Source organism: Variovorax sp. efr-133-TYG-130, assembly GCF_030208835.1.
Classification (GTDB): Bacteria; Pseudomonadota; Gammaproteobacteria; order Burkholderiales; family Burkholderiaceae_C; genus Variovorax.
Window position 1 is genome coordinate 55,804 of record NZ_JARVTD010000044.1, and the last position, 57,059, is coordinate 112,862.

Here is a 57,059-nt window from a genome sequence, read left to right on the forward strand (position 1 = left end):
CCACGGGACGCGACGACCCGGCGGCCATCACCGGCGAGAGCTTCATCCAGTGGGTCGTCGAGGACGACTTCGCGGCCGGCCGGCCCGACTGGGGCCGCGTGGGCGTGGAGCTGGTCGAGTCGGTGCAGCCGTATGAAGAGGCCAAGATCCGCATCCTCAACGCCACGCACAGCTGCATCGCCTGGGCGGGAACGCTGGTCGGGCTCGGCTTCATCCACGAGGGCACGCACGACGCGGCCATCCGCAGGATGGCCTTCGACTACGTCACCGACGACGTCATTCCGTGCCTGACTCCCAGCCCCATCGACCTCGCGGCCTACCGCGACGTGGTGCTCGACCGCTTCGGCAACCCCGCCATCCGCGACACCAACCAGCGCGTGGCGGCGGACGGCTTCTCGAAGATCCCCGGCTTCATCGCCCCGACGGTGCGCGAGCGGCTGGCGGCGGGCCAGGGCATCGACAGCGTGGCGATGCTGCCCGCGCTGTTCCTGGCCTTCCTGCAGCGCTGGCACAAGGGTGCGCTGCCCTACGCCTACCAGGACCAGGGCATGGACGAAGCGGTGGCGCATGCGATCTGCGATGCGGCCGACCCGGTGGCCGCGCTGTGCGCCGATTCGGGACTTTGGGGCAACGTCGCCGGCGATGCCCGCCTGGTCGACGCGGTGCGCCGTGCCGGCGAGCGCGTTGCGCGCTTCGTCGCAGAAAAAACAGGGAGCAAGCCATGAGCGCCCGTCTTCAAGACCGTCATGTGCTGCTGACCGGCGCGGGAGGCGGCATCGGCCTGGCCGTGGCGCAAGCCTGCATTGCCGAGGGCGCGCGCTGCACGGTGGTCGACCGCGCCACCGCCGCGCCCGACGCGGTGCGCGCGCTGCAGCAAAAGCAGCCGGGCAGGCTCGCCTACATCGCTGCCGACGTGACGGACACCGCCGCCATCACCCACATGCTGGCGCAGGCGCAGGTCGCCTTCGGGCCGGTGCACACGCTCTTCAACAACGCCGCGGTGTTCGACCTCGCGCCGCTGCTGGACAGCGACGAGGCGTCGTTCGACAAGCTGTTCGCGGTCAATGTGAAGGGCATGTTCTTCGTGATGCAGGCGGTGCTGCGGCACATGGTGGAAGCGGGCACGCAGGGCGCTTCGGTCATCAACATGGCCTCGCAGGCCGGGCGCCGGGGCGAGGCGCTGGTGTCGCACTACTGCGCGACCAAGGCGGCGGTCATCAGCTACACGCAGAGCGCCGCGCTGGCGATGGCGCCGCACGGCATACGTGTCAATGGCATTGCGCCCGGTGTGGTCGATACGCCGATGTGGGACCATGTCGACAGCCTGTTCGCCAAGGCCGAGGGCCTGCCGCCCGGAGAGAAGAAGCGGCAGGTCGGGCTGGCGGTGCCGCTCGGCCGCATGGGCGCGCCGGAAGACATCGCGGGGGCGGCGGTGTTCCTCGCCAGCGACGAGGCGCGCTACATCACGGCGCAGACCTTGAATGTCGATGGCGGCAATGTCATGTCTTGAGCTGGGTTGTCGATGAGATCGGTTTTTGTTTTTCATGGGCTTTGTTCGTGGGGCGCTCACGCCGGCGGGGTGCCTTGCTCCGCGAATGTCCCCCGGCCTGCGGCCTCCTCCTTTATTTCGCTGCGCAAGGCACCCCGCCGTCGTGAGCGTCCAGAGCACTTGTTGATCAGCCGGCACAAGAGCAGCGCTCGTCGTGCGCAGGGCGCCGGGTGCTCCCCGCAGCGAAATAAAGGAGGAGGGCGAAGCCCGGGGGACATTCGCGGAGGGGAGTACCCGGTGCCCTGCGCACTCACCCCGAAACAGCCCGAACCAATAGGAGGAAGCAACCCATGAACGAAGACTTCCACCTGTACCTGGACAGCGCCGACCTGGCCGAGATACAGACCTGCCTGCCCCACCCGGTGGTGCACGGCGTCACGACCAACCCGACGCTGCTCAAGCGCGCGGGCGTCGGCCGCGCTGCCGTGCCCGGACTGCTCGCGCGTTGCATCGAGCTGGGCGCGCGCCAGGTGCAGGCGCAGGTCTTTTCCGAACACGTCGACGGCATGCTCGAAGACGCGCAAGCCTTGTTGCCGCACTTCGACCCCGGCCAACTCGTCATCAAGATCCCCGCCACGCGGCAAGGCCTGGACGCCGGCGCGCGGCTCATCGCGCAGGGCGTGCCCGTCACCTGGACCGCCGTGTACGCGCCCGAGCAGGCCCACTTCGCGGCGCAGCTGGGCGCGGCCTATGCGGCGCCGTACCTCGGCCGGCTCGAAGACGCGGGCATCGACGGCCTGGCGCTGATCGCGCAGATGCAGTCGCTGGTGGCGCGGCGGCCGGCCTCGGGTACGCGGCTGCTGGTGGCCAGCATCCGGTCGCGCGAGGCGTATCTTTCGCTGCTGGGGCTCGGCGTGGGCGCCATCACCATTCCGCCGCGGCTGTTTGCCGAACTGCTCGACCATTCCGCGACACTGTCCGCCGAGCGCGGCTTCCTGGCCGATGCGCGCACCTTGCCCTGATCGACGACACCGAATCCCGACCCACACACCATGCGCATTGCACTCACGGGCGAAGCCCTGATCGATTTCACCGCCGGCGAGGCGGGCACCCTGGCATTCCTGGGCCATGAAGGCGGCTCGCCGCTGAACACCGCCGTGGCCTGCGCGCGGCTCGGGCAGCCGACCGGCTTTCTCACGCAGCTGTCGACCGACCTGTTCGGCGAGCGGCTGATGGGCTTCCTGCAGAAGAACGGCGTGGACACCAGCTTCATCCTGCGCAGCGGCGCGCCGTCGACGCTGGCCTTCGTCGAGCGCACGCCGCAGACCAACCGCTACGCCTTCTACACGCAGGGCAGCGCCGACGCCACCTGGGCGCCCGAGCCGCTGCCGCAGCTGCCGGCGGAGTGCCGCTTCCTGCACTTCGGCTCGATCTCGCTGCTGCAGGACCCGGCCGCCACGCGCATCGCCGACCTCGTCGCCGCGAACCGGGGGCAGCGCGTGGTCGTGTTCGACCCCAACGTGCGGCCCAGCCTGATCACCGACATGGCCGCCTACCGCAAGCGCGTGGCCGGCTGGTTCGGCATGGCCGACCTGGTCAAGCTGAGCGACGAGGACGCGGCGCTGCTCGCGCCCGGCCAGCCGGTGGACGCGCTGGCCGCCGACTGCCTCGCGGCCGGCGCGCGCGCGGTGATCGTCACGCGCGGCGGCGACGGCGCCATGCTCTGGCGCGCGGGTCGCGCGCCGGTCACGGTGGCCGCGCCGCGCGTCGAGGTGGTCGACACCATCGGCGCGGGCGACACCTTCACGGCGGGGCTGTCGGTGTCGCTGCTGGCGCACGGCGTCGAGCGGCCGGAGCAGCTCGGCGAGCTGGGCGACGACGCATGGCGCGAGGTGATGGCCTTCGCCGCCACCGCCGCCGCCCTCAACTGCACCCGCGAGGGTGCCGATCCACCCACGCTGGAGGCGGTTCACGCCGCGCTGGCGAAGGAAGAAAATACGGCTGTTGCTTCCCGGTCCTGAACCGTGCCGCTATGACGACGTCCACACGCAAACGCTCGGTCCCCCGCCAGCGCCAACCCGAGCTGGAACGCGACTTCGCGCGCTCCCCCTCGCTGGGCTACGAGGCGCCCGAAGAAACCGGCCTGGTGCGCTGCCTGGCGCACGGCTTCCCCAGCCCGCTGGTGCGATGGCACTTCCATGAAGACTACGAGCTGCACCTGATCACCGAGACATCGGGCAAGGCCTTCATCGGCGACTGGATCGGGCCGTTCCAGCCCGGGCACCTGGTGCTGTGCGGGCCGCGCCTGCCGCACAACTGGATCTCGCTGGACGTGCCCGAAGGCGGCGCGGCGGGGCGCGACCGGGTGATCCAGTTCCGCCACGAACCCATCGAGAGCGCGGCCGCCGGCATTCCGGAACTGCGCGAGGTGATGCAGCTGCTGGAGCGCGCGCGCCACGGCATCGAGTTCTTCGGCATGTCGCAGCAGGCACAGGCGCACTGGGACCGCATCAAGGCCGCGCGCGGCGTGCGGCGCCTGGGCCTGTTCCTCGACTTCATGGCCGATCTCTCCCAATGCACCGACTATCGGCTGCTGTCGAGCGTGCAGATGCAGGGCGCGCAGGGCGCGGACGGCGACGCGCAGGTCGACCAGATCAACGGCATCGTCAACCGCATCACCAACAACATGGCGGACCCGATCTCGATGTCCGACGTGGCGGCCGAACTGGGCATGAGCGAAAGCCGCTTCAGCCGCTTCTTCAGGCGCTCCACCGGCAACAGCTTCACCGACTTCGTCAACCGCGTGCGCATCAACAGCGCCTGCCACCTGCTGATGCAGACCGACCACTACGTGACCGACATCTGCTACCAGGTGGGTTTCAACAACGTGGCCAACTTCAACCGGCGCTTTCTCGAGATCAAGGGCATGACGCCCAGCGAATTCCGCCGCCAGGCCGACACGCGCTTCGGCGGCGGCATCTCTTCCTAAGCTTGCCACCAAGCACGAAACCAGGGGGTCATCTTGTATCTTGGACTCGACCTCGGCACGTCCGAGCTCAAGGCGCTGCTGCTCGCCGACGATCACCGCATCGTGGGCGTGGCGCGCGCGCCGCTCACGGTCCAGAGGCCGCATCCGCTGTGGTCGGAGCAGGCGCCGGCCCAGTGGTGGCAGGCGCTCGAGCAGGTCATGGCGCAGTTGCGAGAGGCGCACGGCGAGGCGTTGTCGGCGGTGCGCGCCATCGGCCTGTCGGGGCAGATGCACGGCGCCACGCTGCTCGATGCGGCCGGCGAGGTGCTGCGGCCCGCGATCCTGTGGAACGACGGCCGCAGCGGCGCGCAGTGCGAAGCGCTCACGCGCGCCGTCCCGCGGCTCGGCGACATCGCGGGCAACCTCGCGATGCCGGGCTTCACCGCGCCCAAGCTGCTGTGGGTGCGCGAGCATGAGCCCGAACTCTTTGCCCGCGTGGCGCGCGTGCTGCTGCCGAAGGACTGGCTGCGCTTCATGCTCAGCGGCGAGGCGGTCAGCGAGATGTCCGACGCGGCCGGCACGCTGTGGCTCGACGTGGGTGCGCGCGACTGGTCCGACGAACTGCTCGCCGCCACCGGGCTGACGCGCGCGCACATGCCGCGGCTGGTCGAAGGCAGCGAGGTTTCGGCGCTGCTCAAGCCCGAACTCGCGGCGCGCTGGGGCATGCCGGGCGGCGTGAAGATCGCGGGCGGTGCCGGCGACAACGCCGCCAGCGCGGTCGGCATGGGGCTGGTCGAGCCGGGGCAGGGCTTCGTTTCGCTGGGTACTTCAGGCGTGGTGTTCGTGTCGACCGACCGCTTCCTGCCGAACCCGGCGCAGGCGATGCACGCCTTCTGCCATGCGCTGCCGAAGCGCTGGCACCAGATGTCGGTGATGCTCTCCGCCGCGAGCGCGGTGAGCTGGGCCGCGAAGGCTTTCAAGTTTGCCGACGAGGCCGCGCTGCTCGAAGCGGCGGCATTGGTGCCGTCGGCGCAACGCGAGCGGTGCCCGCTGTTCCTGCCGTACCTGTCGGGCGAACGCTCGCCGCACAACAACCCCGATGCCCAGGGCGTGCTCTTCGGGCTCACGCATGCACACGGGCCGGCGGAAATCGCCTACGCCGTGGTCGAGGGCGTGAGCTTCGGCCTGCGCGACGGCCTCGACACCCTGCGGCTGCCCGAGGGCGCGCTGGCCCTGGTCGGTGGCGGCGCGCGCAGCGCCTGGTGGTCGCAGCTGCTGGCCGACATCCTCGAAGTGCCGCTCACGCTTGGCGAAGGCGGTGAAGCCGGCGGTGCGCTGGGCGCGGCGCGACTGGCCTGGCTGGCCGATGGCGGCACGCTGGAGGCGGTGTGCACGCCGCCCGCGGTGCGCCAGCGCTTCGAGCCCCGGACCGCCGGCGCCGAAGGCCATCGCGCGCGGCATGCGCGCTTTCGCGCGCTGTATCTGTCGCTGCGCCATAGCTTCCAATTGCTGAGCGCAGGCTGACTCTTCGGGCCTGCCACATCGATCGCGCACAGCGACTGCGCCAAGGTGCGCCCGCTGGCCGCGCCGCACTGCGACATTGGCCGACAGGACGCGTGCGTCCGGTCGCCCAGACTCCGCCTCGCCTGTCACACAAACAACCCATCGCGAGGCGTTTGCAATGTCGAGTCATCTGTCCCTCTGGAGCCTCACGGCGGCCGTGACGGCCGGCGTGCTGCTTCGCCCCTTCAACTGGCCGGAGGCGGTGTGGGCGGTCACGGGCGGCGTGCTGGCGGTGGCGCTGGGCCTGCTGCCGCTGTCGGACGCGCTCACCGCCGTCGGCAAGGGCACTGACGTCTACCTGTTCCTGATCGGCATGATGCTGCTGTCGGAAACGGCACGCCGCCAAGGCCTGTTCGACTGGGTCGCAAGCCATGCGGTCCGGCAGGCGAAGGGCTCGCGCAGCCGCCTGTTCCTGCTGGTCTATCTGGTCGGCGTGGTGGTCACCGCCTTCCTTTCGAACGACGCCGCCGCGGTGGTGCTCACGCCGGCCGTCTTCGCCGCCGCGCGCCAGGCCCGCGCGCCGGCGTTGCCTTATCTGTTCATCTGCGCCTTCGTCGCCAACGCGGCGAGCTTCGTGCTGCCGATCTCCAACCCCGCCAACCTGGTACTCTACGGCGAGCACATGCCGGCGCTGTGGCCCTGGCTCCTGCACTTCACGCTGCCCTCGGTGCTGGCCATCGCGAGCACCTTCCTGGTGTTGCGCTTCACCCAGCGGCGCGAGCTGGCGGGCGGCTGCGAGGTACCGTCGCGGATGGCGCCGCTGTCGAGCGGAGGGCGCACCGCGCTGGCCGGCCTGATCGCCACCGCCGTGGTGCTGATGGCCGTATCGGCCATGGACTGGTCGCTCGGCCTGCCGACCTGCGTGATGGGCGTGCTCACCGCTGCCGTGGTGCTGCTGCGTGACCGTTCCAGTCCGCTGCCGCTGCTGCGCGAGGTGTCCTGGACGGTGCTGCCGCTGGTGGCGGGCCTGTTCGTGCTGGTCGAGGCGATCTCCAGGACCGGGCTGACCGAGCGTCTGGCGCAGTGGCTCATGGCGGGCGCGCAGCATGGCGAACGCGCCACGGGGGCCATCGCCGGGACGCTGCTGGCCTTCGGCTCGAACCTGGTCAACAACCTGCCGGCCGGCCTGCTGGCCAGCACCATGGTGCAGCAGGCCCACCCGCCCGCGTCCATCGTCGATGCGCTGCTGATCGGTGTCGATCTCGGCCCCAATCTCTCGATCACCGGCTCGCTCGCCACCATCCTCTGGCTCATCGCGATTCGCCGCGAAGGCGAGGACGTGGGCTTCGTGCGCTTCCTGAAGGTCGGCGTGCTCGTGATGCCGCCGGCCCTGTGCCTGGCGCTGGGCGCACGGCTGTTGACGGCTTGAGTTTTTCAAGGAGACCTCACCATGTCCACCTCGACTCTCGCCGCACCCGGCGCACCATCCGGCGCACCGCCCGGCGTCGGCAACCCCGGCAACGATGGCGATGCCGACCGCAAGCGCGCCACGCGCGCGCTGTGCTCGCTCAACTTCTTCATGGCCGACATGCAGGCCGGCATCGGGCCGTTCCTCGGCGTGTTCCTGCAGCAGCGCGGCTGGCAGACCGGCGCCATCGGCTCGGTGATGACCGCCGGCGGCATCGCCGGGATGCTGATGACGGTGCCGGCAGGCGCCTTCATCGACAGCACCACGCGCAAGCGGCTGGTCGTCGTCGTCACCGGCATCTGCACCGTGCTGGCTTCGTTCCTGATCCTGTGGTCGCAGGCCTGGATCGTCGTCACCACCAGCCAGATCGCCACGGCGATCGCCGGTGCGGCCATCGGTCCGGCAGTCGCCGGCATGACGCTGGGCATCGTGCGCCAGCGCGGCTTCAATGCGCAGAACGGCCGCAACCAGGCCTGGAACCACGCCGGCAACATGATCGGCGCCGGCCTGTCGGGCTGGCTCGGCTACAGGTACGGCATGCCGGCCATCTTCTTCCTCGCGGCGGCCTTCGGCGTGTTCGCGATCGCGTCGGTGCTGGCGATTCCCGGGCGTGTGATCGACCATCGCGCAGCGCGCGGCCTGGAAGACGAGGAGGGCGACAGGAAGGACGGCGAACCCGGGCAGGCCCAGGGCTTTCGCACGCTGCTGCACAACCGGCCGATGCTCATCCTGGCCGCCGCGCTGGCCTGCTTCCACCTCGGCAACGGCGCGATGCTGCCGCTCTACGGCCTGGCCGTGGTCGGTGCCGGGAAGGGCGATCCGGCCGCCTTCACGGCGCTCACCGTGGTGGTCGCGCAGGGCGTGATGATCGTCACCGCGCTGATCGCGATGCGCATGGCGGCCGGGCGCGGCTACTGGCTGGTGATGCTGGTCTCCTTCATTGCGCTGCCGGTGCGCGGCCTGCTGGCCGGCAGCTTCATCGAGTCGTGGGGTGTGTGGCCGGTGCAGGCGCTCGACGGCATCGGCGCCGGGCTGCAGAGCGTGGCGGTGCCGGGGCTGGTGGCCTGCCTGCTCAACGGCACCGGCCGCGTCAACGTCGGCCAGGGCGCGGTGATGACGGTGCAGGGCCTGGGCGCGAGCCTTTCGCCAGCCATCGGCGGCTGGCTGGCCCAGCTCTTCGGCTACCAGCTGGCCTTCTACGTGCTGGGCGGCTTCGCGCTGGTCTCGGTGGCGCTGTGGGTCGGCTTCGGCGCGCTGCTGATGCCGGCCTGTGCGGGCGCGGGCGGCGAGGCGGCTCGCGGTGCCGAACGCGGGAGGGCCGGCGCATGACTTCCTCCATCTACTGGCTCCACGTCGGCGACCTGCACATGGACGAGGCCGACGACTGGGCCGCGCTGCCGCGGCTGCGGCAGATCGTGCAGGAGGCCAACGCACATGCCGCCGATGCCGCCTTCGTCTACCTGCCGGGCGACAACGCCAACCACGCCACCGCAGCGCAGTACGCCGCGATCGTGCAGGCGCTGGGCCCGCTGACGCTGCCCTGGCGGGCGATCCCGGGTGATCACGACTTCGAGGGCGGCAGCCTGGCGGCCTACGAGGCTTCCTTCGCGCCGGCGCAGCGGCCGGAGTGCGAAGTCTTCGGCGCTCATCGCTGCATCTTTCTGGATGTGGTGAGCGCGGGCCAGGGCGGCCCCGATTTCCGGCTCAGCGCGCACCACCTGCATCGCGCCACCCGCGAACTCGCGCGGGCGCAGGCCGAGGGGCAGACGCCGCTGGTGTTCATGCACACCTTTCCGGGCGACATGGCGGACGGTGGCGAGGAACTGGCGCGCCTGTTCGCCGATGCCCGGGTCGCGTTCGTCGATACCGGACACACGCACTACAACGAGCTGCTCAACGACGGCTGGGTGGTCTACGGCGCCACGCGGTCCACCGCGCAGATCGAGGAGGACGACGGCCGGGCGGGCTTCTCGCTCGTGTGCGTGCACGACTCGGTGCCGAGCGTGCGGTTCCGCCGCATCGGCCAACCCTGGCCGCACGTGCAGATCGTGAGCCCCTGCGATGTGCGCCTGCTCACCCGCGTGACCGACCCGCGCCAGGTGCCGCGGCCCGGCACGCTGCAGGTCGTGGCACGGCGCATCGGCCACGCCACGGCGCCGATGGAGGTGTTCCTGGACGCGGGCGCACCGTCTCCCATGCAGGACGCGGGCGCCGGCCTCTGGCAGGCCAGCCTGGAGGGTGTCGGTGCCGGCCTGCACCGAGTCGTCGTCGCATGCGGCGAGGCGCGTGACAGCGTCGAGGTGCTGGTCAGGCCGGTGGACGACCTGCCCCGGCGCCACCAGCTGGTCGCGCCGGGCCATGCTTGCCACACCATCGGAGCCTGGGCGCCCGCGGGCATGGACGGCACGCAGCGCGGACCCAACCGCAACGGCGGCGGCTGGTAGGCGGGCGCGCGGCGCCGCGGGCAAAAAAAAGAGCCGGGCATGCCCGGCTCTTGTTGTTGCTCGACGGATCGAGCGGCCTGGCCGGGAAAGTGTTCCCGGCCGTCGGGCTTACATGCCCATGCCGCCCATGCCGCCCATGCCACCCATGTCGGGCATGCCGCCGCCGGCAGGAGCGTCGTCCTTCGGAGCGTCAGCCACCATGGCTTCGGTCGTCAGCAGCAGCGAGGACACCGAAGCGGCGTTCTGCAGTGCGGTGCGGGTGACCTTCGTCGGGTCCAGGATGCCCAGCTCGAGCATGTCGCCGTACGTGTCGTTGGCGGCATTGAAGCCGTAGTTGCCCTTGCCGGCCAGAACCGCGTTCACCACCACCGAGGCTTCGCCGCCGGCGTTGTTCACGATTTCGCGCAGGGGGGCTTCGATGGCCTTCAGCACCAGCTTGATGCCGGCGTCCTGGTCGGCGTTGTCGCCCTTGACGCGGTCGCCCACGGCTTGCTTGGCACGCAGCAGAGCCACGCCGCCACCAGCAACCACGCCTTCTTCCACTGCGGCGCGGGTAGCGTGCAGGGCGTCTTCGACGCGAGCCTTCTTTTCCTTCATTTCGACTTCGGTGGCGGCGCCGACCTTGATCACGGCAACACCGCCGGCCAGCTTGGCCACGCGCTCTTGCAGCTTTTCACGGTCGTAGTCGCTCGTGGCTTCCTCGATCTGCACGCGCACTTGCTTCACGCGGGCTTCGATGTCGGCAGCAGCGCCGGCGCCGTCGATGATGATCGTGTTTTCCTTGCCCACTTCGATGCGCTTGGCTTGGCCCAGGTCGGCCAGCGTCACCTTTTCGAGCGTCAGGCCCACTTCTTCAGCGATGACCTTGCCGCCCGTCAGGATGGCGATGTCTTCCAGCATGGCCTTGCGGCGGTCGCCGAAGCCAGGAGCCTTGACGGCCACGACCTTCAGGATGCCGCGGATCGTGTTCACTACCAGCGTAGCCAGGGCTTCGCCTTCGACTTCTTCGGCAATGATCAGCAGCGGACGGCCGGCCTTGGCGACTTGTTCCAGCGTGGGGAGCAGGTCACGGATGTTGCTGATCTTCTTGTCGAACAGCAGCACGAAGGGGTTGTCGAGCAGCGCCGATTGCTTCTCGGGGTTGTTGATGAAGTAGGGCGACAGGTAGCCGCGGTCGAACTGCATGCCTTCGACGACGTCCAGTTCGCTTTCGAGCGACTTGCCGTCTTCGACGGTGATCACGCCTTCCTTGCCGACCTTGTCCATCGCGTCGGCGATGAGCTTGCCGATGGTTTCGTCGCTGTTGGCCGAGATCGAGCCGACTTGAGCGATTTCCTTCGACGTGGTGGTGGGCTTCGAAGCCTTCTTCAGCTCTTCGACCAGGGCCGTCACGGCCTTGTCGATGCCGCGCTTCAGGTCCATCGGGTTGATGCCTGCGGCCACGTACTTGAAGCCTTCGCGAACGATGGCTTGAGCCAGCACGGTGGCGGTCGTGGTGCCGTCACCAGCGTTGTCGCTGGTCTTGGAGGCCACTTCCTTCACGAGCTGGGCGCCCATGTTCTGCAGCTTGTCCTTGAGTTCGATTTCCTTGGCGACCGACACACCGTCCTTGGTGACGGTGGGGGCGCCGAACGAGCGCTCGAGCACCACGTTGCGGCCCTTGGGGCCCAGGGTGACCTTGACTGCGTTGGCCAGGATGTTCACACCCTCGACCATGCGTGCGCGGGCTTCACCGCCGAAGACTACGTCTTTTGCTGCCATGTTTTATTACTCCGAATGGGATGTTTGAATTACTTCTCGACGACCGCGAACAGGTCGTCTTCCTTCATGACCAGCAGTTCGTCGCCGCCGACCTTGACGGTCTGGCCGCTGTACTTGCCGAACAGGACGCGGTCGCCGACCTTGACGGTCAGTGCGGCCAGCTCGCCCTTGTCGTTGCGCTTGCCCGGGCCCACGGCCAGGACTTCGCCCTGATCGGGCTTCTCGGCGGCTGCGTCGGGGATGACGATGCCGGAGGCGGTCTTGGTTTCGCTGTCAACACGCTTGACGATCACGCGATCGGCCAAAGGACGAAGTTTCATTGCATCTCCTGGATGTATGGATAAGAAACGGGTTTGTGGTCGGGCGCCGGACCGGAGGCCGGCAGCCCATCGACTGGAAGCGAGGGCTGTTAGCACTCGTCAGCAGCGAGTGCTAATCATAAGGGCAATCGATGACGTTTCAAGGGCAGTGTGCGTGCCAGCTGGTTGGAAGGCATCCGGCGAAAGCGTACAATTGAGAACTATTCGTATTAATAACCGAGCGAAGCCATCGCGGCTGCGCGGAGATCCCACCCATGCCGGCCGGCGAGTTCGCGTTAGTTCAGCACGAGGTGCAAACGCTCTACAGCAACCATCACGGATGGCTGCACGCCTGGCTGCGCAAGAAGCTGGGCTGCTCGCACAACGCCGCCGACCTGGCGCACGACACCTTCGTGCGGCTGCTGAGCAGGAGGGAGCCCGTTGCCGCGGCTGAACCGCGCGCCTACCTGGCCACCATCGCGCACGGGCTGGTCGTCGACTTCCACCGGCGCCGGGCACTGGAGCGTGCCTACCTCGACACCCTCGCCGCGCTGCCCGAACCCCAATTGCCGTCGCTCGAAGCGCGGGCCATCGTGCTCGAGGCGCTGGTTGCCATCGACACCATGCTCGACGGCATGAAGCCGGCGGTGCGGCAGGCCTTCATGCTGTCGCAGCTCGACGGACTCACCTATGCGGAAATCGCCGCCCGCCTGGGCGTGACGGTGCGCACGGTCAACAACTACATGTGCAAGGCGCTCGAGCATTGCTACATGCTCGCGCCGTGATGATGAAGTCCGGCTTCGAGCTGACGCCCGACGGCATCGGCGCGCCCTCGCGCAGCGAAGCCGAGGTCCGCAAGGAGGCCATCGCCTGGTACGCCCGGCTGTGCTCCGGCGATGCCTCCGAGGCCGACCGCGAGAACTGGCGCCGTTGGCATCGCGCCCACCCCGACCACCAGCGCGCCTGGCAGCGCTTCGAGGCCATGCAGGCGACGTTCAAGCGCGTGCCGGCGCACGTGGCGGCCTCCACGCTGCGGGCTGCGCATGCCGACCGGCGCCGGGTGCTGCGCGGCATTGCCGTGCTGGCGGGCGGTGGCTCGCTGGCTTACGCGTCGTGGCAGGTGGCCGGCACCGACGGCGGCTGGCGCGCCTGGCTGGCCGACTACCGCACGGGCACCGGCGAGCAGCGTTCCGTCACGCTGGCCGACGGCTCGCTGCTGAAGCTCAACACCCGCACGTCGGTGGATGTGTCCATCGACGCCACCCACAGGCTCGTCACCTTGCGCGAAGGCGAGCTCCTGGCCGAGACGGCAAGGCACCGCGGCCTGCCGGGTGCGGCGCGCATCGACAGCCGCCCCTTCCTGGTCGCGACGCCGCATGGCCGCATCCTCGCGCTGGGTACGCGCTTCACGGTGCGCAGCGACGGCGCGCGCACGGTGGTGAGCGTGCTCGAAGACGCCGTCGAGGTTCGCGCCTCGCACGCGCCCGGCAACGTGGTGCGGCTGGAGGCGGGGCAGCAGGTGGCTTTCACCGGCGACAGCGTCGATGCGCCGCAGCCGGCCGATCCCGCATCGGCCGATTGGGAGCACGGCAGCCTCGTCGTCAACGACTGGCGGCTGGGCGACGTGGTGGCCGAGCTTGCGCGCTACCACCGCGGCCGGCTGGCCTGCGACCCCGCCGTCGCGGACATCCGGGTGTCGGGCGCCTTCCCGGTCATGGATACCGGCAAGGCGCTGGCGGTCATCGTGCGGGCGTTTCCGGTGCGCGTGAGCGGCCTGACGCGCTATTGGGTGTCGCTCGTGCCTGCCTGATTCCGCATGCGGCCATGCGCTTCGGCGCATTTGCATTTTCTTGGCCGCCGCCTTTCATGTTTTTCGATTTCGTTCGGCCTACCCATTGAGAGCCATGAATCCGCAATCAATGCCGAAGGAATTCCGAAGAATGCACGCGCACCCCTCATCACCCAACCCCGTCCGCAAGGCGCTGCTGTGCCTGTTCGCCGCGACGATGGCCCTGCCGATCGCGGCCGTGGCCGCCGACACCGCCGACGGCGCCCGCGCGCAGAACCAGGCGGCCCGCAGCTACCGCATCGACGCCGGCCCGCTGGCCACGGTGCTCGGGCGCTTTGCCGCGGCGTCGGGCGTGGCGCTGTCCTTCGACCCTGCGAGCACGCGGGCGCTGAACTCCGCCGGCCTGCAAGGCAACTACACCGTGCGTGCGGGCTTTGCGGCGCTGCTCTCGGGCACCGGTCTGGAGGCGGTGGAAGGCGGGGCGGGTGAATTCACGCTGCGCAAGAGCGCCGCTGCGCCCGAGGCATCGGCGGGCGAATCTGGCGAGGCCGACGGCACGCTGCCGGCGGTGCGCGTGGTGGCCCGCGCGGCGCCGGCACCCGCCGACGCGGACGACCGCTACCAGCCCACGCCCGACGCCTCCACGTTGCGCACCACCGCGCCGGTGCTGGAGATTCCGCAGGTGGTGAACGTGGTGCCCGCGCAGGTCATCCGCGACCAGCGTCCGCGCAACATCGACGACGCGCTCACCAACGTCAGCGGCATCAACCAGGGCAACACCCTGGCCGGCACGCAGGACACCATCATGAAGCGCGGCTTCGGCGGCAACCGCGATGGCTCGATCATGCACAACGGCATGCCGCTGGTGCAGGGCCGCGGCATGAACGCGGCGGCCGAGAGCGTCGAAGTGCTCAAGGGCCCGTCGTCGCAGCTCTACGGCCTGATGGACCCGGGCGGCGTGATCAACGTGGTGAGCAAGAAGCCGCAACTGCGGCAGCGCACGAGCCTGTCGCTGCTGGGCTCGGGCTACGCGGGCGGGCGCGACGGCGGCGGCGCCACGCTGGACACCACCGGCCCCATCGGCGAGAACGGGCTGGCCTACCGGCTGATCGTCGACCATGTGGACGAGGACTACTGGCGCAACTTCGGCAAGCACCGCGAGACGCTGGTGGCACCGTCGCTGGCCTGGTACGGCGACGACACCCAGGCCGTGCTCTGGTACGAGTACCGCAAGTACGTCACGCCCTTCGACCGCGGCACCGCGCTCGACCCGCGCACCCAGCGCCCGCTGGCGCCGCCCAGGACGCAGCGACTGGACGAGCCCTTCAACGAGATGCGCGGCGAGACGCACCTGGGCCAGCTCTCGGTCGACCACCAGTTCGGCAGCGGCTGGGCCGGCCACCTGAACCTCAGCTACAACCAGGAAACCTACGACGCCAACCAGCTGCGGGTGAACGGCATCAACACCACGCGCGGCACGCTCACGCGCAGCAACGACGCCACCCACGGCGCGCTGAGCACCGACAGCTACGCCACCGCGTATGTCGACGGCACCGTCGAGCTGGGCGGCATGCGCCACGACCTGCAGTTCGGCTGGGACGCCGAGTACCGCAGGATCTACCGCGCCGACCTGCTGCGCCAGGCCACCAGGAGCACCTTCAGCTACCTGTTGCCGGTGTACGGCCTGGAGGCGCCGTCGAGCACCGTGTCGGCGAGCGACAGCGACCAGACCGACAGGCTGCACAACCAGTCCCTGTTCTTCCAGGACTCCATTCACCTGAACGACCGCTGGATCGCGGTGGCCGCGCTGCGCTACCAGGCGTGGTCGCAGCTCGCGGGGCGCGGGCGGCCCTTCAAGGTCAACACCGACACCTACGGCTCCAAGCTGCTGCCGCGCCTGGGGCTGATCTACAAATGGACCGATACCGTGTCGTTCTACGGCAGCTACACCCAGTCGCTCAAGCCGGCTTCGACCATCGCGCCGCTGTCGAGCGGCTACGTGCTCGATGCTTCGGTGAAGCCCGAGGAAGCCAAGTCGTGGGAGCTCGGCGCCAAGTTCGACATGCCCGGCGGCGTGACCGGCACCGTGGCGCTGTTCGACATCCACAAGCGCAACGTGCTGGTCTCGCAGTTCAACGACGTGACCAAGCTCAACGACTGGCGCACCTCGGGCGCGGCCCGTTCCCGCGGCCTCGAAGTGGACGTTGCGGGCCAGCTGAGCAAGAACTGGAGCGCGATCGCGAGCTACGCCTACATCGACGCCAAGACCACGGAAGACCCGCTGTACGCCGGCAACCGGCTCTGGAACGTGGCGCGGCAGACCGCGTCGCTCTCGGCCGTGTACGACTTCGGCCAGGTGTTCGGCGGCGAAGGAAGGCTGCGCATGGGCGCCGGCGCGCACTACGTCGGCAAGCGCGCGGGCGACTCGGCCAACAGCTTCGTGCTGCCGGGCTACACCACGGTCGATGCCTTCGCCACCTACGACACGCGCCTGTATGGCAAGAAGGTCAAGTTCCAGTTGAACGTGAAGAACCTGTTCGACAAGACCTACTACCCGTCGGCAGCGAACACCTATTTCATCTCGATGGGCGATGCGCGCCAAGTCTCGTTCCTCACGACCTTCGAGTTCTAGATGAAGCCGCTCATTCACATCACCCGCCGCGCGGCCGTCGTTCTTCTGATGGCGTGCGGCCTCTCGACGGCAGGCGCAAGCGCCGCCGAGTTGCCGGGGCAGGGCCGCAAGGTCGTGCTGCTGGTGCAGCGCGACGGCCCCAGCCTTCCGGCCGACGAGAAGGTCAAGGCGCACCTCGAGTCGCGCGGCTTTGCCGTGACGCTGCAGGACCAGTCTGCCGCGCCCTCGGTGGCGGCCGGCGCGGACCTCGTCGTGATCTCGTCCACCGTCGCCGCCAAGGACGTGAGCGGCGCCTGGCGCCAACTGCCGGTGCCGCTGCTCACCTGGGAGAACGACCTGCTCGACGACCTGGCCATGACCGGCAAGCGGCATGACACGGACTTCGGCGAAGCCGCCAAGGAGCGCTACCTGTGGCTGGTCAATGCGCCGCATCCCATGTCGGCGGGCTTGCCGGCCGGCGTGACGAACGTCTACGCCAGGCAGGCCGGCATGAGCTGGGGCAAGCCGGGCCTGGGCGCCACCACCATCGCCACGCTGTACGGCCAGCCAGAGAAGGCGGCCATCTTCGGCTACGAGAAGGGCGCCACCATGGACTACGAGTCGCTCGCGCCGGCGCGACGCGTGATGTTCTTCCTCGGCAACGAAACCTTCACCAACCTTTCGCCCGCGGGCCGGATGCTGTTCGACGCGGCCGTCGACTGGACCGCCGGCATCCGCTGAAAACAAAGAATCGATGAAATTCCCCGCGCTGCGCCAGCTCTGGTTCCAGTTGCACTGGCTGATCGGCATCACGGCCGGCACGGTGCTGATCGTCATCGGCCTGAGCGGCGCGGTGCTGTCGTTCCGCGAGGAAATCATCGATGCACTCAACCCGCACGGGCGCCACGTGCCGGCGCAGGCCGTGCCCGTGCTCACGCCGGCGCAGCTGCTCGCGGCGGCAAGGCAGGCGTGGCCCGGGCGCCAGGTCGGCACGCTTGCGCTGTTCGCCGAGCCGGGCGCGGCGGCGCGGGTGATCTTCGCGCCGCCGCCGGGTGAGCGGCGAGGTGAAACCGTCTACCTCGACCCCTACGCGGGCACCGCGCTGCCGCCGCTCGCGGGCGCCGGCTTCTTCGAATGGGTCGAGTCGCTGCATCGCTGGCTGCTGCTGCCGCGCGAACCGGGGCGGGTGGTGGCCGGCGTGCTGGCGATGGGCCTGCTGCTGCTGTCGCTCTCGGGCCTCTATCTGCGATGGCCGCGCCGCCCGCTCGACTGGCGCGCGTGGCTCACTTTCGATCCGGCGCTCAAGGGGCGCTCGTTTCTGTGGGGCCTGCATTCGGTGATGGGCACCTGCGCGCTGCTGATGTACATCGTGTTCACCACCAGCGGGCTGTACTGGGCCTTCGACGCGGTGCGCGACCGTGTCGATGCGATGGCCGGCCATCCCCGCGTGGCCGCGCAGCAGGCGCGCACCGCGCCGCGCATGCGCAACGTGGCGCGCGACGATGCCGCCGCGGTGGATGTCGCGCCCGCCTGGGCTGTCTTCGAGCAGAAGGCGCGCGAGACCGGCGGCTGGAGCGAGGTCATCCTGCGCGTGCCCTCGGGCGCCGCGCCGTCGGTGCTGTTCACCTGGCTCGACGCGGCACCCGCCCACGAACGCGCGCGCAACCGCATGACGGTGCGGCTGCCGGGCGGCGAGGTGACGCAGGACGAGCGCCATGCCGGCAAGACGGCGGGCGGGCGCTTCCTGGCGGCGATCTATCCGCTTCACATGGGCACCTACTTCGGCCTGCCGGGGCGCATCGCGATGCTGCTGGCGGCGCTGATGCTGCCGGTGTTTTCCATCACCGGCTGGCTGCTGTACCTCGACCGGCGCCGCAAGAAGCGCGCGGTGCGGGCCGAGCGCGCGGCGCTGGAAGCGGCGGTGCGGCCGGCCGGCGGCATGGCGCCTGCGTCGGAACGCGTGCTGGTGGCCTTCGCGAGCCAGTCGGGCACGGCCGAGGGCCTTGCCATGCGCAGCGCCGCCGCGCTCGAGGGCGCGGGGCTGCCGGTGACCGTGGCGTCGCTGGCGCGTCTGGACCCCGAGCAGTTGCGGCACCACCGGCACGTGCTGATCGTCGCCAGCAGCTTCGGCGAAGGCGGCCCGCCCGATGCCGCGCGCCGATTCGCGCAGCGGCTCGCGCAGGTCGGCGGCGAGGCGCTGTCGCACCTGCGCTACGGCCTGCTGGCGCTGGGCGACCGGCACTACGCGCGCTTCTGCGGCTTCGGACACACGCTGGACCATGCGTTGGTCGCAGCCGGTGCGCAGTCGCTGTTTCCGATGGTCGAGGTCGACAACGGCGACGCCGGTGCGCTGGCCGTGTGGCGGCGGCACCTGGGCGCGATGCCCGGGGCGCGGGGCGACTCGATGCCTGATGCGTTGACCGCCGTTCCGGAGGAGCAGCCTTTCGGCGCATGGACGCTGTCCGCGCGCCGCCTGCTCAACCCGCGCAGCCTGGGGCATCCGCTCTGCGAGATCGAACTGACGCCTTCGGTGCAGGGCGAACTGCCTTCATGGCGACCGGGCGCACTGGCCGAACTGCGGCCGCGCCATGCGCCGGAAACGGTGGCTGCCCTGCTGCGCTCGGCATCGCTGGACGGCGATGCGCAGGTGCGGTTCGAATGCCGCACCCTCATGCTGCGCGAGGCCCTGGCATGCAGCGCGATGCCGGCGCCGGAAGAGCTGTCGCAGGTTTCAGATGCCCAGGCGCTGGCCGATGCGCTCGTGCCGCTGGCGCCGCGTCGCTACTCGATTGCCTCGGTGCCGGCAGAAGGGCGCATCCGGCTGCTGGTGCGGCAGGCACGCCATGAGTCGGGCCTGGGGCTCGCCTCGGGCTGGCTCACGGTGCATGCGATGCCGTCGGCGCAAGTGGAATTGCGCCTGCTGGCCAACCCCGGCTCCGAGCCGGTGGCGGACGAGCGGCCTTGCATCTTCATCGGCAACGGTTCGGGCTACGCGGGGTTGCGCGGGCATCTGTGCGAGCGCGTGGCGCAGGGGTTTCATCGCAACTGGCTGCTGTTCGGCGAACGCCAGAGCGCGTGCGATGCCTTCTTCATGGACGAACTCAAGCGGTGGCGCGCGCAGGGTGCTCTTGCCCGCATCGACCTGGCGTTCTCGCGCGACCAGGCCGAGCGCATCTACGTGCAGGACCGGCTGCGCGACGCAGCGCCCGAACTGCAGCGCTGGATCGGCGACGGCGCCGTGGTCTTCGTGTGCGGCAGCCTGCACGGCATGGCGGCCGGCGTGGATGCGGTGCTCGAGGAAGTGCTGGGGCGCTCCGCGCTGGAAGACCTCATTGCGCAAGGGCGCTATCGGCGGGACGTTTACTAGCCGGCCGACCGGCCGCGTTCGGCGAACATCGGGGCATGTCCCCATCCATTTCCATCCAGGCCGATCGCCTCTGGCATCGGCTCGAAACTCTTTCTTCCTTCACCCTTCCCGACGTCCCCTGGACCCGCCGCGCCTTCTCGCCCGAATTCGACAAGGCCAGGGACTGGCTGCGCGAGCAGTTCCAGCAGGCGGGGCTCGCCGTCCATACCGATGCGGCCGGCAACCTGACCGGCCGGCGCGAAGGCTCCGAAGCCGGGCTTGCGCCGCTGGTCACCGGCTCGCATTGCGACACCGTGGTCGGCGGCGGCCGCTTCGACGGCATCCTCGGCGTGCTCGCGGGGCTGGAGGTGGCGCAGTCGCTGCACGAAAGCGGCGTGATGCTGCGCCATCCGCTGGAGGTGATCGACTTCCTGTCCGAAGAGCCCAGCGACTACGGCATTTCCTGCGTGGGCAGCCGCGCCTTCGCCGGCACGCTGGACGCGGCCATGCTGGCCTCGCGCAACGAAGCCGGCGAAAGCCTGTCGCAGGCCATGCATCGCATCGGCGCGAAACCCGATGCGCTGGCCGGCGCGGCCCGCGGCGCCGGTGGCGTGGCCGCTTTCGTGGAACTGCACATCGAGCAGGGGCCGGTGCTGGAGCGCGAAGGGCTGCCGATCGGCGTGGTCACCGACATCGTGGGCATCCGCCGCGTGGCACTCACGGTCACGGGCCAGCCCGACCATGCCGGCACCACGCCGATGGACATCCGCCGCGATGCGCTGGTCGGCGCCGCGCGGCTGATCGACGCGGCGCACCGCGAGGCCTGCGCCATGGACGGGCGGCCGCACTACGTGGTGGCGACGATCGGCCGGATCTCGATGAGCCCCAACGTGCCCAACGCCGTGCCCGGCCGCGTCGACATGGTGCTGGAGGTGCGCAGCAATGCGCAGCCGGTGCTCGACGAGTTCCCCGAGCGGCTGCTGGCCCTGTGCCGCGATGAGCTGCAGGCGCTGCGCCTCTCCTGCGCGATGGAGCCGCTGACCCGCACGCCGCCCGTGCAGTGCTCCGGGCTGGTCATGCAGGCCGTGGCCGAAGCCGCCGACCGCCTGGGCCTGGCGCATCGTCAACTGCCCAGCGGCGCCGGCCACGACGCCATGCACGTCGCTTCCACGGGACCGATGGGCATGGTCTTCATCCCGTGCCTCGATGGCCGCAGCCACTGCCCGGAAGAATGGGCGACCAAGGAGCAGGTGGCCGCCGGCACGCTGGTGCTGGCCGAGACGCTCAGGGCGCTGGACCGGCGCTGAGCCCGCCTACAGCTGGTCGGTCGGCACGAACCAGGAGAACAGCAGCAGCTGCAGCCGCGTCAGCATGCTGGAGTCGGGTTCGCTGTCGAGCACTTCGTTGTCGACGTCGCCGGTGCCGACCCATTGCACGTTCTGGCCGTCGGGCTTGAGCGTGACGCGGTAGACGCCTTCGATGTCGTCGAGCTGGTAGGCGAAAAGCAGCGCCTGCGTCAGGTCGAAGCTGCGCACGCGCACGCCGAACTCGGTGTTCAGCCGGGCCGAGCGCGGGTCGAGGTTCATCGAGCCGAGCAGCACCCACTGGCGGTCCACCAGCGCCAGCTTGGCGTGCAGGCGGCCGCGGGCCTTCTTCAGCAGGTCGCGGAACTGGCCGCTGCGCCGCAGCTGCTGGGTGCTGACCTCGTACAGGTTCACGCCCAGCTTGAGCATGTCGACGCGGTAGCGGTTGTAGTTGATGTTGACCAGCGGCTCGTCGCTGTCGGCCAGCGAGTTGGTGATGACGGTGATGTTCACGCCGTGCTCGCGGCCCATGCGGATGCGCTCCATGCCCTCGTCGCCCGGAATGAAGTAGGGCGATATCACCACCACGTTCGACTGCGCCGTGGCCAGCATCTCGTGGAAGCGCTGCGCCAGCGATTCGGTGGGGTGCGCCATGACGCCCAGCGCCTTGTTGGGGCTGTCGGCGGAGGCGTTGGCCTCGGCGCGCATCCATTTCGCTTCGTCGATGTTGGCGAGCTGGGCACCCAGGGGCGGGTCGCCGAGCAGGTCGGTGAGGGGCAGGGGGCCGGGCGGCGGGGCGTTGGCGGGGGAGGTGGCGGCCTCGAAGTCGGCTTTCAGCGTCTCGGTCGAGCGGCTGGTGCTGGCGACCCGCTGAAGCGGGTAGACCACGTCGCTGTTCCAGTAGGTGTCGAAGATGGCCGCGGCCTCGGGCACGACCGGGCCGGCCAGCAGCAGTTCGAAGTCGATGAAGTTGGCGCTCTCGCTGCGCAGGAAATATTCGTCGGCGAGGTTGCGTCCGCCCGCGATGGCCATCGCGCCGTCCGCCAGGAACAGCTTGTTGTGCATGCGGTGGTTGAGCCGGCGGAAGTCGGAGAAGAACTCCAGCCAGCGGCCCGACGAATGGTCGCGCGCATTCACGAAGGGGTTGAACAGCCGCACTTCGGCATTGGGTTCGGCGGCCAGTCCGAGCAGCAGGCGGTCCATGCCGGCGGTGTAGAAGTCGTCGAGCAGCAGCCGTACGCGCACGCCGCGCCGCGCGGCATTGCGCAGTTCGCGCAGAAGCAGGCGGCCGGTCTTGTCGTTGCCGAGCTGGTAGGTCTGCACGTCGAGGGAGGACTGGGCCCGCCGCATCAGCTCGAGCCGCGCATCGAGCGCGTAGGACGCCTCGATCAGCGGGCGCATGCTCGTCAGCCCGTCCGGCGGCGTGTTCAGGGCGATGGCCGCGCGGCCGAGCTCCGTGGCCGGCGAGGCGGCGATGGATTTCACCGGCGGCTCGGGCGCGCGCGGCGGCAGGCCGGCGCAGCCGGTCAGTGCAAGGGCAATCAGCCACAGAGCCGGACCGCGCAGCGCGGGAAACAGAAAGGCAATGAGCTTGATGAACATGGGGCCTGCCGACGCATGAGAGGAAGCGTGCGGGCGGGATCGTAGCCTTTCGTCCCTTTTTTGAAGACGCAATTTCGCAACGCAACGCCCTTGCGAGCCTGTTGGAAATTGGCCCGGCCGAGACTTTTTGACAATTAGAATGCGAATGCTTCTTAATTGTGTCTTGGAGTGGAGAAGGAATGTCTAGATTGGTGGCGCGGCGCAAGGCCGCATCGGTGCTGGTGGGGTGCCTGGCTATTTACACGCAGCACCAGGTGCTGGCCCAGACGGCGAATGCAGCTTCCCTGCCGGAAGTGAGGGTGGACGCGAATGCCGAAGCCGAGACCGCGAAGACGTCGGTGATCGGCTACCGCGCAAAGAATGCGGTCACGGCCACCAAGACCGACACGCCGCTGGCCGAGACGCCGCAGTCGGTGACCGTTGTCACGCGCGACCAGATGGTCGACCAGGGCGCCACCAACCTTCAGGACGCGCTCACCTACGCCGCCGGCGTGCGCTCCGACGCCTACGGCATCGATTCGCGCTCCGACAGCTTCTCGGTGCGCGGCAGCGATCCCTCCGTCTACCTCGACGGGCTGCAGACCTATTCCTCCGGCTGGTACACCGCCACGGCGCGGCCCGACCCGTACACGCTGGAGCGCCTCGAAGTGCTGCGCGGGCCGGCCGGCATGCTGTTCGGCGCAGGCACCGCGGGCGGTGTGATCAACATGGTCAGCAAGCTGCCGCAGCAGCAGGCCTACCGCGAGGTGGGCGTGCAGCTCGGCTCCTTCGGACGCAAGCAGCTCCAGGCCGATCTGACCGGCCCGCTGACCGCCGACGGCCAATGGTCGTACCGCCTGGTGGCGCTGCAGCGCAAGTCCGACACGCAGGTCGACTACGTGCCGGACGACCGCTCGCTCATCATGCCGTCGCTCACCTGGCGCCCCAGCGCCGCGACCTCGCTGACGCTGCAGGCCCTGTGGCAGAAGGACAAGACCGGCAGCACTTCGCAGTTCTTCCCCTGGCAAGGCACCATCCTGCCGAACATTAACGGCCCGCTGCCGTCCAGCCGCTTCATCGGCGAGCCGGGCGACGGCTACGACACCGAGCGCAAGACCTTCGGCTGGCAGTTCGAGCACAAGTTCAATGAGCGCTGGACCTTCAGGCAGAACTTCCGCGCATCACGCACCTTCAACGACTCGCACTACCACTACGCGGATTCTTTCTCCGTGCCCGGCGGCTGGTCGCTCGACCCGGCCGGCCAGCGCCTGCTCGGCCGCTACAACGACAAGTCGCTGGCATGGACCAGCATGACCGGTATCGACAACCACGTCGAAGGCCATTTCGACACCGGCGCGCTGCGCCACACGCTGCTGGTGGGCGCGGAGTATTCGCGCCAGCGCCAGGACAAGACCGAAGGCTCCGTCTACAGCACCATCGACGCCTACGCACCGGTCTATGGCGTCGGCTACGTGCCGGTCACCGAGCTGACGCGCAGGCCGCGCACCACCCAGCGCAATGCCGGCATCTACGTGCAGGACCAGATGAAGCTGGACAACTGGATCTTCGTGGCCGGCCTGCGCTACGACCGCAGCACCGCCGGCACCGCGGGCAGCGCCTCGGAGACGACCAGCGCCACCTCGCGCCGGCTGGGCGTGATGTACACGCTGCCTTCGGGCTGGTCGCCGTACCTGAGCTATACCGAATCCTTCACGCCCCAGGCCGGCACCAACGCCGAGGGCAACCTGTTCAAGCCGCTGCGCGGCGAGCAGGTGGAGGCCGGCGTCAAGTACCAGCCCGCCGGCTCGCCGACGAGCTTCACCGCGTCGGTCTTCTCGCTGAAGGAAAAGAACCGCCTCGTCTCCGACAGCACCAACCCGGACTACGGCCGGCAGGTCGATGCGACGAAGAACAAGGGCGTGGAGCTCGAGCTGAAGACGACGCTGGGCCGCAACTTCGACCTGATCGCCAACTACACCAACATCGACGTCGACGCCAAGCTCACCGAGCAGCCGCGCAACCAGGCCTCGGTGTGGGGCAAGTACCGTTTCTCCATCGCGGGGGTGCCGGGCTTCTCCGCCGGTGCGGGCGTGCGCTACATGAGCGGCTTCACCGACGTGGACGGCTCCAGCGCCGGGCCTCGCGTGCCCTCGGTGACCCTGCTCGACCTGATGCTGGCCTACGAGTCGGACAGGTGGCGCTACGCGCTGAACATCAACAACGCGACCGACAAGACCTACTTCAGCACCTGCCTGTCGCGCGGCGACTGCTGGTTCGGTGCGCGCCGCAGCGTTGTGGCCAGCGCCACCTATCGCTTCTGATCGCCGCCCTTCGAGCGGAGCCGCCACCACATGAACAGCCGAACAATCAAGACCTGGGCCTGGGTGCACAAGTGGAGCAGCCTCGTGTGCACCGTGTTCATGCTGCTGCTGTGCATCACGGGCCTGCCGCTGATCTTCCACCACGAGATCGGCCACCTGCTCGGCACCGAGGTCGAGGCGCCGAAGATGCCGGCGGACACGCCGCGCATCAGCCTCGACCGCGTGCTGGAGATCGCCAAGGCCAAGCACCCCGACCGCGTGGTGCAGTTCGCCTCGCAGCCCGAGGACGACGACGGCCTGTGGTTCGTCACGCTCACGCCCACGCCGGCGCCCACCGACGACTTCAAGTCGGTCGCGGTCGACGCGCGCACGGGCGACGTGCTCGCCCAGCCCAAGTTCGACGAGGGCTTCATGTACGTGATGTTCAAGCTGCACGTCGATCTGTTCGCCGGGTTGCCGGGCAAGCTGTTCCTCGGCTTCATGGGCCTGCTGCTGCTGGTGGCCATCGTCTCGGGCGTGGTGCTCTATTCGCCGTTCATGCGCAAGCTCGACTTCGGCACGGTGCGGCGCGACAAGCGCCCGCGCCTGAAGTGGCTCGACCTGCACAACCTGCTGGGCGTGGTCACGCTGGTGTGGCTGTTCGTGGTGGGCTCCACCGGCATGATCAACACCTGGGCCGACCTGCTCATCAAGTACTGGCAGTACGACCAGCTCAGCGCGCTGCTGGCGCCCTACAAGAACGAGCCGGTGGTGGCGGTGTCTCAGCGCGGCTCGGTGCAAAGCTCGATGGAAGCCGCGCTGCAGCGCGCGCCCGGCATGAAGCTGTCGTTCATCGCGTTCCCGGGCACCTCGTTCTCGAGCCCGCACCACAACACCTTCTTCCTGCGCGGCAACGAGCCCTTCAGTTCCAAGCTGTTCCAGCCGGTGCTGGTCGACGCCAAGACCGCGGAGGTCACGGCGGCGCCCAAGCTGCCCTGGTACCTCACGGCGCTGCTGGTGTCGCAGCCGCTGCACTTCGGCGACTACGGCGGCATGCCGATGCAGATCCTGTGGGCGCTGCTCGACATCGCGACCATCATCGTGCTGGGCAGCGGCCTGTACCTGTGGCTCAAGCGCGGCAGCGCCGCACCCGCCGCGCAGCCACCCGAGCCGGCCGCGGCAATGAAGGCCCGGGCATGAAGCATCGTCACGGCTTCTGGCGCATGTGGGGCTGGCCGATCGTGCTCGGCCTGCTCACGACACTGGGCCTGGTCTCCGCGCTCTTCAGCGACGGCGGCTTCGGCGACATCGTTGCCTGGATCGCGCTGGGCGTTCCGGTTGTCGTGTGCGTCTGGTTCGGCTGGCTGCGGTCTTCCGCCCGCTAGGACGCCCGGCTCTTGCCGGCACCCGGTGAAAGCCTGAGGTCCCGGGCGGGCGGCATGGCCCCAGAATGGGCGCGATGAAACTCTCGCCCGTTGCCGCCGCCGCCGTTGCCTGCCTGTCGCTTCATGTCCCGTCGCCGGCCGATGCGCAGGAGGCGGCACCGGCCGCACTGCGCGAGATCACGGTTTCCACGCCGCGCGGCGAGGTCGCGCCTTTCAACGTGCCCGGTTCGGTCGACCGGGTCGACGGCGCAGAAATGCGCGACAGCCGCCTGCAGGTCAATCTCTCCGAAAGCCTGGGCGCCGTGCCCGGGCTGCAGGTGCAGAACCGGCAGAACTACGCGCAAGACCTGCAACTGTCGATCCGCGGCTTCGGCGCGCGCTCCACCTTCGGCGTGCGCGGCGTGCGGCTGTACGTCGACGGCATTCCCGCCACCTTGCCCGACGGGCAGGGCCAGACCTCGAACATCGACATCGGCTCGGTGGACCGTGTCGAGGTCTTGCGCGGACCGTTCTCCGCGCTCTACGGCAATTCTTCCGGCGGCGTGGTGCAGGCCTTCACCGCATCGGGCGAGGGGGCGCCGCGGCTGGCGTATTCGCTCGCGGGCGGCAGCTTCGGCACCTGGCGGCAGTCGCTGCAGCTCAGCGGCTCGCAGGGCGCGGTCGACTACATGCTCGATGCCAGCCGCTTCCGCACCGACGGCTGGCGCGAGCACAGCGCCGCGCGGCGCGACATCGCCAACGGCAAGCTGGGCATCGCGCTGGACAACGGCGACAAGCTCACGCTGGTGATGAACAGCGTGCGCATTGACGCGCAAGATCCGCTCGGCCTCACGGCCGACCAGTACGCGCTGGCGCCGCGCAACGCGCCGCTCGCCACCCAGTACGACACGCGCAAGACCGTCGAGCAGACGCAGGCCGGGCTGCTCTACGAGCGCCGCATCGACGCCAGGCAGGCGCTGCGCCTCATGGTCTATGGCGGGCAGCGCGAGACCACGCAGTACCAGTCGATTCCGCCTTCGGCGCAGCAGAACCCGCTGCATGCGGGCGGCGTGATCGACCTGTCGCGGCAGTACGGCGGCATCGACCTGCGCTGGAGCGCCGCGCTGCAGCTTGCCGACCGGCCGCTCGACGTGGTTGCCGGGCTGGGCTACGACAACCTGCGCGAAAAGCGGCGCGGCTACGAGAACTACCTGGGCCCGCTCGCAAACCCGGTGCTGGGGGTGCAGGGGCGCCTGCGCCGCAACGAGCTCAATACCGTCTGGAACCTCGACCCCTACGCGCAGGCGACTTGGCGCCTTGCCGAGCGCTGGACGCTGGAGGCCGGCGTACGCCGCAGCAGCGTGCACTTCGATTCGCACGACCGCTACATCATCGGCGCCAACCGCGACGACAGCGGCAGCGCGCGCTACAGCAAGACCCTGCCCGTGGCGTCGCTGCGCTACCAGGCCACGCCCGACCTCGCGCTGTACGGCTCCGCCGGCCGCGGCTTCGAGACGCCGACGCTCAACGAGCTGTCGTACCGCGCGAACGGCGCCAGCGGCCTCAACTTCGCGCTGCGGCCTTCGGTGAACGACAGCCTGGAGGTCGGCGCCAAGGCCCGGCTCGCGGGCGGGCTGCTGACGGCGGCGCTGTTCCAGACCCGCACGCGCGACGAGATCGTGACCGACACCAACGTCGGCGGCCGCGCGACCTTCCAGAACGCGGGCCGCACCAAGCGCAACGGCTTCGAGCTGGGCTGGCAGCACGAGACCGCCAGCCATTGGCGCACCCAGCTGGCCTACACGTGGCTGGACGCGACCTACCGCGATGCCTTCTGCTCGCCGTCGCCTTGCGGCACGGCCAACACCGTGGCGTCGGGCAACCGCATTCCCGGCATCGCGAGGCAATCGCTGTTCGCGTCGCTGGGCTGGGTGCCGCCCGAGGGCTGGCGTGCCGGCGCGGAAGTGCGAGCGCTCGGGCGCATCCTGGCCAACGACGTCAACACGGCCGTGGCGTCGGGCTATGCGGTGGCGGCGGTCTATGCCGGCTACCTGAAGAAGTGGGAGCGCTGGGAGCTCAACGCCTTCGCGCGCGTCGACAACCTGTTCGACCGCCGCTACGTAGGCTCGGTGATCGTCAATGAAGGCAACGGGCGTTTCTACGAACCGGCGCTGGGCCGGAACTGGACCGTGGGGTTGAGCGGCGCCTACAGGTTCTGACGTGTGGTCGTTCGGGGCGCGATCCCGCCGACGGGGTACTCTGCTCCGCGAATGTCCCCCGGCCTGCGGCCTCCTCCTTTATTTCGCTGCGCAGAGCACCCCGCCAGCGGGATCGTTCAGAGCACTGGCTGGTCGAGCCGAACAAGCGCTGCGTCCATGTGCGAAGGGCGCTACCCGGTGGCCTTCGCACGCGCCCTGAAAAAAACGGCGGGCAACAAGCCCGCCGTTTCTACCCAACCGAATCGAAAGAATCAGAACGCAGCAGGCCGCCACTTCAACAAACGCTTCTCCAGCGAACTGAGCAGGAAATCGGCCGCCAGCGCAACCACAGCCAGAACGATCATCGCCGCGAACACACCGCTGGCGTTGAACGCGCCCTGGGCCGTGGAGATCAGCAGCCCGATGCCTTCCTTCGCGCCGAGGAACTCGCCCACCACCGCACCCACCAGCGCAAAGCCGAAGCTCACGTGCAGGCTTGCCAGGATCCACGACATCGCCGACGGAATCACCACCGACATCGTCACCTGCCGCGGCGAAGCGCCCAGGATCTGCGCGTTCGCGATCATGTACTTGTCGGCCTCGCGCACGCCCTGGAAGGCGTTGCCGAACACCACGAAGAAAACCATCACCACCGCCAGCGCCACCTTCGAGGCCATGCCCAGGCCCAGCGCAATCACGAAGATCGAGCCCAGCACCACGCGCGGAATCGAGTTGGCGATCTGGATGTAGAGGCTGAACACATCCGACAGCAGCTTGTTGCGGCCCAGCACGATGCCGCACAGCACGCCGGCGATCGAGCCGATCAGGAAGCCGATCACCGTCTCCTCGAGCGTCACCGCCACCTGCATCCACAGCGAGCCTTGCGAGGTGCCGTCGCGCATCCATTCCACGAGCTGGTCGTAGATCATCGAAGGCATCGAATAGAAGAACGGGTCGATCCACTTCAGGCGCGCCGCGATCTCCCAGCCGCCGAGCGCGATCACCAGCACCGCCAGCCGCAGGCCGATGATCATGCGGCGCCGGCCGCGGATGGCCGCCTGCGCGACCTCGGATTCGCGCGCCAGCGCGGCGTCGCTGAGCGACGAGGGCAGCACGGCTGCCGTCGGGGTGGTGGTGGAGGGTGTGGTCATGGTTCTTGTCGTCGTCGTGTTCACTGGATCACCACTTCTTCGCGCAGGTCGTCCCAGATGTGCTTGGAGAGCTCGATGAACTGCGGGTCGTAGCGCACCTCGGACATGACGCGCGGGCGCGGCAGGTCGATCTCGTACACGCGCTTGAGCGTGGCGGGGCGCGCCGACAGCACGAACACGCGGTCGGCCAGCGCAATCGCTTCCTCCAGGTCGTGCGTGACGAACACCACGCTGCCGCCGTTGCCCGACCACAGCTGCAGCAGCTCGTCCTGCATCAGCGTGCGGGTCTGCATGTCCAGCGCCGAGAAGGGCTCGTCCATCAGCAGGATCTCGGGGTTGTTGATGAAGGTCTGCGCCAGCGCCACGCGCTTGCGCATGCCGCCCGAGAGCTGGTGCGGGTAGTGCTTGCCGAACTTCGAGAGGCCCACGCGGTGGATCCACTCCTGGGCCAGTTCCATCGCCTCCTTCTTCGGCTTGCCTCGGAAGATCGGGCCGGCGGCCACGTTGTCTTCCACGCTGCGCCACGGGAACACCGCGTCGGCCTGGAACACGAAGCCGATGCGCGGATCGACGCCGGTCACGGGCTTGCCCATCACCTTCACGTCGCCCACGGTGGGCTTGAGCAGGCCGGTGATCATGTTCAGCGTGGTCGACTTGCCGCAGCCCGTGGGCCCGACGATGGCGACGAACTCGCCGCGCGCCACCGACATGCTGAAGTTGCGCAGCGCCACGGTGGCGTTGCCGTCCTGCGAGATGAAGCGCAGCGACACGTCGTTGAAGTCGATCGCCGACGTCACGGCGCCGTTGCTGCTGCCGCTGCTGGGAGGTGTTCCGTTGCGCATGGTCACTTGGCCGCCGCTGCCGACAGGTAGGCGTTGGTGTAGGTCTTCGACAGGTCGATGTTCTTGCTCTTGACCAGCGGCTTGTAGGTGGCCAGAACCTTCAGCACGGTCTCGGGGCCGCCGGCGGGCATCTTGGCGTCGGTGGTGAACATCGGCAGCGAGGCCTTCAGCGCCTGCACGTAGAGCTCCTTGTCGTTGCCGTAGTAGTCGCGCGGCACCTTCTCGGCGATCTCCTCGGCGCTGTGGGTGTGGATGTATTCCATGGTGCGGGCGAAGGCACGGGCCAGCTTGGTGGCCTCGGCCTTGTGCGATTCGGCCCAGGTGTTCTGCACGTACAGGCTGGCCGCGGGGTAGAGGCCGCCCAGCGCCTTGACGGTGTCGGGCTCGGTGCGCAGGTCGACCAGCACCTTGGCGTCGCCGGTCTTGAGCATCTGCGACACGGTGGGCTCGGTGGTCATGCCGGCCTGGATGCGGTCCTGCTTCATGGCCGCGATGAAGGTATTGCCCGCGCCCACGGGCAGCAGCGAGTAGTCCTTGGAGGCCACGCCGGCGCGGTCGGCCAGGTAGCGCGTGAGGAAGTCGGTGGAAGAACCCAGGCCGGTCACGCCCAGCGTCTTGCCGCCCTTGGCGTCGGCCATGGTCTTGAAGCCGGCGGCCGCGGCCTTGGTCGACACCAGCTCGACTTCGCCCGGCACCTTGCAGAACACGGCGATGGCCTGGATTTCCTTGCCCTTGCTCTGCAGGTCGATGGTGTGGTCGTAGAAGCCCACCACGCCCTGCACGGCGCCGGCGATCAGCTGGTTCTCGGCGTCGACGCCGGCCGGCTGCGACTGCAGCTCGACGTTCAGGCCTTCGTCCTTGAAGTAGCCCAGCGCGTCGGTGAGCTTGGCCGGCAGGTAGATGATCTTGTTGATGCCGCCCACCATGATGGTGATGGGCGCATCGGCGGCCTGCGCGAGCGGCGCGGTGGCGGCAAGGGCGGTGCACAGGGCGGCGGCCAGCAGGGTGCGGCGGGTGGCGAATGGCGACAGGGACATGGTGTCTCTCCGTGTTGGTATTGGATCGGGAGTCCGCGCACATCTGCCGCGGGACGGGGCCAGTCTAGGAAGCGGCGTCTTTCGGCCAGCTTTCGGCGGTCCGCATGATTTGTCATGGTTATCCCTAGGACTTGCCGATGCTTCCTAGAATCCACGGCCACCACCCCCGACCCATGAAGCTGCTGCTCATCGAAGACAACCCGCAACTCGCGCACTGGCTCTCCAGCCTGCTGCGCGAGCAGGAGTTCGTGGTCGACCACGTGGACGACGGCGACGCCGCCGACCGGCTGCTCACGCAGACGGCCTACGACGTGGTGCTGCTCGACCTGAACATCCCGCAGCTCTCCGGCAAGGCCGTGCTGCGCAGGCTGCGCGAGCGCGGCGACACGGTGCCGGTGATCATCCTCACGGCCACCGCGTCGCTCGACCAGAAGGTGCTGTGCCTGGAGATCGGCGCCGACGACTATCTCGTCAAGCCCTTCGAGATCCGCGAGCTGGTGGCGCGTATCAAGGTGCTGGTGCGCCGGCAGATGCCCGGCAAGGCCAACGACATCGCCTGCGGCGACCTGCGCTACGACCTGCGCACGCGGCAGTTCGCGCTGGCGGGCGAAGAGCTGTCGCTGCCGCCGCGCGAACGCACGCTGCTGGAAACGCTGATGCTGAAGGCCGGCAGCACCGTGTCGAAGCAGGCGCTGATCGACGCGATGTTCGGCCTGGACGACGAGCCCAGCGCCGATGCGGTCGACATCTACATCCACCGGCTGCGCAAGAAGCTCGAGGCCAGCCAGGCGACGATCATCACGCTGCGCGGCGTGGGCTACCTGCTGCGCACGCGCCAGGAAGACTAGGGTGCCCGGGCGCGCCAGCCTTCGCCTGCGCCTTGCGCTGTGGCTGCTGCTGCCGATGTCGGTGTTCGTGGCCATCTGCGGATACCTCAACTGGCGCAACGCCGCGGAGGTGGCCGACTATGTGCAGGACCACGACCTGCTGTCGTCGGCCAAGGTGCTGTCGGACCGCCTGATCTGGGAAGACGAGGACGTGAAGGCCAGCGTGCCGCCGTCGGCGCTGAGCCTGTTCGTGTCGCCCGAGCGCGACCGCGTGTTCCTCAGCGTGACCGGCGCCAACGGCGAGGTGCTGGCCGGCTCGGCCGACTTCCCGCTGCCCGCCGTGCGCAAGCCCGTGGGAATCGACCGTGCGCAGTGGTACGACACCCGCTTCGCCGGCGTGCCGCTGCGCGCCGTGGTCACCACGCGCGCGATGTACGAGGCCGGCGGCGCGCGCGACATCACCATCGCCGTCGGCAAGACCGAGGGCAGCCGCGACCACATGCTGCGCACGCTGTGGTGGCCGTCGATGGAGTACCTGCTGGTGGCGCTGGCGCTCTCCATCGCGCTGGCCGTGGCGGCGTTGACGCTCGAGCTGCGCCCCATCGTGCGGCTGAGCCAGCAGCTCGCGCAGCGCGACCCGCTGCACCTCGACCTGGTGGTGGACCCGGGCGCATTGCACTCCGAGCTGCGGCCGGTGGCCGACACCATCAACCGCTTCGTGGCGCAGCTCAAGGCCCACTCCGAGGCGCAGCGGCGCTTCATTGCGGACGCTGCGCACCAGTTGCGCACGCCGCTGGCCATGCAGGCCTCGCAGATCGAGTTCGCGCGCTACACGCGGCAGCACCGCGGCGAATGGGACACGCGCCGCGCCGACATGGACGCGATGTGGCAGGAGATGCAGACCAGCAACCGCCGGCTGGTCGACGTGACGAACAAGCTGCTGCTGCTGGCGCAGGCCGAGCACGGCGATGCACACACGCGGCTGGAGCCGGTCGACCTTGCGGCGGTGGCGCTGCGCTGCGTCGAGCAGCTCGCGGCACTGGCGGACCGTCGCGGCATCGACCTGGGGCTGGAGTCGGAGGCCGCGCCGGGCGAGGCCGTGGTGCAGGCCCAGCCGGCGCTGCTCGATGCGCTGGCCACGAACCTGCTGGACAACGCCTTGCGCTACACGCAGGAAGGCGGCCGGGTGACGGTCGGCGTGCGGAAGGTGGAGGGGGTGGTCGAGCTGACCGTGGAAGACAACGGCCCCGGCATTCCGGCCGAGGCGCGCGAGCGCGTGTTCGAGCGCTTCTACCGGGTGTCGCAGGACACCGAGGGCACGGGCCTGGGGCTGGCCATCGTGCGGGAGATCGCACGCGCCTTCGATGCGAACGTGGACCTGGCAGCCAATCCGCGCGAGGCGCGGGGGCTGCTGGTCACCGTGCGTTTTCCTTCGGCCGCCGCTGCCGCCTGAGGAAGCGGCGGCCGGGGCTCGTCAGCCCTTGATGCCGGCGGCTGCGCGCAGGGCGGCTGCCTGGTTGGTGGCTTCCCAGGTGAACTCGGGCTCTTCGCGGCCGAAGTGGCCGTAGGCGGCGGTCTTCTGGTAGATCGGGCGCAGCAGGTCGAGCATCTGGATGATGCCCTTCGGGCGCAGGTCGAAGTGCTCGCGCACGAGTTCGGCGATCTTCTCGTCGGAGATCACGCCGGTGCCTTCGGTGTAGACCGTGATGTTCATCGGCTCGGCCACGCCGATGGCGTACGCCACCTGGATCTGGCACTGGCGCGCCAGGCCGGCGGCCACGATGTTCTTGGCCACGTAGCGCGCGGCGTAGGCGGCCGAGCGGTCGACCTTGGACGGGTCCTTGCCCGAGAACGCGCCGCCGCCGTGCGGGCATGCGCCGCCGTAGGTGTCGACGATGATCTTGCGGCCGGTGAGGCCGCAGTCGCCCTGCGGGCCGCCGATGACGAAGCGGCCGGTCGGGTTGATCAGGTAGCGCGTGTCCTTGAGCCACTCCTTGGGCAGCACGGGCTTGATGATCTCCTCGATGATGGCTTCGTTGAACGAGGCCTTCATCTTGGTCGGCGTCTCGCTCTGGTCGGGGCTGTGCTGGGTGGAGAGCACCACGGTGTCGATGCTGTGCGGCTTGCCGTCCACGTAGCGCATCGTGACCTGGCTCTTGGCGTCGGGGCGCAGGAACGGCAGGCGGCCATCCTTGCGCAGCTGGGCCTGGCGCTCGACGAGGCGGTGCGCGTAGTAGATGGGCGCGGGCATCAGCTCGGGCGTTTCGTCGCAGGCGTAGCCGAACATCAGGCCCTGGTCGCCGGCGCCGGTGTTCAGGTGGTCGTCGGATGCGTGGTCCACGCCCTGGGCGATGTCGTTGGACTGCTTGTCGTAGCAGACCATCACGGCGCAACCCTTGTAGTCGATGCCGTAGTCGGTGTTGTCGTAGCCGATGCGCTTGATGGTGTCGCGCGCGACCTGGATGTAGTCGACGTGCGCGTTGGTCGTGATTTCGCCGGCGAGCACCACGAGGCCGGTGTTGGTCAGCGTCTCGGCGGCCACGCGGCTGCGGGGGTCCTGCTCGAAGATCGCGTCCAGGATGGCATCCGAGATCTGGTCGGCGACCTTGTCGGGGTGGCCTTCGGAGACGGATTCGGAAGTGAAGAGGAAATCGTTCGCCATTTGTTCAAAACTCCTTGAAGTGATTTGGCGCGTTGCCAACTCTGCGGAGCCCTGGCGAACGCTTTAGCAGATGCCGGTTGCCCGGCGGGGCACAATCGCCTCGGCGCTTGTGTTTGTCGCCCTGCAAGTTGTTCCGTAACTCGGCGACAATTTGGATTCTATTCGAGCCGTGCCTACCATGCGCGCGCGTCCGTTTTTTGACCCCCTCCCGTTTTCAATGATCACCCTGTTTCGCCTGCTTGCCCGCTTGCCGATGCCGTTGATGCATCGTCTCGGCGCCATGCTGGGCTGGCTGGTCTGGTGGTGCGCGCCGGGCTACCGCCGCCGCTTCAAGGCCAACGCCGAGAGCGCGGGCTTCGCTCCGGGCCAATACCGTCCCGCCATCGCCGCCGCCGGCAAGATGGCCTCCGAACTGCCCTGGCTCTGGCTGCGCCCGCACGGCCAGACCGTGCTGGACCGCGTGGTGCGCTGGGAAGGCGTCGAGGCCTTCGAGGCCGCCGTGCAGGCGAAGAAGGGCGTGATCCTCGTCGCGCCGCACCTGGGCAGCTGGGAAATGTGCGGCCAGGCCATCGGCGAACGCTTCCTGGCGGCCTACGGGCCCATCACCGCGCTGTTCCGCCCGGCGCGCAAGAAATGGATGGCCGACCTGATCGCCGCCGGCTCGCGCGACCGGCCCGGCCTGCAGACGCTTCCCACCAACAACAGCGGCGTGCGCGGCCTCATCCGCACGCTGCGCAGTGGCGGCTACACCGGCATCCTGCCCGACCAGGTGCCCCCGCTGGGGCAGGGCGTCTGGGCGCCGTTCCTGGGCCGCCCCGCCTACACCATGACCTTGCTTCCCCGCCTCGCGCAACAGACCGGCGCGGCCTGCTTCCTGAGCGTCTGCGAACGCCTGCCCAAGGGTGCCGGCTACGTGATCCGCTTCGAGCCGATCGTCGGCACCGCGCTGACCGACCCCTCCGCCTCCATCGAGGAGGCCGCCGCGGCCATGAACGACGGCATCGGCCGGCTGATCCACAGCCTGCCCGGCCAGTACGTGTGGGACTACGCCCGCTACAAGGAGCCGCGCGCCGAGCGCGTGGCCGCCGCCACCGGAGAGGCCGCATGAGCCTCGGTTCCCGACTCGGCATCGGCTTCATGCGCGCGATCGCGCCGCTGCCCCTGCCGCTGGTGCGCGGCTTCGGCGCGATCCTCGGCCGCATCCTGCATACCGTGGCCGTGCCGCGGCGGCGCGTGGTCGACACCAACCTCGCGGTCTGCTTCCCCGGGAAGTCGCAGGCCGAGCGCCGCGCCATCGCGCGCGAGACCTTCGTCTTCGTGGCGCAGTCGTGGCTCGACCGCGGCTGGCTCTGGCATGCGCCCGAGAAGGTGGTGGCGAGCCGGCTCAAGGTGGTCGGCGCGGCTTCGGAGATCCGCGAGATCGCCGAGGGCGACGCGCCGATGATCCTGTTCGCGCCGCACTTCTACGGCCTCGACGCCGCGGCCACCGCGCTGACCATGCACACGGCGCGCCCCTCGGCCACCATCTACACGACCCAGCGCGACCCGATGGTCGATGCCTGGATCCGCGAAGGCCGCACCCGCTTCGGCGACGTGGCGGCGCTCAACCGGGTGGACGGCATCAAGCCGGTGCTGCAGGGCCTGCGCAAGGGCGGCCTGCTGTACCTGCTGCCCGACATGGACTTCGGCCGCGACCAGACCATCTTCGTGCCGTTCTACGGTGTGCAGGCGGCCACCGTGCCTTCGCTGTCGCGCTTTGCGCGGCTGGGCAAGGCCAAGGTGGTGCCGGTGATGTCGAAGCTCACGCGCGACGGCTACGAGATCCAGGTGCTGCCGACCTGGCAGAACTTTCCGACCGACGATGTCGAGGCCGACACGGCGCTCATGAACGAGCGGCTGAAGGGCTACATCGACACGATGCCTTCCCAGTACTACTGGGTGCATCGCCGCTTCAAAACGCGCCCCGAGGGCGAGCCTCCGATCTACTGATTGCGTTCGAGAAAGCCCTCGATCTCGCGGGCGACCAACTGCGGCTGCTCGTGCACGATCCAGTGGGTCGCATCCGGCACCTTCTTGATCTCGAGCTTCGGCACGTAGTCCTCCAGGCCGTCGAGCAGGCCGGGCAGCAGCGCCGCGTCGTCCAGTGCCCAGAACACGAAGGTCGGCACATTCACCGTGAGCCGTTCGCGCGGCAGAACCGGGATGCCGTCGATGGTCTGCCCCGGCAGCGGCGGCTTCATGGGCGTCACGCGGTACAGGTTGCAGGCGCCCGTGAGGCCCGCGCCCCAGACTTCGCGGTACTTCTGCTTGACTTCTTCGGTGAGCCAGCCGAAGCCGTCCGGGCCGGCCTTCATCAGCGTGAAGAAGGGCCACATGCGCTTGAAGTCGTCGGCCGCGAGCAGCGCCTCGGCGTCGGGGCGCGCGAGGAAGTTCATGTAGGCGCTGGCTTGCTGCTGCGCCGCGCTGTTGCGCAGTTCGCGGGTGAAGGTGCCCGGATGCGGCGAATTGATGATGACCAGCTTGCCGACCTGTTGCGTGAAGGCGTTGGCGTAGCCCCAGCCGAAGGCGCCGCCCCAGTCGTGGGCCACCAGCGCGGCCATGGTGCCGTCGGCGCTCTCGGTGGCGGCGAGCTGCTGGATGTCCTGGATCAGGAGGTGCGGCTTGTAGGCCGCCACGTCGGTCGGCGCGCTCGATTTCTCGAAGCCGCGCAGGTTGGGTGCCACGCAGCGGTAGCCGCCGTGGGCGGGATCCGCGAAATACTCGAGCAGTTCGTCCCAGATGAACGCGGCCTCCGGAAAGCCGTGCAGGAACACCATCAGCGGCCGGCCCGGCTCGCCGGTGGCGCGGCAGCTCAGGGTGGTGCCGTTGGGCAGGCTGCGTTGGAATGTCTCGATCATGCTTCTTGTCTCCTTCGGGTTGACTGTCGCTATTCTTTTGATAGTGAACGATGCAGATGGGACGCCCGGTGCAGCCTGTTGCCGGGTCAGGCCTCCGGCGGTGGCGCGGGAGGCTCCGGCGGCGCCTCGCTGCCTTCCGGGTGCACCCAGCGCCACAGCAGTTCGGCAGCCTCGCCGACGCCCTGCTTCTTCAGCGCGGAGAACAGTTTCACCTCGCCGCCGCCGGCGTTCAGTCGCGTAATCGACAGCACCTTGGCGGCTTCGCTGCGCGTGAGCTTGTCGGACTTGGTCAGCAGCACCAGGAACTTCAGGCCCTGTTCCACGCGCGGGCGGATGACGTCGAGCAGGATTTCGTCGAGTTCGGTCAGGCCGTGGCGCGGATCGCACATCAGCACCACGCCGCGCAGGCTCTCGCGCGTCATCAGGTAGTTGCCCATGACGCGCTGCCAGCGCAGCTTGGCCTCGCGCGGCACGGCCGCGTAGCCGTAGCCGGGCAGGTCGGCCAGCACGGCGTCGTCGACCTTCTGCTTGCCGATGCCGAACAGGTTGATGTGCTGCGTGCGGCCGGGCGTCTTGGAGGCGAAGGCCAGGCGCGTCTGCTGCGTGAGCGTGTTGATGGCGGTCGACTTGCCCGCGTTGGAACGGCCGACGAAGGCGATCTCGGGCAGGTCTACAGGGGGGAGGTGCTCCAGCTGCGGGGCGCTGGTGAGGAAGTGGGCTGTGTGCAGCCAGCCCAGCGCCACGCGCTCGCGTTCGGCGACCTGGGGGTCCGCGGCGGGCGCCGCGCGGGGAGGATAGGCAGCGGGCTTGGCGCGCGGGGAGGGCATCTACGGACTTTCGAAACTAGACCCACATTGTAGAATCGTGAGGTTTTGCGCCAATAAATTCGAAGCCCCCGATATGAAGTTGTTTGCCAATATTGTGCTTGCGGCCCTCGTGGGCCTCGCATCCAGCGTGAGTTCTGCAGCCGATGAACCCGCCGCGGCTCCCGCTGCGGCGCCGGCCAAACCGGCCAAGCCGGACCCCGCCAAGGGGGACACGCTGTTCAGCGCGAGCACGCCCACGGTCCAGAGCTGTGCCTCGTGCCACAACGCCGACGGCAACTCGACCATCGCGGCGAACCCCAAGCTGGCGCAGCAACACCCCGAATACATCCTCAAGCAGTTGCAGGACTTCAAGTCCGGCAAGCGCAAGAACAGCATCATGAGCCCCATGGCCGCCAACCTGAGCGACCAGGACATGCGCGACATCGCCTGGTTCGTGGCCTCCAAGAAGATCAAGACCGGCTTCTCGAAGGACAAGGACACCGTGGCCCTGGGCGAGAAGATCTACCGCGGCGGCATCGGCGAGCGCTCCATTCCCGCCTGCGCCGGCTGCCACAGCCCCAACGGTGCCGGCCTGCCGGCCCAATACCCGCGCCTGGGCGGCCAGAACGCCGAATACACCGTGGCCCAGCTCAAGGCCTTCCGTGGCGACGGCACCCCCGTGCGCACCAACAGCGCACCCATGACCGGCGTCGCCGCCAAGCTCAACGACCGCGAAATCGCCGCCGTGGCCGACTACATCGCCGGCCTGCGCTGATGACGTCGCGCCCCCGAGCGTGAACTAACCGCCGACAACAACCCCAAACAAAGGGCGGGCCGATCCACCAGGATGGCCCGCCCTTTTGCTTTTTTCCCGTCTTCCCTTACTTTTCGCCCCGATGTCCGTCTCCACCCATGGCCTTCGCGTTCATCGCGGCCCGCAAATGCTTCGCGCTGCGGTGGAACTGCTGTCGTCGATGCGCTTCGCGATCGCGTTGCTCACCGTCATCTGCATCGCGTCGATCATCGGCACCGTGCTCAAGCAGCACGAGCCGATCAACAACTACATCAACCAGTTCGGGCCCTTCTGGGCCGAGCTGTTCCGCGCGGCGCGGCTCGACACGGTCTACAGCGCCTGGTGGTTCATGCTGATTCTGCTGTTCCTGGTGATCAGCACTTCGCTGTGCGTCGCGCGCAACACGCCGCGCATCCTGGTCGACCTCAAGACCTTCAAGGAAGACATCCGCGCGCAGAGCCTGAAGGCCTTTGGCCAGCGCGCCGAGAGCCGCCTGGGCGAAACCCCCGAGGCCGCCGCCAGGCGCATCGGGCAACTGCTGGTGAGCGGCGGCTGGAAGGTCAAGCTGCAGCAGCGCGAGGCCACCCACGGCAGCCGCCCGACCGGCGCGGGCTGGATGGTCGCGGCGCGCGCGGGCGGCGCCCACAAGCTGGGCTACATCGCAGCCCACAGCGCGATCGTGCTGGTGTGCATCGGCGGCCTGCTGGACGGCGACCTCATCGTGCGCGCGCAGACCTGGTTCAACGGCAAGAGCGTGTTCACCGGCGGCGGCATGATCGCCGACGTGGCGCCCGAGCACCGCCTGTCCGCCAGCAACCCGACCTTCCGCGGCAACATCCTCGTGCCCGAGGGCGGGCAGGGCAGCGTGGCCATCCTCAACCAGGCCGACGGCGTGCTGCTGCAGGAGTTGCCGTTCTCCATCGAGCTGAAGAAGTTCATCGTCGACTACTACTCGACCGGCATGCCCAAGCTGTTCGCCAGCGAAGTGGTGCTGCACGACCGCGAAACCGGCGAGCAGGTGCCGGCGCGCATCGAGGTCAACCATCCGGCCAGCTACAAGGGCGTGGAGATCTACCAGTCGAGCTTCGACGACGGCGGCTCCAAGGTGAAGCTCAAGGCGGTGCCGATGGCGGCCGCGGCCAAGCCCTTCGAGGTCGAGGGCATCATCGGCGGCCCGAGCACCGAAATCACCAACGGCAAGGACAAGCTCACGCTCGAATACGCCGCGCTGCGCGTGATCAACGTCGAGAACTTCGCCGACGCCGGCGCCATGAGCAGCGGCGCCGACGTGCGCAAGGTCGACCTGCGCCACGACATCGAGTCGCGCCTGGGCGCTGCCAACAAGGTCAACAAGCCGAAGGTGCTGCGCAACATCGGCCCGAGCATCGGCTACAAGCTGCGCGACGCCGCCGGCCAGGCGCGCGAGTACCAGAACTACATGGTGCCGGTCGACACCGGCGACGGCCAGCCGGTGTTCCTGCTCGGCATGCGCGAGAAGCCCGAAGACCCGTTCCGCTACCTGCGCGTACCGGCCGACGAGCAGGGCTCCATGGACGGCTTCGTGCGCATGCGCGCCGCGCTCGCCGACCCCGACATCCGCGCGCGCGCCATCGAGCGCTACATCGCCAAGGCCACCGACCCGAAGCGCCCCGAAATGGCCGAGCAGCTGCGCGTGTCGGCCACGCGCGCTCTGGCGCTGTTCTCGGGCAGCGAGCGCGCCAGGCCGGACGCCACCGCCCTGGGCGGCTGGCAGGCGATCGCGGAGTTCATGGAAGTCAACGTGCCCGAGGCCGAGCGCGAGCGCGCGGGCGGCGTGCTGGTGCGCATCCTCAACGACGTGCTGTTCGAGGTGCTTAACCTGAGCCGCGAAGGCGCCGGCCTGGCCGTGCTGCCGAACGACGAGAAGTCGCAGGCCTACCTCACGCAGGCCGTGCTGGCCATCAGCGACGCGCACTTCTACCCGGCCCCGGTCGCGATGATGATGACCGACTTCACCCAGGTGCAGGCCAGCGTGTTCCAGGTGGCGCGCGCCCCTGGCAAGAACGTCGTCTATCTGGGCTGCCTGTTGCTGATCATCGGGATTTTTGCCATGCTGTACGTGCGCGAACGGCGTCTCTGGGTGTGGCTGACGCCCGAAGGCAATGCGGCCGACGGCGCCACCACCGCCACGATGGCGTTCTCGGTCAATCGCAAGACCATGGACAGCGACCGCGAATTCGAGCACCTCAAGCACAAGCTGCTCGCCCTGAAGAAGACGGAACCCGAGACAACATGAACACCACGACCCTCACGCTCAATGAAAGCTGGCTATCGCGCCGCAACCTGTTCGATTGGGTGTTCGCGGCGCTGGTGCTGGCGGGCGGCCTGTTCGCGTTCACGCGTTATGCGGGGTCGATGGACTACTACGAGAAGCCGATCCTCGCCGCCGCCGTGATCTCGATGATCGCCATCGGCTGGTTCTGGCGCCCGCTGCGGGTGCTGGCCATCGTGGTGGCGGCGGCGTCGCTGCTGGCCATCAGCTCGTACCAGGGCGACCTGGCGCGTGCCGACACGGTGTTCTGGCTCAAGTACTTCCTGTCGAGCCAGTCGGCCATCCTGTGGATGAGCGTGCTGTTCTTCATGAGCACGCTGTTCTACTGGCTCGGCTTCTTCGGCGGCAGGCAGTCCGACACTTTCGACATGATCGGCTCGCGCCTCGCCTGGGCCGCCGTGACGATGGCGCTGATCGGCACCATGGTGCGCTGGTACGAAAGCCACCAGCTGGGCCCGGACATCGGACACATCCCCGTGAGCAACCTGTACGAAGTGTTCGTGCTGTTCTGCTGGCTCACGGCGGCGTTCTACCTGTACTTCGAAGAGCGCTACAACACGCGCGCGCTCGGCGCCTTCGTGATGCTGGTCGTGAGCGCTGCGGTCGGTTTCCTGCTCTGGTACACCATCGTGCGCGAGGCCCACGAAATCCAGCCGCTGGTACCCGCGTTGCAGAGCTGGTGGATGAAGCTGCACGTGCCGGCCAACTTCATCGGCTACGGCACCTTCGCGCTGGCGGCCATGGTGGCCTTCGCGTATCTCATCAAGGAACAGGCCGACGAGAAGCGCTGGTACAAGCTCACGCCGATCTGGCTGCTGGGCGTGGCGCTGTGCTTCGTGCCCGTGGCCTTCCGCCAGCGCGTGCAGGAAGCCGGCGGCAGCTACTGGGTGGTCTATGCGGGCATCTCGGCGCTGATCGCCGCGGGCATCCTGCTCGGTCGCAAGCGCATCGCGGCGCGGCTGCCGGCCAACGACGTGCTCGACGACGTCATGTACAAGTCGATCACGGTCGGCTTCGCCTTCTTCACCATCGCCACCGTGCTCGGCGCCCTGTGGGCGGCGGATGCCTGGGGCGGCTACTGGAGCTGGGACCCGAAGGAAACCTGGGCGCTGATCGTCTGGCTCAACTACGCGGCCTGGCTGCACATGCGGCTCGTGAAGGGGCTGCGGGGCACCGTGGCCGCGTGGTGGGCGCTGGGCGGCCTGGCGGTCACCACCTTCGCCTTCCTGGGCGTCAACATGTTCCTGAGCGGCCTGCACAGCTACGGAACGCTGTAGGCGCGCGCCCGCAGTCTTTCGCGAAGAATTGAAACCGCGCGCCCTGCCGGCGCGTAACCAAATCGGGGCAGCTCACGAACTACCCTGAGCACAAAGATTCCAGCGAAAGGCTTGCCATGTCGTTTCATTCCCGTCCGCTTCGCCGCCACAGCAGCGACGACAACGGTTTCATCCATCCGGTGCCGAGCGAAATCACGCCGCGTGCTGCTTACGAGAGCCGGCGCGACCTGCTGAAGCTCATGGCCGGCGGCGCGGCGGGCGCGGCGCTGGCGAGCTTCGCGGCGCGCGAGGCGTGGGCCCAGACGGCGGCGCCGGGCAAGCTCGCGGCGCTGCCGGGCGCCAAGTCGGCCGTGCCGGGTGCCATGTCCATGGACAAGCTCACCGACTACAAGGACGCCTCCACCTACAACAACTTCTACGAGTTCGGCACCGACAAGGCCGACCCGGCCAAGAACGCCGGCACGCTCAAGACGCGGCCGTGGACGGTGGAGGTCGAGGGCCTGGTCAAGAAGCCGGGCAAGTACGGCATCGAAGACCTGCTCAAGCTCAGCGCGCAGGAAGAGCGCATCTACCGCCTGCGTTGCGTCGAGGGCTGGTCGATGGTGATTCCGTGGGTCGGCTACTCGCTGGCCGAGCTGATCAAGAAGGTCGAGCCGCAGGGCAACGCCAAGTTCGTCGAGTTCGTCACCCTGGCCGACCCCAAGACCATGCCCTTCGTCGGCTCGCGCGTGCTCGACTGGCCCTACACCGAAGGCCTGCGCATGGACGAGGCCATGCATCCGCTCACGCTGCTGGCCTTCGGCATGTACGGCGAGGTGCTGCCCAACCAGAACGGCGCACCGGTGCGGCTGGTGGTGCCGTGGAAGTACGGCTTCAAGTCGGCCAAGTCGATCGTCAAGATCCGCTTCGTCGAGAAGGAGCCGAGCACGGCCTGGAACAAGGCGGCGGCCAACGAATACGGCTTCTATTCGAACGTGAACCCGAACGTCGACCATCCGCGCTGGAGCCAGGCCACCGAGCGCCGCATCGGCGACGGCGGCGGCCTGTTCGCCAAGCGCCGCAAGACTGAGATGTTCAACGGCTACGAAGCCCAGGTCGGCCAGCTCTACGCCGGCATGGACCTGAAGAAGAACTACTGAGCTTGCGTCGCCGTCCGGCCGCTGCCCCATGAACAAGCTGCTCATGCATCCGGCGACCAAGCCGGTCATCTTCCTGTTGTGCCTGCTGCCGTTTGCGCGGCTGGCCTACGGAGCCTTCACGGACGGGCTCGGTGCGAACCCGGCCGAGTTCCTGATCCGTGCCACGGGCGACTGGACGCTGCGCTTCATCTGCATCGTGCTGGCGGTGACGCCGCTGCGCGTGATGAGCAAGTGGAACGCGCTCGCGCGCTATCGCCGCATGCTGGGCCTGTTCGCGTACTTCTACGTGGTGCTGCACCTGCTGTGCTACAGCTGGTTCGACATGGGCTTCGAGTGGGGCGACATCGTCAAGGACATTGCGAAGCGGCCGTTCATCCTGGTGGGTTTCACCGCCTTCGTGCTGCTGACGCCGCTGGCCGCCACTTCGTTCAACCGCGCGATCAAGGCGATGGGTGCAAAGCGCTGGCAGATGCTGCACAAGCTGGTGTACGTGATCGCGGGGCTCGGCCTGCTGCACTTCTTCTGGATGCGCGCGGGCAAGAACAACTTCGCCGAGGTTTTCGTCTACGCGGCGATCATCGCGGTGCTGCTTGCCTGGCGCGTGTGGGACTTCGCGCGCAAGCGCAGGGCAAAGGCTGCCGCTGGCGCCGCCACGGCGCGCGGCGGCAGCAAGCCGCTGCGCACCGGCTGACCGCCGGGCAAGGACGGATCAGCCGTCGATCTCGGCGCGCAGCTGGTCTTCCATCGTCTCGCGGCGGCGGATCAGCTTGGCGGTCGCGCCGCTCACCAGCACCTCGGCGGCACGGCCGCGCGTGTTGTAGTTGCTGGACATGCTCATGCAATACGCGCCGGCCGACAGCACGGCGAGCATGTCGCCAGCCACCACGTTGAGTGCGCGGTCGCGGCCGATCCAGTCGCCGCTTTCGCAGACCGGGCCGACCACGTCGTAGACCGGTGCGTCGCCGGCGCGGGTGCGCACCGGCACGATGCGCTGGAAAGCCTGGTACATCGCGGGCCTTGGCAGGTCGTTCATGGCCGCGTCGACGATGCAGAAGTTCTTGTCTTCGCCGGGCTTGGTGTAGAGCACCTCGGTCACGCACACGCCCGCATTGCCGACGAGCGAGCGGCCGGGTTCGATGACCAGCTTGCGCCTGCCGAAGCCGCGCGCGTCGAGCTTGGCGAGCAGCTGCTGCCAGAGCGCATCGGCCTTGGGCGGCACTTCGCCGTTGTAGTCGATGCCCAGGCCGCCGCCGAAGTCGAGGTGATGGATCGGCACGCCGGCCGCCTCGATGGCCTCCACGAGGTCCAGCACGCGGTCGCAGGCGTCGAGGTACGGAGAGGCTTCGGTGATCTGCGAGCCGATGTGGCAGTCGATGCCGACCACCTCGAGGCCCGGCAGCCTCGCGGCGTGGCGGTAAGCCTCCACCGCGCGGTCATGCGCGATGCCGAACTTGTTGCCCTTCAGGCCGGTGGAAATGTACGGATGCGTCTTCGGATCGACGTTCGGATTGATGCGGATGCTGATCGGCGCGCGCCGGCCTTCGGCGGCGGCAACCTCATTGAGCACGTCGAGTTCGGCCTCGCTCTCGACGTTGAAGCAGGCGATGCCGGCCGCGAGTGCCTGGCGCATCTCGGCGCGCGTCTTGCCGACGCCCGAGAAGATGATCTTCTTCGGATCGGCGCCGACCGCCAGCACGCGCGACAGCTCGCCGCCGGAGACGATGTCGAAACCGCAGCCCGCCTCGGCGAACACGCGCAGCACGCCGAGCGACGAGTTGGCCTTCATGGCGTAGCAGATGAGGGCATCGCGCCCCTCGAAGCCGCGCTGGTACGCGGCCAGGGCGTCGAGCATCCACTGCTTCGAGTAGACGAAGAGGGGGGTGCCGTGCTCGCGGGCCAGCGCGTCGAGCGCGACACCTTCGACGTGCAGCGCGCCATCGCGCTCGGCGATGTGGGGTTGGCCGGGCAGGGATGAGGACGAAGAAACGCTGCCGGTCATTTGCGGGTTCCGTTGCTGTCGTTGGTGTTGTTCGTGGTGGTGCCGCTGGCTGGCGTGGCCGGCGTGGGGGGGGTGTTCGTGCTCGAGGTGGAATCCGATCCGCCCGGCGTCAGCAGTTGGGGCAACGTCGCCCGCTGGGCCGCCGCGGGATCGGTCGGGAGGTACAAGGCTCCCTTCTGGCCGCAAGCGGCCAGACCGGTGGTGGCTGCGGCGAGGCAGACCATGAGCGCAGCGCGGACGCGGGTGCTCACTAGAATTTGGCGAACGTTCAACATAGCGAAATTGTAATGACCGACATTGAGTACATGGACCGCGCCGAAGCCGCGCTCGCCGCCATCGAGGAGAGCTGCGACCGCATCAACGACGCGACCGATGCCGACATCGACAACCAGAGGGTTGGCGGGATGATCACGATTTCATTCCAGAACGGCAGCCAGTTGATCGTGAATCTGCAGAAGCCCCTGCAGGAAATCTGGTTGGCCGCGCGTTCGGGCGGCTATCACTACCGGCACGACGGCAAGGCCTGGGTCGACACCAAGACCGGCGAAGAACTCTTCGCCAATCTCTCGCGCGAAGCGACCTTGCAGGCCGGGCAGCCGCTGGAATTCGCGGCTGCCTGATCCGCCGCCGCGTCAGTTCCTGAAGAGATCGAGGATGCGGCTGCGTTCCTCGGGCGGGGCCGGCGGGCTGACCGGCGCGCCGGTCAGGGCTTCGACCGGTGCCACGGGCGCGGCTTCCACGCCGAGCGATGCCACGCCACGTCCCGGTGCGTAGTCGTCGTAGTACCACTCGCCGCCCACGTTCACGATGCCGGAGGGCGGTGCCGTCGCGATGTCGGTCACCGGCACGCCCTTGATGGCGGTTTCCATGTAGTTGATCCAGATCGGCAGGCTCAGGCCGCCGCCGGTCTCGCGGTCGCCCAGGTTGCGGGGCGTGTCGTAGCCGATCCACGAGATGGCGGTCATGGTCGGCTGGAAGCCGGCGAACCAGGCGTCGAGTGAGTCGTTGGTGGTGCCGGTCTTGCCGTAGAGGTCGGGCCGCTTGAGCATGGCCTGCGCCTTGGCGGCGGTGCCGGCGCGCGCCACCGACTGCAGCAGCGTGTCCATGATGAATGCGTTGCGCTGTGGAATGGCGCGCAGCGACTCGTTGAGCAGCGGCGGCTGCTTGTCGACCAGCACCTTGTCCTTGTGGTCGGTGATGCGGGTCACGAGGTACGGGTTGACGCGGTAGCCGCCGTTGGCGAACACCGAGTAGCCCACCGCCATCTGCATCGGCGTGACCGAGCCCGCGCCCAGCGCCATCGGCAGGTAGGCGGGGTGCTTGTCCTTGTCGAAGCCGAAGTTGGTGATCCACTCCTGGGCGTAGCGCGTGCCGATGGACTGCAGGATGCGGATCGACACGAGGTTCTTCGACTTCATGAGCGCGGTGCGCATCGACATCGGGCCGTCGTAGCCGCCGCCGTAGTTCTTGGGCTCCCAGGGCTGGCCGCCGGTGGTGCCCGCGTCGAAGAACAGCGGGCCGTCGTTGATGACGGTGGCGGGGGTGAAGCCCTTTTCGAGCGCCGCCGAGTAGATGAACGGCTTGAAGCTCGAACCCGGCTGGCGCCAGGCCTGGGTCACATGGTTGAACTTGTTCTTGCCGAAATCGAAGCCGCCGACCAGCGCCTTGATGGCGCCGTCGCGCGGATCCATGGCGACGAAGGCGCCTTCCACTTCGGGCAGTTGGGTGATTTCCCAGGTGTTCTTCGGCGTCTTCACCACGCGGATGACCGCGCCGCGACGGATCTTGATGTTGGGCGGCGCCTTGTCGGAGAGGCCGGACTGCGCGGGCTTGAGCCCTTCGCCGGTGATCTGCACAGCGTCGCCGTTGGCGCGCACCGCGTCGATCTGCTTGGGCGTGGCCTTGAGCACCACGGCGGCCATCACGTCGCCGTTGTCTGGATGGTCGCTGAGCGCGTCGTCCACCGCTTCGTCGAGGTCCTTGGCGTCTGCGGGCAGGTCGACGAACTTCTCAGGTCCGCGATAGATCTGGCGGCGCTCGTAATCCATGATGCCCTTGCGCAGCGCCTTGTAGGCGGCTGCCTGGTCGGCCGCCACCAGCGAGGTGTAGACCTTGAGGCCGCGCGTGTAGGTGCTGTCGCCGTATTGCGCGTACATCAGCTGGCGCACCGTCTCGGCCACGTATTCGGCATGCAGGCGGTTCGGGTCGGCGGCGTCGCGCAGGTGCAGCTCTTCCTTCTTGGCCTCGGCCGCCTGCTCGGCGGTGATGAAGCCGGCTTCCTGCATGCGGTCGATCACGTAGAACTGCCGACCGCGCGCGCGCTGCGGGTTGTTCACCGGGTTGTTCGCGCCTGGCGCCTTCGGCAGGCCGGCCAGCATGGCGGCCTGGGCGATCGTGAGTTCCTGCAGGGGCTTGCCGAAATACGCTTCGGAAGCGGCGGCAAAGCCATAGGCGCGGTTGCCGAGGTAAATCTGGTTCAGGTAGATCTCGAAGATCTGGTCCTTGGTCAGCAGGTGCTCCAGCTTGAAGGTCAGGAGCACTTCGTAGACCTTGCGGGTCAGCGTCTTTTCGGAGCTCAGGTAGACGTTGCGCGCGACCTGCATGGTGATGGTCGAGGCGCCCTGGCTCTTCACCCGGTTCAGGTTGGCCAGGCCGGCGCGCACCATGCCCTTGTAGTCGACGCCGCCGTGGTCATAGAAGCGCGAGTCTTCGGCGGCGAGCACGGCGTCCTTCACGACCTTGGGGATGGCGGAGATGGGCGTCAGGTTGCGGCGCTCTTCCCCGAATTCCCCGATCAGCGTGCCTTCCGCCGAGAACACCCGCAGCGGCAGCTTGGGCCGATAGTCGGACAGCTCGCTGATGTCCGGCAGGTTGGGATACGCGACCGCCAGGGCCACCGCCACCACGCACAGGACCGACAGCACGCCGGCCGCGGCAATGCCGAATCCCCAGAAGAACAGGCGCAGCAGCCATCTCAGCCAGGCTGGGCGTTTGGGGGGAGGGGTCTTGGCTGGCCCTGTGGGGCTTGAAGTTTTTTCTTGCATGGAGGGCCGGGGAGTCACCCGACATTATAAAAAGCCGCTCCCTTCGAACCATCCGATCTTTGTTACCCTCGCGACGCGCTAATTCAAAAGTTACAGAATGCGGCTTTGCCGTCAGCTTTTGACAACGCTCCGGAACTTTGCCCCCTGGCGTCGCTTGGTTGCCGCTACGCCTGCTGCTAGCATGCAACCGAACGCAAGTTTTTCCATTGGTTACAAATACAGGGGAAAAGGGACCTCACTTGGCTTCTCTTGGATCATTGTTTCGTCGTCAGAACGCTCCCCTGCTGGGGTTGGACGTCAGTTCGTCCAGCGTCAAGCTGGTCGAGCTCGGCCGTGAGGCCAGCGGCAAGCTGGTCCTGGAACGCTGTGCCATCGAGCCTTTGGAGCGTGGCTGGATCACCGACGGCAACGTCGAGAAATTCGACGAAGTGGCCGAAGCCGTGCGCCGCGTCGTCCGCAAGAGCGGCACGCGCACGCGCAACGTCGCGCTCGCCTTGCCCCCTTCCGCGGTGATCACCAAGAAGATCATTCTTCCCGGCGGCATGAGCGAGCAGGAGCTCGAGATTCAGGTCGAGTCGGAAGCCAATCAGTACATCCCGTTCTCCCTGGATGAGGTGAGCCTCGACTTCTGCGTGACCGGCCCGAGCGCGACTTCGGCCGGCGACGTGGAAGTGCTGATTGCCGCCTCCCGCAAGGAGAAGGTCCAGGATCGCGAAGGCCTGGCCGAAGCGGCGGGGCTGAAGGCGATGATCCTGGACGTCGAGTCCTATGCCTCGCGCCTGGCGACCGCACGGCTGATCGAGCAATTGCCCGGCAAGGGCGTCGACGCCGTCGTCGCGCTTTTCGAAGTGGGCGCTTTCACCACCAGCATGCAGGTGCTGCGCAACCAGGAAGTGCTGTACGACCGCGACCAGGCGTTCGGCGGCGCCCAGCTGACCCAGCTGATCGTCCGGCAGTACGGTTTTTCCGCGGAAGAGGCCGAGGCGAAGAAGCGCAGCGGCGACCTGCCCGACGACTACGGCTCCGGCGTGCTCAAGCCCTTCGTGGAAAGCATCGCCCAGGAAATCGCGCGTGCGCTGCAGTTCTTCTTCACCAGCACGCCGCACAACCGCGTGGACTATGTGTTGCTGGCGGGCGGCTCCTCGTCGCTGCCCGGGCTGACCAACGCGGTGACGCGCCAGACCTCGTTCGCCTGTTCCCTGGTGAATCCCTTCGACGGCATGGACTTCGGCCCGAATATCCGGGAGAAGAAGGTGCGGCGCGAAGCACCTTCCTACCTCACCTCGTGCGGGCTGGCCATGCGGAGATTTCTGCAGTGATCCTGATCAATCTGCTCCCGCACCGCGAAGCCGCTCGAAAGCGGCGGCGCGAGGCGTTCTATGGAACCCTGGGCGCCGCGGCTCTCCTGGGCGTACTGATTTCCGTGCTGGGATACCTCTGGTACGAAGCCCAGATTTCCGCCCAGCAATCGAAGAACAGCTTTCTCCAGGCGGAGATCAAGAAGCTCGAAGTCGAGATCAAGGAGATCTCGACATTGCAGGAAGAAATCGCGGCCCTGCGCGCACGCCAGCAGGCGGTCGAAGACCTTCAGGGCGACCGGAATCTTCCGGTGCACCTTTTCAACGAACTGGTGCGGCAGCTGCCCGACGGCGTCTACCTGACCAGCATGAAGCAGGACAACCAGACCGTCACGCTGCAAGGCATGGCGCAGTCGAACGAGCGGGTGTCCGAACTGCTGCGCAACCTGGGCAACAACAGCCCCTGGCTCGTGAAGCCGGAACTGGTCGAAATCACTTCGGCGAACGTCAACCTGAGCCAGCGTGACCAGCGACGCGTCGCCAACTTCACGATGCGCATCGGCCTGAAGCGGCCCACCGACGCCCAGAAGGAAGCCGCCGACAAGGCGTTGACGCCCGCCGCGGCGCAATCCAAGGGGTAACCGATCATGGCAAGCAAACGATCCTTACCCAAAGTGGATGTCGGCGCTGCATTGCAGCGTTTCAGCGAGCAGTTCCGCGGGCTCAATCCGAACGACCCCTCCGTGTGGCCGGCCATACCGCGCTATGCGCTGTGCCTGGCGGTGACCGCACTGGTGCTGGTGGCCCTGTGGTTCGTCTGGCTGACCAATTCGAACGACGAACTCGAAGCCGAGCGAAACAAGGAAGTCACGCTCAAGGCCGACTATCAGAAGAAGGTCGCGCAGGCCGCCAACCTCGACCTGCTGAAGAAGCAGCGCGAGCAGGTGCAGCAGTACGTGACCCTGCTCGAGAAGCAGCTGCCCAGCAAGGCGGAAATGGATGCGCTGCTCTCGGACATCAACCAGGCCGGACTTGGCCGCAGCCTGCAGTTCGAACTGTTCCGGCCCGGCCAGGTGGTGGTCAAGGACTACTACGCCGAATTGCCGATCGCGGTCCGCGTCACCGGCAAGTACCACGACATGGGCGCCTTCGTGGCCGACGTCGCCGGCCTCTCGCGCATCGTGACGCTCAACGGCGTGACGATCACCCCGCTGAAGGACAAGGACACGCTGACGATGGACGCCACGGCGCGCACCTTCCGTTATCTGGACGATGACGAGCGGGCTGCCCAGAAGCGCGCTGCAGCACCGAAGGCGAAGAAATGAAAGTCGCCACCAAAGTCATAGGGATCATGCTGGTCGCCGCGGGCCTCAGCGCCTGCGATTCCGACCAGGAAGACCTGCAGCGCTGGATGGCCGAGCAGCGCGCCCAGGTGAAGCCCTCGGTGCCCCGCATCACGGAGCCCAAGAAGTTCACGCCGCAGACCTACACCGAAGCATCCTCGTTCGAGCCGTTCAACATGCTGAAGCTCACGCAGGCGCTGCGCCGCGAATCGAACCAGCCGAGCACCTCGGAGCTGATCGCGCCCGAGCTGGCGCGCCGCAAGGAAGCGCTCGAAGCCTTCCCGCTCGACGCCATGGCGATGGTGGGCAGCATGAACCGCAACGGCCAGCCGGTGGCGCTGGTGCGTGTCGACAAGCTGCTCTACAAGGTGCGCGTCGGCGAATACCTGGGGCTCAACTACGGGCGCATCACCCGTATCAACGAAACCGAAGTGGCCTTGCGCGAAATCGTGCAGGACGCCGCCGGTGAATGGATCGAACGCGTAGCCACGCTGCAGTTGCAAGAGAGTGCGAAATGAACCAGAAAAAATCAACGATGGCACAGTGGCTGCGCGCTGCCGGGCTGGGTCTGCTGACCTTGGGCGCCTGGGCCGTGGCCCATGCGCAGAACGCGATCGAATCCGTCACCAGCTCGACGCAATCCGGCGCGGAAGTGATCCGCATCGATCTCGCGCAGCCGCTCGCCGCGGTTCCGGCGGGATTCGCCGTTCAGACGCCTGCACGCATCGCGCTTGATTTCCCGGGCGTCACGAACGCCATCGGACGCTCCGCCATCGAAGTGAACCAGGGCAACCTGCGCTCGGTCAACGTGGTCCAGGCCGGCGACCGCAGCCGCGTGGTGCTGAACCTGAAACAGGCAACCGCCTACAAGGCCGAAATCCAGGGCAAGTCGCTGCTGGTCGTGCTCGAGCCCGTGGCCGGTACGGCGCTTGCCGTGTCCGCCGCCACCACCTTCGCCGAGAACCGCAACCGCGACACCCTGCCGCTGCGCGATGTCGACTTCCGCCTCGGCTCCGACAACACCGGCCGCGTGATCGTCGATCTGCCGAACAACCAGGTCGGCGTCGACGTCAAGCAGCAGGGCAAGAACCTCGTCGTCGAGTTCACCAAGTCGACCTTGCCCGAAGGCCTGCGCCGCCGCCTCGACGTGGCGGACTTCGGTACCCCGGTGCAGCTGATCACCTCGCAGCAGGCCGGCGACCGCGTGCGCATGACCATCGAGGCCAAGGGCGACTGGGAGCACAGCGCCTACCAGAGCGAAAACCAGTTCGTGGTCGAGATGCGGGCCCGCAAGGTCGATCCGACCAAGCTGACCCAGGGCGTCGGCTACAACGGCGAAAAGCTCTCGCTGAACTTCCAGAACATCGAGATCCGTTCGCTCCTGCAGGTGATCGCCGACTTCACGAACTTCAACATCGTGACCTCCGACTCGGTGACCGGTGCCCTGACGCTGCGCCTGAAGGACGTGCCCTGGGACCAGGCGCTCGACATCATCATGCAGGCCAAGAACCTGGGCATGCGCAAGAACGGCAGCGTGCTGTGGATCGCGCCCAAGGATGAGATCAACGCCAAGGAAAAGCTCGAATTCGAGGCCAAGGCCACGATCGAGAACCTGGAGCCGCTGCGGACCCAGTCGTTCCAGCTCAACTACACCAAGGCCATTGCCATTGCGCAAGGCCTGACCGGCACGGGCGCCTCCGGCGGTGGCGGTGGCGGCGGTGGTACCACCACCCGTATCCTGAGCCCCCGTGGCAGCGTGATCGCGGAATCCCGCACGAACCAGTTGTTCGTGTCGGACATCCCGTCGCGGCTCGCGCAGATCGCCGACCTCATCCAGAAGCTGGACATTCCGGTGCGCCAGGTGCTGATCGAAGCCCGGATCGTCGAAGCTTCCGACACCTTCGGCAAGTCGCTGGGCGTCAAGCTGGGCGGCGGCGTGATCAACCGCAACAACTCGTTCGGTACCTGGCCCTCGGTGACCGGCGGGGGAACCACCTCTTCGTCCACGACGACCGGCGGCACCACGACGCTGAGCTCGACCACTACCAGCCCGACCGTCACTTTCGGCTCGCCGACCAGCAGCAACTTCATCAACCTGCCTGCAGGCGATGCGGGCGGCACGGGCAACTCGGCCGGTTCCTTCGCGTTCTCGCTCTTCAATTCGAGTTTCTCGCGCATGCTGAACCTCGAAATCTCCGCGCTCGAAGCCGATGGCAAGGGCAAGCTGGTTTCCAGCCCCCGCGTCATCACGGCCGACCAGACCAAGGCGCTGATCGAGCAGGGTGAGGAAATTCCCTACCAGCAGGCCACGTCGAGCGGCGCGACCTCCATTTCGTTCCGCAAGGCCGTGCTGAAGCTGGAAGTGACGCCGCAGATCACGCCCGAGGGCAACATCATCCTGACCCTGGACGTGAGCAAGGATGCGCGCGGCGTCAACACTTCCGCCGGCCCCGCCATCAACACCAAGCACGTGCAGACCGAAGTGCTGGTCGAGAACGGCGGCACGGTCGTCATCGGTGGTATCTTCGAACTCACCGAAACCAATGACGAATCGCGCGTGCCGGTGCTGGGTGAAGTGCCCTACCTGGGTGCACTGTTCCGCAAGCGCGAACGCGTTGCCAACAAGACTGAAATGCTCGTCTTTATCACCCCGAAGATGATTACCGACCGCAACGCCGCGCGCTGACGCGCGGGCGTAGCAGCCACCGCGTGGCGGTCGCACTCGTCGGCTTGCCCGGCGCCGGAAAATCCGCAGTGGGCCGGCGCCTGGGGATGCGGCTGAACCTTCCATTCGTCGATACCGACCACGTGATCGAGCACCGCATCGGCTGCTCGATCCGTGATTACTTCGACCGCGAAGGGGAGGCCGCCTTCCGGGACCTCGAACAAACCGTGATCGCCGACCTGGCGGCCAACGCCCAGGGCGTGCTGGCCACCGGCGGCGGCGCGGTGCTGCGGGAAGCCAACCGCGCGCAGTTGCGCGATCACTTCCACGTGATCTATCTGCGCTCCTCGCCCGAAGACCTGTTCCGGCGCCTGCGCCACGACGTCAAGCGCCCCTTGCTGCAGGTGGCCGACCCGCTGGGCCGGCTGCGCGAACTGCACGACGCGCGCGATCCGTTCTACAGGGCCACGGCGCACGACGTGGTCGACACCGGCCGTCCGTCCATCGCCATGCTGGTGAACATCATCGTCATGCAGCTGGAGCTGGCCGGGATCGTCGAGCCGGGTGCCCACCCGGAAGAGCCCTCCGACTGAGCCGGCCCCGGCCGCAGCGCCTAAACTCGCTGCCATGTCCCTGTCCGTACTTTCCGCTCCGCCAGAACGCGTCGACATCCAGCTCGGCGACCGCAGCTACCCGATCCTCATCGGCGCCGGCCTGCTGGACGACCCCGCGAGCTTTGCCGCCACGCCGGCCGCGGCCAGCGCATTGATCGTCAGCAACACCACGGTGGCGCCGCTTTACGCCAAGGCGCTGCAGGCCGCGTTGGCCGGCCGCTTCCGCACCGTGCACCTGCTCAAGCTGCCCGACGGCGAAGCGCACAAGAACCTGCAGACCCTGAACCTGATCTTCGATGAGCTGCTGGGCCGCGGCAGCGACCGCAAGACCGTGCTGTTCGCCCTGGGCGGCGGCGTGGTGGGCGACATGACGGGCTTCGCCGCCGCAAGCTACATGCGCGGCGTGCCGTTCGTGCAGGTGCCGACCACCTTGCTGGCGCAGGTCGACTCCTCGGTCGGCGGCAAGACGGCCATCAACCATCCGCTCGGCAAGAACATGATCGGCGCGTTCTACCAGCCGCAGCTCGTGGTGTGCGACCTGGGCACGCTCCAGACGCTGCCGCCGCGCGAGCTCAGCGCGGGGCTGGCGGAGGTCATCAAATACGGCCCGATCCACGACATGGCCTTCTTCGACTGGATCGAGGCCAACATCGAGGCGCTGACCGCGCGCGACCCGGCCGCGCTGGCCCATGCCGTCAAGCGCAGCTGCGAGATCAAGGCGCTGGTCGTCGGCCAGGACGAGCGCGAGACCGGCCTGCGCGCCATCCTCAATTTCGGCCACACCTTCGGGCATGCCATCGAATCGGGCCTGGGCTACGGCGAGTGGCTGCACGGCGAGGCGGTCGGCTGCGGCATGGTCATGGCGGCCCGTCTGTCGCAGCGCCTGGGCGGCGTCGATGCCGCATTCGTCGAGCGCCTCACGCGGCTGATCGAACGCGCCGGCTTGCCGATCGTCGGCCCGGCCCTCGGCGCGGAGCGCTACCTGGAGCTGATGCGCGTCGACAAGAAATCGGAAGCCGGCGAAATCCGCTTCGTGGTGATCGACAAACCCGGCTCGGCCGTGGTTCGCAGCGCGCCCGATGCGCTCGTGCGCGAAGTGCTCGCGCAGTGCTGCGAGGGATGAGCCTCGCGGCCTATGCCTGCCAGCCCGCGCAGTCGCGCGGCAGGCGCCATGCGGAGCCGCCCGCGCCCACGCGCGACGCCTTCCAGCGTGACCGCGACCGCATCGTGCATTCCACGGCCTTCCGCCGGCTGGTCTACAAGACGCAGGTCTTCCTGAACCATGAAGGCGACCTGTTCCGCACGCGGCTCACGCATTCGCTGGAGGTCGCGCAGCTGGGGCGGTCGATTGCCCGCGCCCTGCGCCTCAACGAAGACCTGGTCGAGGCGATCGCGCTGGCCCACGACCTGGGCCACACGCCCTTCGGCCATGCGGGCCAGGATGCGCTCAACGATTGCATGGCCGAGCGCGGCGGCTTCGAGCACAACCTGCAGAGCCTGCGCGTGGTCGATGCGCTGGAGCATCGCTATCCGCAGTACGACGGCCTGAACCTGAGTTTCGAGACGCGCGAAGGCATCCTGAAGCACTGCTCGCGCGCCAATGCCGAGCGGCTGGAGGCGGCCGAGCCCCATGGCGTGGCCCGCCGCTTCCTCGACCGTACGCAGCCGGGCCTGGAGGCGCAGCTGTGCAACCTGGCCGACGCCATCGCCTACAACGCGCACGACATCGACGACGGCGTGCGTTCCGGGCTCATAGGCGTCGAGCAGCTGGGCGAAGTGGAGCTGTTCGAGCGCTACCGCCGGGAAGCGCTCGCCGAATACCCCCGGCTGCAGGGCCGCCGCGTGCTCTACGAGACCATCCGGCGCATGCTCAGCGCGCAGGTCTATGACGTGATCGACACGACGCGCGCTGCGATCGAAGCCCTTGCA

Annotated in this window: 49 protein-coding genes (2 of these 49 only partly in view); 37 read left to right on the forward strand and 12 right to left on the reverse strand. The window is 68.2% G+C overall.

All coding sequences use genetic code 11. The annotated features are described in order from the left end of the window. The 9 genes from dalD to QRN67_RS31270 form a co-directional block, all read left to right on the forward strand. A protein-coding gene (dalD, locus tag QRN67_RS31230) for a D-arabinitol 4-dehydrogenase (RefSeq protein ID WP_285414989.1) crosses the window boundary here: on the forward strand, nt 1-725 show its 3' portion. 670 nt of this gene lie to the left of the window's left edge; 725 of the gene's 1,395 nt are visible here — the last part of the coding sequence; its start codon lies off the left edge, out of view; the stop codon is at nt 723-725. Beyond that, nucleotides 722-1,510 (forward strand): L-iditol 2-dehydrogenase, encoded by a 789-nt coding sequence (locus QRN67_RS31235; protein WP_285414946.1) that lies wholly within the window; start codon nt 722-724, stop codon nt 1,508-1,510. Before dalD ends, QRN67_RS31235 begins: the two co-directional genes overlap by 4 nt. Nucleotides 1,511-1,839: 329 nt before the next feature. Continuing rightward, nucleotides 1,840-2,511: a transaldolase family protein gene (locus tag QRN67_RS31240; protein WP_285414947.1), complete on the forward strand. Its 672-nt coding sequence runs from the start codon at nt 1,840-1,842 to the stop codon at nt 2,509-2,511. Between the two features lie 30 nt (nt 2,512-2,541). Continuing rightward, on the forward strand, nt 2,542-3,510 hold the full coding sequence (locus QRN67_RS31245) for a carbohydrate kinase family protein (RefSeq protein ID WP_285414948.1): 969 nt from the start codon (nt 2,542-2,544) through the stop codon (nt 3,508-3,510). Nucleotides 3,511-3,521: 11 nt separating this feature from the next. Next, the gene (locus tag QRN67_RS31250) at nt 3,522-4,478 is read left to right on the forward strand and encodes an AraC family transcriptional regulator (protein ID WP_081268082.1); all 957 of its coding nucleotides are present in this window, start codon (nt 3,522-3,524) and stop codon (nt 4,476-4,478) included. Nucleotides 4,479-4,511: 33 nt separating this feature from the next. Then, entirely contained in the window at nt 4,512-5,981 is a 1,470-nt protein-coding gene (gene xylB, locus QRN67_RS31255; protein WP_106935578.1) for a xylulokinase, read from the forward strand. A 157-nt stretch (nt 5,982-6,138) separates the two neighbouring features. Next, complete coding sequence (locus tag QRN67_RS31260) at nt 6,139-7,389, forward strand: arsenic transporter (RefSeq protein WP_285414949.1); 1,251 nt, start codon at nt 6,139-6,141, stop codon at nt 7,387-7,389. A 21-nt stretch (nt 7,390-7,410) separates the two neighbouring features. Continuing rightward, entirely contained in the window at nt 7,411-8,757 is a 1,347-nt protein-coding gene (locus QRN67_RS31265; protein ID WP_350226978.1) for an MFS transporter, read from the forward strand. Beyond that, a complete protein-coding gene (locus QRN67_RS31270; protein ID WP_285414950.1) occupies nt 8,754-9,872 on the forward strand; it encodes a metallophosphoesterase family protein in 1,119 nt (372 codons plus the stop codon). The genes QRN67_RS31265 and QRN67_RS31270 overlap by 4 nt, the downstream gene beginning before the upstream one ends. 108 nt (nt 9,873-9,980) lie before the next feature. Here QRN67_RS31270 and groL read toward each other — a convergent pair whose 3' ends face one another. Both groL and QRN67_RS31280 read right to left on the reverse strand, forming a co-directional pair. Then, on the reverse strand, nt 9,981-11,633 hold the full coding sequence (gene groL / locus QRN67_RS31275) for a chaperonin GroEL (RefSeq protein ID WP_081268077.1): 1,653 nt from the start codon (nt 11,631-11,633) through the stop codon (nt 9,981-9,983). Between the two features lie 29 nt (nt 11,634-11,662). Next, nucleotides 11,663-11,953: a co-chaperone GroES gene (locus tag QRN67_RS31280; RefSeq protein ID WP_007835162.1), complete on the reverse strand. Its 291-nt coding sequence runs from the start codon at nt 11,951-11,953 to the stop codon at nt 11,663-11,665. A gap of 254 nt (nt 11,954-12,207) precedes the next feature. On the opposite strand from QRN67_RS31280, the gene QRN67_RS31285 reads away from it, so the two are divergent. The 6 genes from QRN67_RS31285 (at nt 12,208) to ertE (ending at nt 20,985) form a co-directional block, all read left to right on the forward strand. Continuing rightward, nucleotides 12,208-12,717, forward strand: a complete 510-nt coding sequence (locus tag QRN67_RS31285; RefSeq protein ID WP_285414951.1) for a sigma-70 family RNA polymerase sigma factor — start codon at nt 12,208-12,210, stop codon at nt 12,715-12,717. Beyond that, nucleotides 12,717-13,742 carry a FecR domain-containing protein gene (locus QRN67_RS31290; RefSeq protein WP_285414991.1) on the forward strand — a complete coding sequence of 342 codons (1,026 nt, stop codon included), beginning with the start codon at nt 12,717-12,719 and terminating at the stop codon, nt 13,740-13,742. Before QRN67_RS31285 ends, QRN67_RS31290 begins: the two co-directional genes overlap by 1 nt. A gap of 130 nt (nt 13,743-13,872) precedes the next feature. Beyond that, nucleotides 13,873-16,353, forward strand: a complete 2,481-nt coding sequence (locus QRN67_RS31295) for a TonB-dependent siderophore receptor (protein WP_285414952.1) — start codon at nt 13,873-13,875, stop codon at nt 16,351-16,353. Then, nucleotides 16,354-17,073 carry a hypothetical protein gene (locus tag QRN67_RS31300; RefSeq protein ID WP_503010961.1) on the forward strand — a complete coding sequence of 240 codons (720 nt, stop codon included), beginning with the start codon at nt 16,354-16,356 and terminating at the stop codon, nt 17,071-17,073. A gap of 13 nt (nt 17,074-17,086) precedes the next feature. Next, nucleotides 17,087-19,699 carry a sulfite reductase flavoprotein subunit alpha gene (locus QRN67_RS31305; protein ID WP_285414953.1) on the forward strand — a complete coding sequence of 871 codons (2,613 nt, stop codon included), beginning with the start codon at nt 17,087-17,089 and terminating at the stop codon, nt 19,697-19,699. A gap of 35 nt (nt 19,700-19,734) precedes the next feature. After that, nucleotides 19,735-20,985: an N-carbamyl-l-glutamate amidohydrolase ErtE gene (ertE, locus tag QRN67_RS31310; protein ID WP_285414954.1), complete on the forward strand. Its 1,251-nt coding sequence runs from the start codon at nt 19,735-19,737 to the stop codon at nt 20,983-20,985. 6 nt (nt 20,986-20,991) lie between these two features. On the opposite strand, the gene QRN67_RS31315 is transcribed toward ertE, so the two are convergent. After that, nucleotides 20,992-22,584 carry a phospholipase D family protein gene (locus QRN67_RS31315; RefSeq protein ID WP_081268069.1) on the reverse strand — a complete coding sequence of 531 codons (1,593 nt, stop codon included), beginning with the start codon at nt 22,582-22,584 and terminating at the stop codon, nt 20,992-20,994. 179 nt (nt 22,585-22,763) lie between these two features. On the opposite strand from QRN67_RS31315, the gene QRN67_RS31320 reads away from it, so the two are divergent. From QRN67_RS31320 to QRN67_RS31335, 4 genes are all read left to right on the forward strand, one after another. Further along, the gene (locus tag QRN67_RS31320; protein WP_081268068.1) at nt 22,764-24,884 is read left to right on the forward strand and encodes a TonB-dependent siderophore receptor; all 2,121 of its coding nucleotides are present in this window, start codon (nt 22,764-22,766) and stop codon (nt 24,882-24,884) included. A gap of 30 nt (nt 24,885-24,914) precedes the next feature. Then, nucleotides 24,915-26,063 (forward strand): PepSY-associated TM helix domain-containing protein, encoded by a 1,149-nt coding sequence (locus QRN67_RS31325; RefSeq protein WP_106935566.1) that lies wholly within the window; start codon nt 24,915-24,917, stop codon nt 26,061-26,063. Further along, on the forward strand, nt 26,060-26,248 hold the full coding sequence (locus tag QRN67_RS31330) for a hypothetical protein (protein WP_285414955.1): 189 nt from the start codon (nt 26,060-26,062) through the stop codon (nt 26,246-26,248). The genes QRN67_RS31325 and QRN67_RS31330 overlap by 4 nt, the downstream gene beginning before the upstream one ends. 74 nt (nt 26,249-26,322) lie before the next feature. Further along, nucleotides 26,323-28,446, forward strand: a complete 2,124-nt coding sequence (locus tag QRN67_RS31335; RefSeq protein WP_285414956.1) for a TonB-dependent receptor domain-containing protein — start codon at nt 26,323-26,325, stop codon at nt 28,444-28,446. Nucleotides 28,447-28,697: 251 nt separating this feature from the next. Here the strand turns inward: QRN67_RS31335 and QRN67_RS31340 are convergent, their stop codons facing one another. From QRN67_RS31340 to QRN67_RS31350, 3 genes are read right to left on the reverse strand one after another with little or no spacing between them, the layout of a single operon-like run. Next, a complete protein-coding gene (locus QRN67_RS31340) occupies nt 28,698-29,576 on the reverse strand; it encodes an ABC transporter permease (RefSeq protein ID WP_081268065.1) in 879 nt (292 codons plus the stop codon). A gap of 20 nt (nt 29,577-29,596) precedes the next feature. Beyond that, a complete protein-coding gene (locus QRN67_RS31345; RefSeq protein WP_285414957.1) occupies nt 29,597-30,418 on the reverse strand; it encodes an ABC transporter ATP-binding protein in 822 nt (273 codons plus the stop codon). Between the two features lie 2 nt (nt 30,419-30,420). After that, on the reverse strand, nt 30,421-31,455 hold the full coding sequence (locus QRN67_RS31350) for an ABC transporter substrate-binding protein (RefSeq protein ID WP_285414958.1): 1,035 nt from the start codon (nt 31,453-31,455) through the stop codon (nt 30,421-30,423). A gap of 173 nt (nt 31,456-31,628) precedes the next feature. On the opposite strand from QRN67_RS31350, the gene QRN67_RS31355 reads away from it, so the two are divergent. After that, nucleotides 31,629-32,303, forward strand: coding sequence for a response regulator transcription factor (locus QRN67_RS31355; protein ID WP_081268062.1), 675 nt, complete (start codon nt 31,629-31,631; stop codon nt 32,301-32,303). 1 nt (nt 32,304) lies between these two features. Further along, the gene (locus QRN67_RS31360) at nt 32,305-33,735 is read left to right on the forward strand and encodes a sensor histidine kinase (RefSeq protein ID WP_285414959.1); all 1,431 of its coding nucleotides are present in this window, start codon (nt 32,305-32,307) and stop codon (nt 33,733-33,735) included. A gap of 21 nt (nt 33,736-33,756) precedes the next feature. On the opposite strand, the gene metK is transcribed toward QRN67_RS31360, so the two are convergent. Continuing rightward, nucleotides 33,757-34,944 carry a methionine adenosyltransferase gene (gene metK / locus QRN67_RS31365; protein ID WP_081268060.1) on the reverse strand — a complete coding sequence of 396 codons (1,188 nt, stop codon included), beginning with the start codon at nt 34,942-34,944 and terminating at the stop codon, nt 33,757-33,759. Nucleotides 34,945-35,161: 217 nt separating this feature from the next. Here metK and QRN67_RS31370 point away from each other — a divergent pair, with 217 nt between their 5' ends. Both QRN67_RS31370 and QRN67_RS31375 read left to right on the forward strand, forming a co-directional pair. Beyond that, nucleotides 35,162-36,052, forward strand: coding sequence for a lysophospholipid acyltransferase family protein (locus QRN67_RS31370; protein WP_285414960.1), 891 nt, complete (start codon nt 35,162-35,164; stop codon nt 36,050-36,052). Continuing rightward, complete coding sequence (locus QRN67_RS31375) at nt 36,049-36,933, forward strand: LpxL/LpxP family acyltransferase (RefSeq protein ID WP_285414961.1); 885 nt, start codon at nt 36,049-36,051, stop codon at nt 36,931-36,933. The genes QRN67_RS31370 and QRN67_RS31375 overlap by 4 nt, the downstream gene beginning before the upstream one ends. Here the strand turns inward: QRN67_RS31375 and QRN67_RS31380 are convergent. Further along, nucleotides 36,927-37,841: an alpha/beta fold hydrolase gene (locus QRN67_RS31380; RefSeq protein ID WP_285414962.1), complete on the reverse strand. Its 915-nt coding sequence runs from the start codon at nt 37,839-37,841 to the stop codon at nt 36,927-36,929. The genes QRN67_RS31375 and QRN67_RS31380 overlap by 7 nt on opposite strands. 86 nt (nt 37,842-37,927) lie before the next feature. Further along, nucleotides 37,928-38,668 carry a ribosome biogenesis GTP-binding protein YihA/YsxC gene (yihA, locus tag QRN67_RS31385; protein ID WP_285414963.1) on the reverse strand — a complete coding sequence of 247 codons (741 nt, stop codon included), beginning with the start codon at nt 38,666-38,668 and terminating at the stop codon, nt 37,928-37,930. Between the two features lie 73 nt (nt 38,669-38,741). Here yihA and QRN67_RS31390 point away from each other — a divergent pair, with 73 nt between their 5' ends. From QRN67_RS31390 to msrQ, 5 genes are all read left to right on the forward strand, one after another. Continuing rightward, nucleotides 38,742-39,422 carry a c-type cytochrome gene (locus QRN67_RS31390; RefSeq protein ID WP_081268055.1) on the forward strand — a complete coding sequence of 227 codons (681 nt, stop codon included), beginning with the start codon at nt 38,742-38,744 and terminating at the stop codon, nt 39,420-39,422. Nucleotides 39,423-39,543: 121 nt separating this feature from the next. Continuing rightward, complete coding sequence (locus tag QRN67_RS31395; RefSeq protein WP_285414964.1) at nt 39,544-41,715, forward strand: cytochrome c biogenesis protein ResB; 2,172 nt, start codon at nt 39,544-39,546, stop codon at nt 41,713-41,715. Next, entirely contained in the window at nt 41,712-43,028 is a 1,317-nt protein-coding gene (gene ccsB, locus QRN67_RS31400) for a c-type cytochrome biogenesis protein CcsB (protein WP_106935557.1), read from the forward strand. The genes QRN67_RS31395 and ccsB overlap by 4 nt, the downstream gene beginning before the upstream one ends. Nucleotides 43,029-43,144: 116 nt before the next feature. Then, nucleotides 43,145-44,167, forward strand: coding sequence for a protein-methionine-sulfoxide reductase catalytic subunit MsrP (gene msrP, locus QRN67_RS31405; RefSeq protein ID WP_106935556.1), 1,023 nt, complete (start codon nt 43,145-43,147; stop codon nt 44,165-44,167). A gap of 28 nt (nt 44,168-44,195) precedes the next feature. Next, nucleotides 44,196-44,858 (forward strand): protein-methionine-sulfoxide reductase heme-binding subunit MsrQ, encoded by a 663-nt coding sequence (gene msrQ, locus QRN67_RS31410; protein WP_285414965.1) that lies wholly within the window; start codon nt 44,196-44,198, stop codon nt 44,856-44,858. 18 nt (nt 44,859-44,876) lie between these two features. On the opposite strand, the gene lysA is transcribed toward msrQ, so the two are convergent. Both lysA and lptM read right to left on the reverse strand, forming a co-directional pair. After that, on the reverse strand, nt 44,877-46,166 hold the full coding sequence (gene lysA / locus QRN67_RS31415; protein ID WP_285414966.1) for a diaminopimelate decarboxylase: 1,290 nt from the start codon (nt 46,164-46,166) through the stop codon (nt 44,877-44,879). Then, nucleotides 46,163-46,417: an LPS translocon maturation chaperone LptM gene (gene lptM / locus QRN67_RS31420; protein ID WP_503010962.1), complete on the reverse strand. Its 255-nt coding sequence runs from the start codon at nt 46,415-46,417 to the stop codon at nt 46,163-46,165. Before lptM ends, lysA begins: the two co-directional genes overlap by 4 nt. A gap of 36 nt (nt 46,418-46,453) precedes the next feature. Here lptM and cyaY point away from each other — a divergent pair, with 36 nt between their 5' ends. Beyond that, nucleotides 46,454-46,786, forward strand: coding sequence for an iron donor protein CyaY (gene cyaY, locus QRN67_RS31425; protein WP_081266477.1), 333 nt, complete (start codon nt 46,454-46,456; stop codon nt 46,784-46,786). A 12-nt stretch (nt 46,787-46,798) separates the two neighbouring features. Here cyaY and QRN67_RS31430 read toward each other — a convergent pair whose 3' ends face one another. Then, nucleotides 46,799-49,210 (reverse strand): penicillin-binding protein 1A, encoded by a 2,412-nt coding sequence (locus QRN67_RS31430; protein WP_106935552.1) that lies wholly within the window; start codon nt 49,208-49,210, stop codon nt 46,799-46,801. 239 nt (nt 49,211-49,449) lie between these two features. Between QRN67_RS31430 and QRN67_RS31435 the strand changes: the two genes are divergently transcribed. The 8 genes in view from QRN67_RS31435 to QRN67_RS31470 are tightly spaced (at most 34 nt apart) and all read left to right on the forward strand, a layout consistent with a single transcriptional unit that may run on beyond the window. Continuing rightward, nucleotides 49,450-50,529 (forward strand): pilus assembly protein PilM, encoded by a 1,080-nt coding sequence (locus tag QRN67_RS31435; RefSeq protein ID WP_081266475.1) that lies wholly within the window; start codon nt 49,450-49,452, stop codon nt 50,527-50,529. Then, a complete protein-coding gene (locus QRN67_RS31440; protein ID WP_081266474.1) occupies nt 50,526-51,149 on the forward strand; it encodes a PilN domain-containing protein in 624 nt (207 codons plus the stop codon). Before QRN67_RS31435 ends, QRN67_RS31440 begins: the two co-directional genes overlap by 4 nt. 6 nt (nt 51,150-51,155) lie before the next feature. Further along, a complete protein-coding gene (locus QRN67_RS31445) occupies nt 51,156-51,833 on the forward strand; it encodes a type IV pilus inner membrane component PilO (protein ID WP_081266473.1) in 678 nt (225 codons plus the stop codon). Beyond that, entirely contained in the window at nt 51,830-52,369 is a 540-nt protein-coding gene (locus tag QRN67_RS31450) for a pilus assembly protein PilP (RefSeq protein ID WP_285414968.1), read from the forward strand. The genes QRN67_RS31445 and QRN67_RS31450 overlap by 4 nt, the downstream gene beginning before the upstream one ends. Next, nucleotides 52,366-54,537: a type IV pilus secretin PilQ gene (locus QRN67_RS31455; RefSeq protein WP_081266471.1), complete on the forward strand. Its 2,172-nt coding sequence runs from the start codon at nt 52,366-52,368 to the stop codon at nt 54,535-54,537. The genes QRN67_RS31450 and QRN67_RS31455 overlap by 4 nt, the downstream gene beginning before the upstream one ends. 23 nt (nt 54,538-54,560) lie before the next feature. After that, entirely contained in the window at nt 54,561-55,109 is a 549-nt protein-coding gene (locus QRN67_RS31460) for a shikimate kinase (protein ID WP_285414969.1), read from the forward strand. A 34-nt stretch (nt 55,110-55,143) separates the two neighbouring features. Further along, nucleotides 55,144-56,253, forward strand: coding sequence for a 3-dehydroquinate synthase (aroB, locus tag QRN67_RS31465; protein WP_285414970.1), 1,110 nt, complete (start codon nt 55,144-55,146; stop codon nt 56,251-56,253). After that, nucleotides 56,250-57,059: the 5' portion of a deoxyguanosinetriphosphate triphosphohydrolase gene (locus QRN67_RS31470; protein ID WP_285414971.1), read on the forward strand. 321 nt of this gene lie beyond the right edge of the window; only the first 810 of its 1,131 coding nucleotides appear in the window; the start codon lies at nt 56,250-56,252; the stop codon falls past the right edge of the window. Before aroB ends, QRN67_RS31470 begins: the two co-directional genes overlap by 4 nt.

Coding starts and splice junctions, on each gene's coding strand:
- QRN67_RS31340 (WP_081268065.1), bottom strand. CDS start 29,576: ATGACCACACCCTCCACCACCACCCCGACGGCAGCCGTGCTGCCCTCG.
- QRN67_RS31245 (WP_285414948.1), top strand. CDS start 2,542: ATGCGCATTGCACTCACGGGCGAAGCCCTGATCGATTTCACCGCCGGC.
- msrP (WP_106935556.1), top strand. CDS start 43,145: ATGTCGTTTCATTCCCGTCCGCTTCGCCGCCACAGCAGCGACGACAAC.
- QRN67_RS31355 (WP_081268062.1), top strand. CDS start 31,629: ATGAAGCTGCTGCTCATCGAAGACAACCCGCAACTCGCGCACTGGCTC.
- QRN67_RS31375 (WP_285414961.1), top strand. CDS start 36,049: ATGAGCCTCGGTTCCCGACTCGGCATCGGCTTCATGCGCGCGATCGCG.
- QRN67_RS31445 (WP_081266473.1), top strand. CDS start 51,156: ATGGCAAGCAAACGATCCTTACCCAAAGTGGATGTCGGCGCTGCATTG.
- QRN67_RS31335 (WP_285414956.1), top strand. CDS start 26,323: ATGAAACTCTCGCCCGTTGCCGCCGCCGCCGTTGCCTGCCTGTCGCTT.
- yihA (WP_285414963.1), bottom strand. CDS start 38,668: ATGCCCTCCCCGCGCGCCAAGCCCGCTGCCTATCCTCCCCGCGCGGCG.
- QRN67_RS31370 (WP_285414960.1), top strand. CDS start 35,162: ATGATCACCCTGTTTCGCCTGCTTGCCCGCTTGCCGATGCCGTTGATG.
- QRN67_RS31380 (WP_285414962.1), bottom strand. CDS start 37,841: ATGATCGAGACATTCCAACGCAGCCTGCCCAACGGCACCACCCTGAGC.
- QRN67_RS31325 (WP_106935566.1), top strand. CDS start 24,915: ATGAACAGCCGAACAATCAAGACCTGGGCCTGGGTGCACAAGTGGAGC.
- QRN67_RS31270 (WP_285414950.1), top strand. CDS start 8,754: ATGACTTCCTCCATCTACTGGCTCCACGTCGGCGACCTGCACATGGAC.
- QRN67_RS31295 (WP_285414952.1), top strand. CDS start 13,873: ATGCACGCGCACCCCTCATCACCCAACCCCGTCCGCAAGGCGCTGCTG.
- ertE (WP_285414954.1), top strand. CDS start 19,735: ATGTCCCCATCCATTTCCATCCAGGCCGATCGCCTCTGGCATCGGCTC.
- QRN67_RS31450 (WP_285414968.1), top strand. CDS start 51,830: ATGAAAGTCGCCACCAAAGTCATAGGGATCATGCTGGTCGCCGCGGGC.
- groL (WP_081268077.1), bottom strand. CDS start 11,633: ATGGCAGCAAAAGACGTAGTCTTCGGCGGTGAAGCCCGCGCACGCATG.
- QRN67_RS31260 (WP_285414949.1), top strand. CDS start 6,139: ATGTCGAGTCATCTGTCCCTCTGGAGCCTCACGGCGGCCGTGACGGCC.
- lysA (WP_285414966.1), bottom strand. CDS start 46,166: ATGACCGGCAGCGTTTCTTCGTCCTCATCCCTGCCCGGCCAACCCCAC.
- QRN67_RS31265 (WP_350226978.1), top strand. CDS start 7,411: ATGTCCACCTCGACTCTCGCCGCACCCGGCGCACCATCCGGCGCACCG.
- QRN67_RS31235 (WP_285414946.1), top strand. CDS start 722: ATGAGCGCCCGTCTTCAAGACCGTCATGTGCTGCTGACCGGCGCGGGA.
- QRN67_RS31330 (WP_285414955.1), top strand. CDS start 26,060: ATGAAGCATCGTCACGGCTTCTGGCGCATGTGGGGCTGGCCGATCGTG.
- QRN67_RS31305 (WP_285414953.1), top strand. CDS start 17,087: ATGAAATTCCCCGCGCTGCGCCAGCTCTGGTTCCAGTTGCACTGGCTG.
- msrQ (WP_285414965.1), top strand. CDS start 44,196: ATGAACAAGCTGCTCATGCATCCGGCGACCAAGCCGGTCATCTTCCTG.
- cyaY (WP_081266477.1), top strand. CDS start 46,454: ATGACCGACATTGAGTACATGGACCGCGCCGAAGCCGCGCTCGCCGCC.
- aroB (WP_285414970.1), top strand. CDS start 55,144: ATGTCCCTGTCCGTACTTTCCGCTCCGCCAGAACGCGTCGACATCCAG.
- QRN67_RS31430 (WP_106935552.1), bottom strand. CDS start 49,210: ATGCAAGAAAAAACTTCAAGCCCCACAGGGCCAGCCAAGACCCCTCCC.
- QRN67_RS31250 (WP_081268082.1), top strand. CDS start 3,522: ATGACGACGTCCACACGCAAACGCTCGGTCCCCCGCCAGCGCCAACCC.
- QRN67_RS31315 (WP_081268069.1), bottom strand. CDS start 22,584: ATGTTCATCAAGCTCATTGCCTTTCTGTTTCCCGCGCTGCGCGGTCCG.
- QRN67_RS31395 (WP_285414964.1), top strand. CDS start 39,544: ATGTCCGTCTCCACCCATGGCCTTCGCGTTCATCGCGGCCCGCAAATG.
- metK (WP_081268060.1), bottom strand. CDS start 34,944: ATGGCGAACGATTTCCTCTTCACTTCCGAATCCGTCTCCGAAGGCCAC.
- QRN67_RS31300 (WP_503010961.1), top strand. CDS start 16,354: ATGAAGCCGCTCATTCACATCACCCGCCGCGCGGCCGTCGTTCTTCTG.
- QRN67_RS31320 (WP_081268068.1), top strand. CDS start 22,764: ATGTCTAGATTGGTGGCGCGGCGCAAGGCCGCATCGGTGCTGGTGGGG.
- QRN67_RS31290 (WP_285414991.1), top strand. CDS start 12,717: ATGATGAAGTCCGGCTTCGAGCTGACGCCCGACGGCATCGGCGCGCCC.
- QRN67_RS31350 (WP_285414958.1), bottom strand. CDS start 31,455: ATGTCCCTGTCGCCATTCGCCACCCGCCGCACCCTGCTGGCCGCCGCC.
- QRN67_RS31240 (WP_285414947.1), top strand. CDS start 1,840: ATGAACGAAGACTTCCACCTGTACCTGGACAGCGCCGACCTGGCCGAG.
- QRN67_RS31455 (WP_081266471.1), top strand. CDS start 52,366: ATGAACCAGAAAAAATCAACGATGGCACAGTGGCTGCGCGCTGCCGGG.
- QRN67_RS31280 (WP_007835162.1), bottom strand. CDS start 11,953: ATGAAACTTCGTCCTTTGGCCGATCGCGTGATCGTCAAGCGTGTTGAC.
- ccsB (WP_106935557.1), top strand. CDS start 41,712: ATGAACACCACGACCCTCACGCTCAATGAAAGCTGGCTATCGCGCCGC.
- QRN67_RS31285 (WP_285414951.1), top strand. CDS start 12,208: ATGCCGGCCGGCGAGTTCGCGTTAGTTCAGCACGAGGTGCAAACGCTC.
- QRN67_RS31390 (WP_081268055.1), top strand. CDS start 38,742: ATGAAGTTGTTTGCCAATATTGTGCTTGCGGCCCTCGTGGGCCTCGCA.
- QRN67_RS31345 (WP_285414957.1), bottom strand. CDS start 30,418: ATGCGCAACGGAACACCTCCCAGCAGCGGCAGCAGCAACGGCGCCGTG.